43 protein-coding genes are annotated in these 51,937 nt (G+C 64.8%); 17 read left to right on the top strand and 26 right to left on the bottom strand.

Annotation, left to right across the window (positions count from 1 at the left end; translation table 11 throughout):
- Both VMS96_07580 and VMS96_07575 read left to right on the top strand, forming a co-directional pair.
- Positions 1-1,882, top strand: a 1,882-nt coding sequence (locus VMS96_07580; protein ID HVP43277.1) for a DUF1800 domain-containing protein, incomplete at its 5' end; no start/stop codon positions are given.
- A 40-nt stretch (positions 1,883-1,922) separates the two neighbouring features.
- Positions 1,923-3,158: a DUF1501 domain-containing protein gene (locus tag VMS96_07575; protein ID HVP43276.1), complete on the top strand. Its 1,236-nt coding sequence runs from the start codon at positions 1,923-1,925 to the stop codon at positions 3,156-3,158.
- A gap of 181 nt (positions 3,159-3,339) precedes the next feature.
- On the opposite strand, the gene VMS96_07570 is transcribed toward VMS96_07575, so the two are convergent.
- The 5 genes from VMS96_07570 to VMS96_07550 all read right to left on the bottom strand — a co-directional run bounded on the left by VMS96_07570 (position 3,340) and on the right by VMS96_07550 (position 8,650).
- On the bottom strand, positions 3,340-4,764 hold the full coding sequence (locus VMS96_07570; protein ID HVP43275.1) for a hypothetical protein: 1,425 nt from the start codon (positions 4,762-4,764) through the stop codon (positions 3,340-3,342).
- Positions 4,765-4,855: 91 nt separating this feature from the next.
- Entirely contained in the window at positions 4,856-5,920 is a 1,065-nt protein-coding gene (locus VMS96_07565) for a sensor domain-containing diguanylate cyclase (protein ID HVP43274.1), read from the bottom strand.
- Between the two features lie 75 nt (positions 5,921-5,995).
- On the bottom strand, positions 5,996-6,304 hold the full coding sequence (locus VMS96_07560; protein ID HVP43273.1) for a Rieske (2Fe-2S) protein: 309 nt from the start codon (positions 6,302-6,304) through the stop codon (positions 5,996-5,998).
- Between the two features lie 98 nt (positions 6,305-6,402).
- Positions 6,403-6,963 carry an NADH-quinone oxidoreductase subunit NuoB gene (gene nuoB, locus VMS96_07555; protein HVP43272.1) on the bottom strand — a complete coding sequence of 187 codons (561 nt, stop codon included), beginning with the start codon at positions 6,961-6,963 and terminating at the stop codon, positions 6,403-6,405.
- 481 nt (positions 6,964-7,444) lie between these two features.
- Entirely contained in the window at positions 7,445-8,650 is a 1,206-nt protein-coding gene (locus VMS96_07550; protein HVP43271.1) for a zinc ribbon domain-containing protein, read from the bottom strand.
- Between the two features lie 426 nt (positions 8,651-9,076).
- Between VMS96_07550 and VMS96_07545 the strand changes: the two genes are divergently transcribed.
- Both VMS96_07545 and VMS96_07540 read left to right on the top strand, forming a co-directional pair.
- Positions 9,077-10,672: a TldD/PmbA family protein gene (locus VMS96_07545; GenBank protein ID HVP43270.1), complete on the top strand. Its 1,596-nt coding sequence runs from the start codon at positions 9,077-9,079 to the stop codon at positions 10,670-10,672.
- 9 nt (positions 10,673-10,681) lie between these two features.
- Positions 10,682-12,064 (top strand): TldD/PmbA family protein, encoded by a 1,383-nt coding sequence (locus VMS96_07540; GenBank protein HVP43269.1) that lies wholly within the window; start codon positions 10,682-10,684, stop codon positions 12,062-12,064.
- Between the two features lie 50 nt (positions 12,065-12,114).
- On the opposite strand, the gene VMS96_07535 is transcribed toward VMS96_07540, so the two are convergent.
- Positions 12,115-14,352 carry a protein kinase gene (locus tag VMS96_07535; protein ID HVP43268.1) on the bottom strand — a complete coding sequence of 746 codons (2,238 nt, stop codon included), beginning with the start codon at positions 14,350-14,352 and terminating at the stop codon, positions 12,115-12,117.
- Positions 14,353-14,463: 111 nt separating this feature from the next.
- Positions 14,464-15,198, bottom strand: a complete 735-nt coding sequence (locus tag VMS96_07530; protein HVP43267.1) for a methyltransferase domain-containing protein — start codon at positions 15,196-15,198, stop codon at positions 14,464-14,466.
- A 40-nt stretch (positions 15,199-15,238) separates the two neighbouring features.
- Between VMS96_07530 and VMS96_07525 the strand changes: the two genes are divergently transcribed.
- The 4 genes from VMS96_07525 to VMS96_07510 all read left to right on the top strand — a co-directional run bounded on the left by VMS96_07525 (position 15,239) and on the right by VMS96_07510 (position 18,575).
- The gene (locus tag VMS96_07525) at positions 15,239-15,424 is read left to right on the top strand and encodes a hypothetical protein (protein ID HVP43266.1); all 186 of its coding nucleotides are present in this window, start codon (positions 15,239-15,241) and stop codon (positions 15,422-15,424) included.
- Entirely contained in the window at positions 15,421-16,806 is a 1,386-nt protein-coding gene (locus VMS96_07520; GenBank protein HVP43265.1) for an amino acid permease, read from the top strand. Before VMS96_07525 ends, VMS96_07520 begins: the two co-directional genes overlap by 4 nt.
- A gap of 148 nt (positions 16,807-16,954) precedes the next feature.
- Positions 16,955-18,154 (top strand): saccharopine dehydrogenase C-terminal domain-containing protein, encoded by a 1,200-nt coding sequence (locus VMS96_07515; GenBank protein HVP43264.1) that lies wholly within the window; start codon positions 16,955-16,957, stop codon positions 18,152-18,154.
- A gap of 1 nt (position 18,155) precedes the next feature.
- Positions 18,156-18,575: a DoxX family protein gene (locus VMS96_07510; protein HVP43263.1), complete on the top strand. Its 420-nt coding sequence runs from the start codon at positions 18,156-18,158 to the stop codon at positions 18,573-18,575.
- 34 nt (positions 18,576-18,609) lie between these two features.
- On the opposite strand, the gene aroF is transcribed toward VMS96_07510, so the two are convergent.
- From aroF to VMS96_07495, 3 genes are all read right to left on the bottom strand, one after another.
- Positions 18,610-19,698, bottom strand: a complete 1,089-nt coding sequence (gene aroF, locus VMS96_07505; GenBank protein HVP43262.1) for a 3-deoxy-7-phosphoheptulonate synthase — start codon at positions 19,696-19,698, stop codon at positions 18,610-18,612.
- A gap of 235 nt (positions 19,699-19,933) precedes the next feature.
- Positions 19,934-21,289, bottom strand: a complete 1,356-nt coding sequence (locus VMS96_07500) for an FAD-dependent oxidoreductase (protein ID HVP43261.1) — start codon at positions 21,287-21,289, stop codon at positions 19,934-19,936.
- A gap of 233 nt (positions 21,290-21,522) precedes the next feature.
- The gene (locus VMS96_07495) at positions 21,523-23,718 is read right to left on the bottom strand and encodes a dehydrogenase E1 component subunit alpha/beta (GenBank protein HVP43260.1); all 2,196 of its coding nucleotides are present in this window, start codon (positions 23,716-23,718) and stop codon (positions 21,523-21,525) included.
- Between the two features lie 117 nt (positions 23,719-23,835).
- Here VMS96_07495 and VMS96_07490 point away from each other — a divergent pair, with 117 nt between their 5' ends.
- The 3 genes from VMS96_07490 (at position 23,836) to uvrB (ending at position 27,457) form a co-directional block, all read left to right on the top strand.
- Positions 23,836-24,519, top strand: a complete 684-nt coding sequence (locus tag VMS96_07490; protein HVP43259.1) for an HAD-IA family hydrolase — start codon at positions 23,836-23,838, stop codon at positions 24,517-24,519.
- Between the two features lie 86 nt (positions 24,520-24,605).
- On the top strand, positions 24,606-25,226 hold the full coding sequence (locus tag VMS96_07485; GenBank protein HVP43258.1) for a hypothetical protein: 621 nt from the start codon (positions 24,606-24,608) through the stop codon (positions 25,224-25,226).
- A 242-nt stretch (positions 25,227-25,468) separates the two neighbouring features.
- The gene (uvrB, locus tag VMS96_07480; protein HVP43257.1) at positions 25,469-27,457 is read left to right on the top strand and encodes an excinuclease ABC subunit UvrB; all 1,989 of its coding nucleotides are present in this window, start codon (positions 25,469-25,471) and stop codon (positions 27,455-27,457) included.
- A gap of 158 nt (positions 27,458-27,615) precedes the next feature.
- On the opposite strand, the gene VMS96_07475 is transcribed toward uvrB, so the two are convergent.
- The 16 genes from VMS96_07475 to VMS96_07400 all read right to left on the bottom strand — a co-directional run bounded on the left by VMS96_07475 (position 27,616) and on the right by VMS96_07400 (position 45,113).
- Positions 27,616-28,395, bottom strand: a complete 780-nt coding sequence (locus tag VMS96_07475; protein HVP43256.1) for a response regulator — start codon at positions 28,393-28,395, stop codon at positions 27,616-27,618.
- Entirely contained in the window at positions 28,392-29,162 is a 771-nt protein-coding gene (locus VMS96_07470; protein ID HVP43255.1) for a DUF4388 domain-containing protein, read from the bottom strand. The genes VMS96_07475 and VMS96_07470 overlap by 4 nt, the downstream gene beginning before the upstream one ends.
- Positions 29,159-29,593, bottom strand: coding sequence for a chemotaxis protein CheW (locus VMS96_07465; GenBank protein ID HVP43254.1), 435 nt, complete (start codon positions 29,591-29,593; stop codon positions 29,159-29,161). The genes VMS96_07470 and VMS96_07465 overlap by 4 nt, the downstream gene beginning before the upstream one ends.
- A complete protein-coding gene (locus VMS96_07460) occupies positions 29,590-30,105 on the bottom strand; it encodes a chemotaxis protein CheW (protein HVP43253.1) in 516 nt (171 codons plus the stop codon). Before VMS96_07460 ends, VMS96_07465 begins: the two co-directional genes overlap by 4 nt.
- Positions 30,102-31,238 (bottom strand): chemotaxis response regulator protein-glutamate methylesterase, encoded by a 1,137-nt coding sequence (locus tag VMS96_07455; protein ID HVP43252.1) that lies wholly within the window; start codon positions 31,236-31,238, stop codon positions 30,102-30,104. The genes VMS96_07460 and VMS96_07455 overlap by 4 nt, the downstream gene beginning before the upstream one ends.
- Positions 31,239-31,240: 2 nt before the next feature.
- A complete protein-coding gene (locus tag VMS96_07450) occupies positions 31,241-34,393 on the bottom strand; it encodes a response regulator (GenBank protein HVP43251.1) in 3,153 nt (1,050 codons plus the stop codon).
- The gene (locus tag VMS96_07445; protein HVP43250.1) at positions 34,390-35,271 is read right to left on the bottom strand and encodes a protein-glutamate O-methyltransferase CheR; all 882 of its coding nucleotides are present in this window, start codon (positions 35,269-35,271) and stop codon (positions 34,390-34,392) included. The genes VMS96_07450 and VMS96_07445 overlap by 4 nt, the downstream gene beginning before the upstream one ends.
- A 24-nt stretch (positions 35,272-35,295) precedes the next feature.
- Complete coding sequence (locus tag VMS96_07440) at positions 35,296-36,720, bottom strand: methyl-accepting chemotaxis protein (protein HVP43249.1); 1,425 nt, start codon at positions 36,718-36,720, stop codon at positions 35,296-35,298.
- Positions 36,721-36,774: 54 nt separating this feature from the next.
- On the bottom strand, positions 36,775-37,293 hold the full coding sequence (locus tag VMS96_07435) for a chemotaxis protein CheW (GenBank protein ID HVP43248.1): 519 nt from the start codon (positions 37,291-37,293) through the stop codon (positions 36,775-36,777).
- A gap of 6 nt (positions 37,294-37,299) precedes the next feature.
- Positions 37,300-37,662, bottom strand: a complete 363-nt coding sequence (locus tag VMS96_07430; GenBank protein HVP43247.1) for a response regulator — start codon at positions 37,660-37,662, stop codon at positions 37,300-37,302.
- Between the two features lie 133 nt (positions 37,663-37,795).
- Complete coding sequence (locus VMS96_07425; protein HVP43246.1) at positions 37,796-38,473, bottom strand: histidine kinase dimerization/phospho-acceptor domain-containing protein; 678 nt, start codon at positions 38,471-38,473, stop codon at positions 37,796-37,798.
- A gap of 12 nt (positions 38,474-38,485) precedes the next feature.
- Positions 38,486-39,910, bottom strand: a complete 1,425-nt coding sequence (locus VMS96_07420) for a hypothetical protein (protein HVP43245.1) — start codon at positions 39,908-39,910, stop codon at positions 38,486-38,488.
- Positions 39,907-40,248: a hypothetical protein gene (locus VMS96_07415; GenBank protein ID HVP43244.1), complete on the bottom strand. Its 342-nt coding sequence runs from the start codon at positions 40,246-40,248 to the stop codon at positions 39,907-39,909. Before VMS96_07415 ends, VMS96_07420 begins: the two co-directional genes overlap by 4 nt.
- A 211-nt stretch (positions 40,249-40,459) precedes the next feature.
- Positions 40,460-41,890, bottom strand: coding sequence for a sigma-54 dependent transcriptional regulator (locus tag VMS96_07410; protein HVP43243.1), 1,431 nt, complete (start codon positions 41,888-41,890; stop codon positions 40,460-40,462).
- The gene (locus VMS96_07405) at positions 41,887-42,282 is read right to left on the bottom strand and encodes a response regulator (GenBank protein ID HVP43242.1); all 396 of its coding nucleotides are present in this window, start codon (positions 42,280-42,282) and stop codon (positions 41,887-41,889) included. The genes VMS96_07410 and VMS96_07405 overlap by 4 nt, the downstream gene beginning before the upstream one ends.
- Positions 42,279-45,113: a PAS domain S-box protein gene (locus VMS96_07400; protein ID HVP43241.1), complete on the bottom strand. Its 2,835-nt coding sequence runs from the start codon at positions 45,111-45,113 to the stop codon at positions 42,279-42,281. Before VMS96_07400 ends, VMS96_07405 begins: the two co-directional genes overlap by 4 nt.
- A 369-nt stretch (positions 45,114-45,482) precedes the next feature.
- Here VMS96_07400 and VMS96_07395 point away from each other — a divergent pair, with 369 nt between their 5' ends.
- From VMS96_07395 to VMS96_07370, 6 genes are all read left to right on the top strand, one after another.
- Positions 45,483-45,800 carry an energy transducer TonB gene (locus VMS96_07395; GenBank protein HVP43240.1) on the top strand — a complete coding sequence of 106 codons (318 nt, stop codon included), beginning with the start codon at positions 45,483-45,485 and terminating at the stop codon, positions 45,798-45,800.
- 27 nt (positions 45,801-45,827) lie between these two features.
- Entirely contained in the window at positions 45,828-47,840 is a 2,013-nt protein-coding gene (locus VMS96_07390; GenBank protein HVP43239.1) for a HAMP domain-containing methyl-accepting chemotaxis protein, read from the top strand.
- An 11-nt stretch (positions 47,841-47,851) separates the two neighbouring features.
- Entirely contained in the window at positions 47,852-48,331 is a 480-nt protein-coding gene (locus VMS96_07385; protein ID HVP43238.1) for a chemotaxis protein CheW, read from the top strand.
- Between the two features lie 45 nt (positions 48,332-48,376).
- On the top strand, positions 48,377-49,282 hold the full coding sequence (locus VMS96_07380) for a CheR family methyltransferase (protein HVP43237.1): 906 nt from the start codon (positions 48,377-48,379) through the stop codon (positions 49,280-49,282).
- The gene (locus VMS96_07375) at positions 49,279-51,369 is read left to right on the top strand and encodes a chemotaxis protein CheA (GenBank protein HVP43236.1); all 2,091 of its coding nucleotides are present in this window, start codon (positions 49,279-49,281) and stop codon (positions 51,367-51,369) included. The genes VMS96_07380 and VMS96_07375 overlap by 4 nt, the downstream gene beginning before the upstream one ends.
- A partial coding sequence (locus tag VMS96_07370; protein ID HVP43235.1) for a response regulator occupies positions 51,366-51,937 on the top strand: 572 nt, incomplete at its 3' end. The genes VMS96_07375 and VMS96_07370, both read left to right, overlap by 4 nt.

Raw genomic sequence — 51,937 nt, 5'->3', positions numbered from 1 at the left:
CAGCTTCGGCCCGCGTCCCGGTGAGGTGGAGCGGGTCCGCGCCATGGGCCTCGACAAGTGGTTCGAGCAGCAGCGCCATCCGGAGAGGATCGACGACCGCGAGCTGCAGGCGCGCCTCGCGAATTATCCGACCCTGGCCATGAGCACTCGCGAGATGGTGGAGAGATTCCCGCCTCCCGCGCTGGTGAAGGCGGTGGCTGAGGGCAAGGCCCCCATGCCGCGTGATCCCCAGGAGCGCGCCATCTATCAGAAGCAGATCGAGATCTACCAGGAGCGCAAAGCGGCCAAGCGAGAGAATCCGGATGCCGCCGATGCCGACCCGCAGGAGATGTCGCCCGAGCAGCAGGCCGAGCGGCGCCAGGCGCGCATGCAGGCCCAGCAGAAGGCCGACGCCATGCTCGACATGACTCCCGAAGAGCGCATGCAGGAACTGGGCCGCATGTCGCCCCAGGAGCTCCGCAGCTTCAACCGGGCGCTCTCTCCGGAACAGCGCCAGCAGTTGATGGGCGAGTTCACTCCGCAGCAACGCGAGAACCTGATGCGCATGGTCGCGCCGCAGCAGGCCATCGTCGGCGAGCTCCAGCAGGGCAAGCTGCTGCGCGCCGCCTACAGCGAGCGTCAGCTTGAAGAAGTGATGACCGACTTCTGGTTCAACCACTTCAACGTCTTCATCAACAAGGGCGCAGACCGCTACCTGATCACCGCCTATGAGCGCGACGTGATCCGTTCCCACGCCCTGGGCAAGTTCAAGGATCTGCTCGAAGCCACGGCCAAGAGCCCAGCCATGCTCTTTTACCTCGACAACTGGCTGAGTGTCGGGACCGATTCCGAGTTTGCCAGGTACGGCCCCGGCGGCCAGCGCCGCGCCCAGGGCCGCGGAGGCTATCGGCGCGGACGCTTCGGCGGGCCCCTCGGCCAGCCGCGGCAGAATCCCAACGCCCAGCAGCGCCAGCAACAGGCCAAGAACAAGCGCAGCGGCCTGAACGAGAACTACGCCCGCGAGATCATGGAGCTGCACACCCTCGGGGTGAACGGCGGCTATAGCCAGCAGGACGTCACCGAACTGGCCAAGATCCTCACCGGCTGGACCATCAGGCAACCGCGCCAGGGCGGCGGCTTCGATTTCAACGAGCGCATGCACCAGCCCGGCGAAAAGAATTTCCTCGGCAAGAGGATCAAGGAACACGGCCAGAAAGAGGGCGAGGAAGTGATCGAGATGCTCTCCCGCCATCCCTCGACCGCCCGCTTCATCTCCACCAAGCTGGCCATGCGCTTCGTCTCCGACGAACCTCCGCCGGCGCTGGTGGACCGCATGGCCGAAACTTTTCTAAAGACCGACGGCGACATCCGCGAGGTCCTGCGCGCCATGTACCGCTCGCCGGAGTTCTGGGCGCCCGAGTCCTATCGCGCCAAGGTGAAGACCCCGCTGGAATTCGTGGCCTCCGCCGTGCGTGCGGGCGCAATCGACGTGCAGAACGCCATGCCTTTGGCGCAGGCGCTGAACCGCATGGGCATGCCGCTGTACGGCGCGCAGCCGCCCACCGGATATTCCATGAAGGCCGACGCCTGGGTGAACTCGGCGGCCCTGCTCAACCGCATGAACCTGGCCCTCGCCATGGGCACCGGACGCCTGCCCGGGGTCCGGCTCGAACCCGAGTCGCTGCTCGGCAATGCCCCGTCTGAGGACCCAAGGCAGACGCTTGCCGTGCTGGAGAACGCCTTGCTTTCCGGCGACGTCTCCCGGCAGACGCACGAGACCATCGAGAAGCAGTTGAACGATCCCCAGGTCACCGGGCGGCGGCTGGACGATTCGCCGCGGCCGGTGAAAGCCGGCGTCATCGCCGGCCTGATCCTGGGCTCCCCGGAGTTCCAGCGGCGATAGGACTGTGAGACGCCCTGACGGGCGTCTCTACGGAATGGATATGAGAATCACTCGACGGGTCTTCCTCAAGGGCAGTGCGATGGCCATCGCCGCCACCGCCGCCGTTCCCGGCTTCCTCACCCGCGCGGTCTACGGCGCCGAGAACAGCCGCCGCAAACGCCTGGTGGTGCTCTTCCAGCGCGGCGCCGCCGACGGCCTGAACATCGTCGTGCCCCACGGCGAGGGCGCCTACTACGGCATGCGTCCCAGCATCGCCATTCCTCGCCAGAGTGTGCTCGACCTGGACGGTTTCTTCGGCCTGCACCCTTCTCTGGCGCCGCTCAAGCCGCTTTGGAACCAGAAGCACCTGGCACTGGTGCACGCCGCCGGCTCACCCGACACCACGCGCTCCCACTTCGACGCCCAGGACTACATGGAATCGGGCACCCCGGGCGTGAAGTCCACCGAAGACGGCTGGTTGAACCGTGCCCTGCGCGACAAGAAGGCCGAGGAGAGTCCCTTCCGCGCCGTCGCTCTCGGCACCGGCCTGCCCCGGATGCTTGCCGGCTCGGCTCCCGCTATCGCCATCTCGAACGTGAACGAGTTCGGGGTCGGGGGGCGCAATCCTGCCGCCGCGCCGTTAGCCAACACTTTCGAGGCGATGTACGCGCAGTCGGTGGACGCCGTGCTGCACGGCACCGGCCAAGAGACCTTCGACGCGGTCAAGATGCTGAAGTCCGCCGATCCGGGCCGCTACACCCCGGCGCCCGGCGCGAACTACCCTCGCGGGCGTTTCGGAGACAGCCTGCGCCAGATCGCGCAGTTGCTGAAGGCCGATCTCGGCGTCGAGGTCGCCTTCGCCGACATCGGCGGCTGGGACCACCATGTCAACGAGGGCAACACCCAGGGACAGCTGGCCAACCTGCTGCGCGAGTTCGGCGGCGCCATTGCCGCCTTCTGGACCGACCTTGGCGATCTCGCCGGCGACACCGTGCTGGTCAGCATGTCGGAGTTCGGCCGCACCGCCCGCGAGAACGGCAACCGCGGCACCGACCACGGCCACGCCAATGTGATGTTCGTTCTCGGGGGACCGGTGAAAGGCGGACGGGTGTACGGCGACTGGCCCGGCCTCAACCCGGGCCAACTCTACGAAGGCCGCGACCTCGCTCTGACCACAGATTTCCGCCGTGTGCTGGGCGAGGCCGTCTATCGCCACCTCGGCAACAGCGACCTGGCCACGGTCTTCCCGGGCTTTGAGAATGACGTAAGGCGATTCCCGGGGCTGCTGCGGACTTAGGACGGACGGGTACTGTTTTGATGGCGTCATCCTGAGCAGCTTTAGCCGCGAAGGATCTCGCGTACAACACGCGAGATGCTTCGGGCCTGAAGGCCCTCAGCATGACGCCATAGGAGTGGAACGCTTTCTCGGCACTACCAAACGGCGCGGCCAGCCGCGCCGTTCATCCTGACCAGCTTCCCTACTTCTTCGCCGGCGCTTTCTTCACCGGCGCTTTGGCCGGCACTGCTTTCTGCGGGTGCAGGTCCTTGTCGATCTGTTCCCGCACCGCATCGGCCTCATGCTCGAACCCATTCATCACCGCATCCACGGCCCGCACCGGGGCAGCGCCCAGCAGGCTCGTCTTCAACTCCGGAAGCGGTCTGATGGTGCGGAAGAGCTGGATGTCCAGTTTCGCGTGGTAGTCGTCCGGACCCGCAGCCGTCTTGATCACTCGGCCCGGGATCGCCGGCGCCGGCTGTCCGGGATCGCCGAGGGCCGCCGCTTCGGTGAACAGGACGTAATCGCAATCCTTGGCTTTCCCTTCCTCGATGGCCTCCTTCAGCTCCTGGGCGTCCAGCGGGATCGGCTCCATCTTCCGGATCTGAATCTCGTACATCAGATCCAGCCGCAGATTAAAGACCGGCAGGTACTGCCCGGTCTTGTCCGCGATCTTCACCACGCCGACGCGCAATACGCCCGATGCCTTGGGCGGGGCGGTCGTGACCACGGCAGCCTTTAGCGTCGTCGGCGCTGCCGGCGCAGCCGCCGGCGCGGGTTCGGCGGGAGCGCCCGCCACTTCGATCGGGATCCCCTGGCTGCAGCTGCCGCCGCCCGACGCCATCGCCCGCGGATCTCCCATCATCGCTTGAGGATCATTCACCTGACGGTATCCGGCGGGGATGTCGAACAGCGCCGGATTCAGGTTCGCTGTCGAAAGCTCGGTGACCTCCTCGGTCATGGTGAACGGACGTCCTTCCGCCATGAACGTGATGGTTTCTTTCAGCGGGAAGCCCGGGTTGCTCATGCCACCCTTCATGCGGATGGTGTCCCGGCATGACGGACGCGCGCCGCGCCCTACCATGCCGCCCGCATAGCGGTGCGTGCCCGCATCACAAGTGAATTGCGGAGACAGGCTCACGTACCAGCCGTCCTTCTCCATCTTCATTCCCTGCTTCTGGCAGGCGTCGGGGCTCGGCTCCATGGACATGGTCGTGCGGATATGCCGCGCTTCCAGCCCGAACATCTTTTGCCGTTCCTTGGTGTCGCTGTACTCATTGACGATGGTCAGCACGCCACCCTTTTGGGGCGCGCCGCGGTCGGCCTGTTCTCCCCCTGCCATCGCCGCTGCCGGGCTCATCCCCGGCCCCATCTCGTCCATCGGCGTGACCATGTACGTCTTGGTGCAGGTGTTGATGGTGATGATCCGCTTCTGGTCGCATTGCACGATGGTGGTCGAGCCCATGCCCATCATGCCCGTATCTTCCCTGCGCTCCCGCGCTCCTTTCACGTAAACGGTGCTCTCCATGGCCTGGCCCATCATTGTCCTCCGCGTCTTGATCTTCGAATCCGCGGAACACAGGCCCACCAGCATCAAGCAAACGAGGACGATCTTAGGAAGACGCATTTCTCCACTCCCGGATTTCCGGATGTTGTTGGCCGACGGCCGACGACCTGCGACCGACGACCTCGCTGACGACTGACGCCTGGCGACTGCTTTACGCCCCGACCGCCTGCTCGCGCACGACGATCTTGTCGCTGGTCTTGACGAACGCTTTCACGTGGTCCGCCTTGCGCAGCAGGTCTTCCAGGACTTCCGGCGCCTTGACGTGCGTGACCACGCTGATGGCGAACAGGAGCGGCCAATCGTGCTGCTGGATGGCTTCCAGCATCAGCTCGCGGATCTTGCCCGCGAATTGTTTGGCGGAATCGGCGGCCGTGGTCGGCAGCAGCACCATGAACTCGGCGTCGCCGGTGCGCGCCAGCACGTCAGTATGGCGGACACGGTTGCGCAGCAGGTTGGCCACCGACACCAGCAGCGCGTCCGCCACCTGGTCTCCCTGTTGTTCGCGGATGCGCGCCAGGTTCTCCAGGTCGAACGCGATGATGCTGATCGGCACTTCGTAGCGTTGCGCGCGCTTGCGCTCGCGGTCGGCGACCTCCAGGAACGCCCGGCGGTTCATCAGGCCGGTGAGCAGGTCCACCCGCGCCAGTTCCGGCTCCCGGTCATACGCCATCTGCAGTTCATGTTCGGCGTGCTGCGCGTCGGCACGCGCCTTCTTGAGCTCGGCGCGCAGGCGGGCGGACTCCAGCAGCGCCTCCGCCTGTCGGGCCAGCGCGCGCAGCGCCGTGATCTGATCGCCCGTCAGGTCGCGCGGCACGACGTCGAGCACGCACAAGGTCCCCAACGCATGCTTGCCGTCGGCGCTGAACAGAGGGAGCCCCGCATAGAAGCGGATCCTCGGCTCGCTGAGCACCAGCGGGTTGGCGGCGAAGCGCGGGTCGGAAAGCGTGTCGCGCACCACCATCAGGTCGCTTTGCAGGATGGCGTAGGAGCAGAACGAGATATCGCGTGGGCACTCGGTCGCCTGGATCCCGACCCGCGCCTTGAACCACTGCCGCTCCGATTCGATCAGGCTCACCAGTGCGATCGGGGTGCGGCACAGCGCTACAGCCAGTTGCGCCAGGTCGTCAAAGGCCGGCTCCGCTTCCGTCTCCAGGAGCCGGTAATCGCGCAGAGCCGCGAGACGTGCTTCTTCGCCCTTGGGTTTTGGCGCCGGCACCTGAGCCTCCGCTGTCAGTGCAGCTTTCGGGGGACTTCGATGGTACCCGGAAACGCGGCGGGAGTCGAGGGGCTGTCATACTTCGACCAGCACGTCGTCGCCATCAATCTTCAGCGGATACACCGCGACCTTGGCTTCGCTGCTGTGGACCGCCTGGCCGGTCTTCGGGTCCCACATCCAGCCGTGCCAGGGACAGATGACTTTTCCGTCCATCACCACACCCTGCCCGATGGGCCCACCGCGGTGCAGGCAGAGGTTGTCCATGGCCGAGCACGTGCCGTCCACGTTGGCCACGCAGATGACTTTCCCGGCGACCTGAAACTCCTTGGCCTCGTTCTCCCCCGGCAGGTCGGCCCTGGTGCCGATCTTCACGTATTCCGCCATCAGAAACCTCATCCGCAGACTAACGCAGACCTGCGCAGATGAAAAGCAAAAGCCCGCTTCATTCGCGGGCTTCCTGGCTACTAACTACCAGCTACTAGCTACTTCGGTTGCAGCGTCTGCGCAATCATCACCTGCTTCTTGAACGACTCCACCATGCTCTCATCCAGCCGCACCTCGGTGGGCTTCTTGGCGATGGTCATGCCGTCGATCTTGTCCTGCAGCTTGAGCAGGGCGTAAAAGAGGTTCTCCGGACGCGGCGGGCTGCCGATCACATAGACGTCCACGGGCACGATACGGTCCACGCCCTGCAACACGGCGTAGGTGTTGAACGGGCCGCCGACCGAGGAGCAGGCGCCCATCGAGATCACCCACTTGGGATCGGGCATCTGGTCGTAGATGCGCTTGACCACCGGCGCCATCTTCAGGGTCACCGTGCCCGAGACGATCATCAGGTCGGACTGGCGGGGACTGGGACGGAACACCTCGGCCCCGAAGCGGGCGATGTCGAAGCGGGCGGTGGAGCTGGCGATCATCTCGATGGCGCAGCAGGCCAGGCCGAAGGTCATCGGCCAGAGGGCGGATTTCCGCGCCCAGTTGAAGACGTAATCGACGGTGGTGATGAGGAAGTTCTTCTCGAACCGGTTCTGCAGCCAGCCCATTCGGACCCTCTTGGTATGACCTTTCAGTCTAGGTTTCCCATCCCCCAGTGTCAACGAAACCCGGGGTAGGATGTGGCAACGGGAAAAACGGCTCCACCCCACCCCCTTCTTCGGGGTGCGCGGGGGAGGGGCGGGCGCGCGGGGGGGGAAGATGTGCTGTTTGCAGAAACAAGTGCACGAAGTCCTTTCTTGCACTGGTCCATTGTGATACAAGGGCGGCGATAAATACCTGCGAGGGACAATCGCAGGAATTCAACGGGGCCCCAAAACAGGGAGGAGACATGTCTCTCCGCCCGGTCCCGATAGTGGTCTGTGATCCTGTCACAATAGGCGGAAGTGGCATGTCGTAACAAGTGATACGGGCTGTTATCGACAGTTGCGTCCGGCGCGGGCAGGCGCGCAAGAGGTCAGAACGTCCGTGGAGCTTGTCATTCAAATGGTGAGGAGCGGGCGGAAGAAGAATCATTGTAGATGTGAAATCTCAATCCTGATTACGCTTTGCTGAATCTAAGTTCCAAGTCCACGTCTCGTCGAAGCCGTCCGTCAGTTCCAAGCGCTTGAAGCCTAGCTGCCTGGCTGTATCAAAGATATCGCTCTTTTGCGACATCTGATGCGCCATCACTTTGCTGACTAGGGCCCACTTCATTCGCAGTGTGGTGTGCTTCGCTCCAATCGCAGTCACGTCCATGTTCCAGCCTTCATCCAGCATTTGGTTTTCAACAATCTTCGCAAACGCAATTCGAGCGGCCTCGTCGGTCGCAGCTTTCGCCCTCTCGGCTTCAGCAGCTTTGATTTTGCTCTGACGAGCAGCTTCGGCGGCGCGCTTCTGTTTTTCCACCAAGAACCGAGACTTGATGTCTGCGGCGGTATGTGCTTCAAAAGCTCCGGCTGGTATGGCGCCGATATGCAGAAAACCCTGCGATTCCGATTGAGGAATCGCTCCAGGCTGCAACAGCTTCTTCGCTTCCGCTAGGTGTTCAGCGGGCGTCATCGCATTGAACCGCTGTTGCGCTGCTGCTTGTTCTTCAGCAGCCTTCCTTGCCCTCTCTTGTGCAACCTTCGCGTCCGCGTTCTTCTGAACGTCTGCCTGCCTTTGAGCAGCACGTTCCTCGAAATCGCTGATAACAACTTCCACGACTTCGACAACCAGGACGATTCCGACGACAGCCCCTACCACCATGAGCTTTTTCCGCGGTGGGATCTTTAAGCGCGGAACCACGTAAAAGAACCCAAAGACCGCTAGGAATCCTGCAAGCGCCGCCCACCCTTTGAGAAGCACCGCAGCGACAATCGCCAACACTAGAGCAGCGATGAACTTCGCTTGCCCTCCAGAGCTTATTTGAGTTGGTGCGCCAACACCCTCAGCACTGGGCTGCGGACTTTGACCTGGTAAAGACGCGCCACAGGCTGGGCAGAACCGAGCGTCGGCGGACATGTGCTGCCCACAGCTCGTACAGAACGTATTACTGGATTGTCCGGCGGTTATTCCCGCACCAGCGACAGCAGCGGCTGCAAGGGGCTGATCTTCGTAGGTGACCGTGTAAGTCTTATTGTCACCGAGGAATCCGGTGAAGAGCGACCACCGCTTTGTCGTAGAGACGTTGACGACCCGTACGCTGTTACCGCTTTTGTTCAGCCACGAGCTGTACTCGCGGGTTGACCTGAATTCTTTGACTTTAAGACCCATTTGGGGCCTCGATGGGGCGCTTGCTTGGCGACAAGCCGCGCTGGATGCCGTAACGGAGGAATTCTAGTCCAGGAACTTGGTCAACCCGACTTTCTTTTCCATTCCGCGCTCGATCCTAGTACGGCCCGGAGCGCCCCTGCCCGCTAGGATGTCATGCCCAACAATCGTCTTAGCAAGTGTGGCTTTCGCTTCGCGTGTCTGTGACCCCCCGTGCGCGCGCCCGCCCCTCCGGCCGCCGCCGCTGCACACGCTGCCGCATACGCGCATGACCCGCGCGCCCCAAAGAGGGGGGTGGAGCCGTTTTTCCCGTTGCCACATCCTACCCGTCAACGAAACCCGCACCCTTGCCTGTGATTGCCGTCACATGCCGCGGTTGCGGTCGGGCCCCGCGATAGAGTAGAAGATACAGTCCCTTCGGAGACATCCATGAGCATCTCCCGACGCCGTTTTCTGGAATTGACCGGCACCGCCGCGGCCGCCGCCTTCGCCACCGAACTCTTCGGGCTTCCCGAGCTGAACGCAGCCAACACCGGAGGCAAGCCCTCGCCTGAGCTGGCGAAGCTGGCGGAGGTTGCGCTTTCGCGGGCCAAGAAGCTCGGCGCCAGCTACGCCGACATCCGCATCAACCGCTATCGCGACCAGGTGGTCTCGCTCTTCTCCACTCCCTCTCCGGGCGGCAAGGTGAACCATGTGCCTTCGGTGGGCGAGACCCAGTCGTTCGGCTTCGGGGTGCGCGTCCTGGCCAACCATACCTGGGGATTTGCCGGCGGCTATGCGGTGACGCCTGACGAGATCGCGCGGGTCATCGAACAGGCGGTGGCCATGGCGAAGGCGAACTCGGTCCTGCAGAAGCAGCCGGTCCAGCTCGCGCCCGTTCGCGCTTACGTGGACAAGTGGACCACGCCGCACACCCAGGATCCGTTCGCCGTCCCCATCGCCGAGAAGCTGGACCTCCTGCGGCGCACCAACGACGCCATCAAGTCGGTCTCCCAGGTGTTCTCCGCTAACTCCAATCTGGTGGTGCACTCGGAGGACAAGTACTTCGCCTCCACCGAGGGCTCGCGCATCCAGCAGTACATCGTGCAGAGCTACGGCCAGGCGACGGCGCGCGCCACCGACCGCCAGACCCGGATCTCGCGCACCCGCTCCTACACGCCCTCGCCGGTCACCGCCGGATACGAGGCCGTGATCGAGGCCGACCTTCCCGGCAACGGCAAGCGCATCGGAGAAGAAGCGGTCGCGCACCTCTCCGCTCCGCCGGTCACGCCGGGCAAGAAGGACCTGGTGCTGATGCCCAGCCACCTGGCGCTGACCATCCACGAGTCCATCGGGCACGCCACCGAACTGGACCGCGCCCTGGGCTACGAAGCCAACTTCGCCGGCACCAGCTTCATGACCACCGACAAGCTGGGCAAGTTCCGCTACGGCAGCGAGTGGATGAACATCGTCGGCGACCGCACCCTGCCCCGCGGCATGTCCACCGTCGGCTACGACGACGATGGGGTGAAGGCCCGCGCCTTCGACATCGTCAAGAACGGCATCTTCGTCCACTACCAGACCATCCGCGACCAGGCCCACCTGATCGGCGACAAGGAGTCCATGGGCTGCTGCTACGCCGACTCCTTTGATTCCGTCCCCTTCCAACGCATCCCCAACGTCTGGCTCAAGCCGGGCGAGAAAGCGATGTCGCTCGACCAGCTGATCGCCGGGGTGGACGACGGGGTGCTCATCGACGGCCGCGGCTCCTGGTCCATCGACCACCAGCGCTACAACTTCCAGTTCGGCGGCGACCTCTTTTGGGAGATCAAGGGCGGCAAGCGCGGCAAGATGTTGTCGCGCGTCGCCTACCAGGCGCGCACCCCCGACTTCTGGGCCTCGCTCGACGGCATCTGCGATAAGCGGTTCTGGCAGAACCACGGCCTGACCAGCGACGGCAAAGGGCAGCCTGGGCAGATCAACGCCATGAGCCACGGCTGCGCGCCCTCGCGTTTCCGCCAGGTCAACGTCATCCTCACCGACTAGGAGAGAAACATGCTCAGCAACGACCAAGCGCGCAAACTCGTGGACCAGGTGCTCTCCTACTCCAAGGCCGACAACTGCGAAGTGCGGATCGGCGCCGGGGACGCGGCCAACATCCGCTTCGCCAACAACAGCGTCACCACCAGCGGACGCCAACAGCGCATCGCCCTGCGCATCTCATCGACCTTCGACGCGCGCACCGGAAGCGTCGCCACCAACGAGACCTCCGCCGAAGCGCTCAAGGGTGCGGTGGCGAGATCCGAAGAGCTGGCCAAGCTGGCGCCGCCCGATCCCGAGTACGTCGAGCCGCTCGGCGCGCAGAAGTATCCGCAGATCGAGGGATTCGACCAGCGCACCGCCGATTCCGGTGCTAAAGAGCTGGCAGAGGCGGTGCGCGCCACCATCGAGGGCGCCGCCGCCAAGAAACTGGAGTCCAGCGGCTTCCTGGAACGCGAAGCCAGCGCCTACGCCCTGGGCAACAAGAAAGGCAATTTCGGCTACACCACGCTCACCGACTACAACTACACCACGACGGTGCGCACGCCCGACGGCACCGGCTCCGGGTGGGCCCTGTCCGCGGGCCACGAGCTCGGCGCGATGGACTCCCGCGCGGTGGCGCGGGTCGCCATCGACAAGGCCATTCTGTCGCAGAAGCCGCGCAAGCTCGATCCCGGCCGCTACACCGTCATCCTGGAGCCGGCCGCGGTGGAAGACCTCGTCCTGCTGCTCTTCGGTGGCGGCTTCGATGCCCGGGCCGCCGACGAAGGCCGGTCGGTGATGAGCAAGAAAGGCGGCGGCACCCGCGTCGGCGAAAAAATGTTCTCCGACCGCATCACCGTGCGCAGCGACCCCTTCGATATACGCATCCCCACCGTGCCCTGGTACGGCGGCATCTCCACCCAGCTGGCCGGCGTCGGGCAGTTCTTCTTCGGCGGCGGAGGTGGCGGTGGCGCCAGCTTCCTGCCGGTGGAGCGGCGCACTTGGGTGGAGAAGGGCGTGGTCAAGGGCCTGAGCTACAGCCGCTACTGGGCGAAGCAGAAGAACACCGCGCCCACCGGCCCCGCGAGTTGGGCGACCATCATCCACGGCGAGGACCACTCGCTGGATGACCTCATCAAGTCCACCGAGCGCGGCCTGCTGATCACCCACTTCTTCTACATCCGCTTCGTGCAGCCCCAGACCCAGCAGTACACCGGCCTCACCCGCGACGGCGTATTCATGATCGAGAACGGCCAGATCGCGTACCCGGTGAACAATTTCCGCTGGAACGAGAGCCCGGTCAACGTGCTGGCCAACGCCGAGATGCTCAGCCGCCCGGTGCGGACGGAGCGCGCTATCGTGCCCGCCATCAAGACCCACGACTTCAACATGGCGAGCGTGTCGGACGCGATCTGAGGCGTCGTCAGGCTCCGGCCGCCAGTCGACGCTCTTGGCGGTAGGAGCGCTTACGAGCTCGCTTTCGCCCGTTTCGAGCGGCACAGTTCCTGGAATTCAGGATCGTCGTAGAGGCAGGTAAGGTCGGGGTCGCGGGACGCCCATTCGATGTTCCCGTAGCCCGCCGCCACCGCTTTCTTCAGGCTGTCGAGTGCATCTGCTTTCCGGGAGAGCACTCCGTAGGTACAGGCGGCGTTGTACAGGACACTGGGCTCATTGGGCCGCAGGGCCACCGCAGTCTGGGCCTGGCGAACGGCATCCTCCTCCTTGCCCAGGGTGGCATAGATGCAGGCCAGCAGGATGCGGGCGCGGACGTCTTCCGGCACCAGCTCCAGTTGCTGCTCCAGGATGACGGACTGGCGTTCCCGCAGCCGCGTGGCGGCCTCCGCATGGCCGAGCTTCACCAGACTGTTGATGAAGGGGATGTAAACGTTGTAATCGTCGCCGCTGGTCTCCAGCGCCCGGTCCTTGATGGCGAGCGCGTCCTGGTAGCGGCCGGACACGAAGTAGGCCCGGGCCAGGATGTTGTAGGCGCCGTCGCAGTTCGGGTTTCGCTCCAGCGCCATGCGGGCGTACTGGACCGCATCCTCGGGCCTTTTCTCGCCGTAGAACAGGCGGGCGCGGGCCGCCAGCACCTCGGCCAGCTGCGGGTCCAGGGACGACGCCTGATCGCAAGCGGCGACCCCGCGCTCGATCCACTTCGGGTTCTGCTCGCGCAGTTCGTAGTACAAGCCACAGACATTGGCGACACCGGCATGGGCGAGAGCGAAGTTGGGATCGAGCTTGATGGCCTGCTCGAACATCTGCAGGGCGAACTCCAGGTTCTCGCGCCGGGTATAGCTGCGCCCGCGCAGGTAGTAATCGTAAGCCTGGAGGTTCTCCGTCGGTTTGCGGGCGATGGTCTTCTCTTCCTGCGGCGAAAGGGTGATGCGCAGCGCCTGGGCGATGCTGCGGGCGATCTCGTCCTGGATGACGAAGACGTCCTCCAGTTCGCGGTCGTATCGCTCCGCCCAAGCCGAGTGGCGAGTGCGGGTCTCGACCAGTTGCGCGGTGATGCGCAGCCGGTTCCCGGCGCGCCGAATGCTTCCCTCCAGAACGAAGGAGGCGTTCAGTTGCTGCCCGACCTCGGGCGCGGTGACCGGCTTGTTGCGGAATCCCAGCACTTCCGAGCGGGGAAAGACCCGCAACTGGCTGATCTTGGAGAGCTCGGTGATGATGTCCTCGGTCATGCCGTCGCGGAAGTACTCGTCGTCTTTCGCGCCGCTCAGGTTCTCGAAATAGAGCACGGCAACCGAGTTCTCGGCGGCAGGGGCGACCGCCTGGCGGGCCGGGGTTGGCGCGGCTCCCGCGGGCCGGGCCACGGATGTCCGGCTGCCCGAATCCAGATCGCGCTTCAGGCGCTTGAGGTCGCCGCGCAGTTCGGCGGCGCTCTGGTAGCGCATGTCCGGGTCCTTCTCCAGGGCCTTGTTGATGATGCGGTCCAGCTCGGCGGGCGTGTTGGGATTCAGGTCCAGCGCGGATTTGGGCATGCCATGCAGGATGGCGTCGGAGATGGCAGCTGGGGTGCCGCCGGGGAACGCGACCGAGCCCGTGGTCATCTCGTACAGCACGCTGCCGAAGGAGAACAGGTCGGTGCGCGCATCCAATTCCTTGCCCAGGGTCTGTTCCGGAGACATGTAGGAAGCGGTGCCGACCGTGGAGCCGGGGCTGGTCAGATGGGAATCGGACGCCGCGGTCGCCATGCCCGCCCCGACCACTTCGGCTACACGGATGGATTTCTGGGTGAACTTGGCGACACCGAAGTCCAGCACCTTGGCGTGTCCGGCGCGGGTGACGAAGATGTTCGCCGGCTTGATATCGCGGTGGATGATGCCGCGGCCGTGGGCCAGGTCGAGGGCATCGGCGATCTGGATGCCCAGGTCGATGACCCGCTCGATCTTCAGCGAATCCCCTTCGATGAGGTGCTTCAGGGTCGCGCCTTCGAGCAGCTCCATGACGATGAAGGGCTCGCCGTCCTGCTCACCGACCTCGTGGACGGTGCAGATATGAGGATGGGTGAGACCGGCCGCGGCCCGGGCCTCGCGCAGGAAGCGGTCGAGCGTCTGCTGGTCGCGCATCGTGTCCTGAGGCAGGAATTTGAGGGCCACGGTACGGCCTAGTACGGTATCTTCCGCGCGGTGTACCACCCCCATGCCGCCGCCGCCGAGCTTCTCCAGAACCCGGTAATGCGAGACTGTTCTACCGTCCACCGACACCCCTTCCCCACTCTTGGGCTGTGCGCGCCATACTAGGCGGGAACATCGGGTGGGTCAAACAGATACTGCAGAGCCCAGGCTGCGGAGTGTCAGTTCGGAACCGGGTCAGTAGATCTGGTATCCCGGCGCCGGGGAGCGGAGATTGGGCTTGGTGGCCATCAGCAGCAGGGCGCCGATGCGCTTGAAGTCACGCAGCTCCTGGGCGTTCTTGAACCACTTGCCGGAGTAGTCGTCGGGGGTGGGCGTGTCGTCGGGGATGTGGACAGCCTCGACGTCCTCGAAAGCGTGCTTCTGGAGCAGCTCCACGTACTCCTGCCTGGAGCGGGCGTGCACTGGGACCTTGAGCTCTTCCACCCAACGCAGGGAGTAGGGGTTGTCCTTGTAGAGGTTGATGAGAATGAACAGCCGTCCGCGCGGCGCCATCACGCGGAAGAGTTCGTTCAGCGCCCGGTCCTGGTCGGGATAGTAATAGAAGGACTCGACCGAGAGCACCTTGTCGAAGAAGTTCTCTTCCCAGGGGATCTTGTCGGCCGAGCCGACCACGAACATCACGTTCTCGAAGTCCTTGGAGGCGGTGCGGGCACGGCGGATCATCTCGTCGGAGATGTCGATGCCGATGACCTGGCCGTGGCCTTCAGGGCCTTCGCCGACCAGGCGGGCCAGGATGCGGGTGGCCCAGCCCGCGCCACAGCCCAGGTCGAGCACGCGCTCCCCGGGACGCAGGGCCATGCGGCGTATGGTCTTCTCGGTGATGTCGAGGTGATGGCGCTCCATCTCCTCGCCGCGGCCGGCCTCGGCCCACTTGTTGAATTCGGAGCGAAGCTGTTCGTCCGGGGTCATGGTCGAGTAGCTAGGAGCTAGGAGCTAGGAGTCATTGTAAATGGGCGCTGTGGTAGAGTTCGCTTTCCGCATGGCCGAACAGTCGCAGGTGAAACCGGAGGCGCTCTACTGCCCGAAGTGCGAGCGCGAAGTGGAGGACCCCCTCACCTGCGGCGATTGCTCGGCGGTGATCTGCCGGGTGTGCGGGACGCCCCTGGAATCGCCCGACGAGTTGGGGATCGGATGAGCCCTACCGGGCCCGCAACCGCGGCGGAATCCAAAGCCACCCTCATCCGCGGGCTGTCGCTGCTGGATTCCGTCCTGCTGCTGGTAGGCGGCATCATCGGTTCGGCGGTCTTTCTGGCGGTGAGCGACGTCGCCGAGCACTTGGTTAATCCGCTGGTCTTCCTGGGTGTGTGGGTACTGGGCGGCGGCATCTCGCTGCTGGCCTGCTTCGCCTTCGCGGAGTTGGGCGCGATGTTCCCCAGCGCCGGCGGGCAGTACGTCTATCTGCGCGAGGCCTACGGCGAGTTCTACGGCTTCCTGTTCGGCTGGATGGTGTTGTTCATCAACTTCAGCGGCACCACCGCGGCGCTGTGCGTCGGCTTCGCCACCTACGGCGACGAGGTCCTGCCCTACGGCGCCAGGCAGGCGCTGTTCACGTTGGGCGCGTGGTCGCCGACCCGCGGACAGCTGGTTGCGGTGCTGGCCATCGCCTTCGTGACCTGGATCAACGTGGTCGGGTTGCGGCGGGCGGCCACCTTCCAGAACATCGCGACGTGGATGAAGTTCGCTGCTATCGCCGTGTTCGTCGCGCTCGGGTTCCTGGTGGGCAAGGGCTCGATGCAGCATTTCTCGACGCTGGCGCCGATGGAACATCCCCCAGCGCTGCCGGTCGCGGTATTCCTGGCCCTGACCGGGGTCTTCTGGGCGTTCGACGGATGGAACTACGTTACGTGTGCGGCGGGCGAAGTGAAGGAGCCGCAGCGCAACATCCCGCGGGCGCTGGTGCTGGGCGTGATCGCGGTGGGCGTCATCTACCTGAGCCTGAACCTGGCGTACCTCTACGCATTGCCGCTGTCGCAGATCAAGCAGGAGCGCACCATCGCGCAGGCGGCGGCCATGACCCTGTTCTCGCCGGGCGCAGGGCGCTGGATGTCCCTGCTGATCACCACTTCCTGCTTCGGGGCGGCGTCGGCGTGCACCCTGGCGGGGGCGCGCGTGGTGTATGCCATGGCTTGCGACCGAGCCTTCTTCCCCGCGCTTTCTTACGTGCACCCGCGCTATCGCACGCCGTCGCGGTCGCTGGTGCTGCTGGGGGCGTGGTCGGCGGTGCTGGCGTTGAGCGGCAAGTACGATGAGCTGTACACCTACGTGATGCTGGTCGGGGTCATCGCCTACGTGGGCACGGTGGCGGCGGTGTTCGTGCTGCGCAAGAAGCGTCCGAACGTCGAGCGGCCGTACCGCTGCACGGGATATCCAGTCCTGCCGGCGCTGTACCTGGTGGCGGGAACCATCTGGGCAGTGATCGTCGCCTACGAGCGGCCCAAGGAAGCGATTGCGGGCGCGGTCATCATGCTGATCGGGGTGCCCGGATATCTCTATTGGAGGCGTTCCGGGAGGCCGTGAATACCCGGGCGACGTGAGCAAGAAGACTCACCACAAAGGACACAAAGGAAGACACGAAGGCAGACACACCAACCTACCGGCCACTAGCTACCAGCTACTTCTTTCCTGTAACCTGAGCGGTTCTTTACTCCATGCGGGAAGTGCTCTTATGAAGCTCTTAGTGATCGGCGCGGGCATGATGGGGTCGGCGGCGGCGTACGACATGGCGCGCGCCGAGCAGGTGGAATCGGTCACTTTGGCCGACAGTGACGGCAGGAAAGCCAAAGCTGCCGCGGCGCGGGTGAACAAGCTGGCCAGCGGTAAGAAGGTGCGGGCGGTTGTGTTCGACGCCCGCAAACCGGCGGCGGCGAAGAAGCTGATGCGCGGGCACGATGGCGTGCTCTCCGCCATCCCCTACTTCTTCAACCTTGGTCTGTGCAAGGCGGCCATCGAGGCGGGCTGCCATTTTGCCGACCTGGGCGGCAACAACACCGTGGTCAAGCAGGAATATGCGCTCAGCAAGCAGGCGGAGAAGAAGGGCGTGGGCATCGCGCCGGACTGCGGGCTGTCGCCGGGCATGGCGTCGATCATGGCGGGCGAGCTGATGCGCAAGGCGGGCGGCAAGGCCGACGCGCTGAAGATCTACGTCGGCGGCCTGCCCAGGAATCCCAAGCCGCCGTTCTACTACCAACTGGTGTTCTCGGTGGAGGGGCTGATCAACGAATACGTGGAACCGGCCAAGGTACTGCGCGGCGGCAAGATCACCTACCTCGAGCCGCTGACCGAGCCCGAAGACTTCGAGATCCGCGGCCTGCCCCGGCTGATCGCCTTCCACACCTCGGGCGGGACTTCGACCCTGCCCGAGACCTTCCAGGGCAAGGTGGGCGAGTGCTTCGAGAAGACGCTGCGCTATCCCATCCACTTCGCCATGGTGCGGCTGCTCTACGACCTGGGGCTGTTCTCCAGCGCAAAACGGAAAGTGGGAAAAGCGACGATCGCCCCGCGGGAGCTGACGGCGCAGATCCTAAGCGAGAAATTCGCTGGCAACGATCCCGACATCTGCATCCTGCGGGTGGAGGCGCACGCCCAGGGCTCGGTGTACTCGTATTCCCTGTTCGACGACTACGATCCGAGCACGAAGATGTCGGCGATGATGCGCACCACCGCCTGGCCGGCGTCGATCGTACTGCAGATGATGTGCAGCGGGAAGATCGCCAAGCGCGGCGGCATCTACCAGGAGAGCGACGTGCCGACCCCGGAATTCGTGGCCGAGATGCAGCGCCGCGGGGTAAGCCTGAGCTATTCGGAGGAATCCGCGAAGCTCAGCGAAACAGGCAAGATCCAGGCTTACGTATCGGGGAGGGGCTAGCTTGCGATTCCTGGACCGCCTGCAGCCGCTGGGCTTGCTGGTGATGCGCCTGGCCCTGGGCGCCATCATGATCGCCTACGGGGCGCAGAAGGCGCTCGGCGGGATGTCGGCATTTGTGAGCATCGTCAAGGGCTTCGGCTTCCCCTGGTGGATGGCTTACGTGGCGGTGGTGGCGGAACTGGGCGGCGGTACGCTGCTGGTGCTGGGGCTCCTGACGCGCGTGGCTGCCCTCGCCCTGTTCGTCGAGATGTGCGTGGCCATCGCCAAGGTCACCTGGCCGCATGGATTGAGAGGACCGCTAGGTTACGGATTTCCCCTGGCGTGCGCCGCCCTGGCGTTCGCACTCATCTTCTTCGGCGGAGGACCAATCGCGCTGGACGCGGTGATGCGCGGCGGCGGCGGGCCGTCCAAGTCCAAATAGACGTGGGCGCAGGTCGGAGACCCGCGCCCACGTTTCAGAAACTGAAGCTCTGGATGTCGTGCGAGCCGGAGGCGCTGGCCGCCCGCGCCGCATACTTGCGCGGAACCTCCTGCGGGGTGGCGACAGCGCGCATGGGATCGCCCAAGCCGCGCATCACTTCGGCGAAGCCGTCCAGGTCGAGAGACTGCGCGCCATCAGAAAGCGCGCGCTCCGGACACGGATGCACCTCGATGATGAGCCCGTCGGCCCCCAGCGCCACCGCGGCGCGCGAGACCGGAGCGATCAGGCTGCGCCGTCCGGTGCCGTGCGAGGGATCGGCGATCACCGGCAGGTGGGAGAGTTCCTTGGCCAGGGCGACGGCCGCCAGGTCGATGGTGTTGCGCAGGTCGGTCTCGAAGGTCTTGATGCCGCGCTCGCAGAGCACCACATTGGCGTTGCCGCCGGAGAGCAGGTACTCGGCGGCGAGCAACCACTCCTTGATGGTGGCCGAGGGCCCGCGCTTCAGCAGGACGGGCTTGTCGGCGCGCGCCAGGCGGCGCAGCAGATTGTAGTTCTGCATGTTACGGGCGCCGACCTGCAGCATGTCGGCGTACTCCGAGATCAGGTCCACGTCCTCGCTGCCCATAACCTCGGTGACCACGGGCAAGCCGGTCTCCTCGCGGGCGGCGCGCAGGATCTCCAGCGCTTCCACGCCCAGGCCCTGGAAGTCGTAGGGGGAGGTGCGAGGCTTGTAGGCTCCGCCGCGCAGCATGGTGGCGCCGGAGGCCTTGACGCCGTGAGCGGCGGTCAGCATCTGCTCGCGCGATTCCACCGAGCACGGCCCGGCGATGACCACCACCTTGTGGGCGCCGATGCTGACGTTGCCGACCTTGACCACGGTGCCGGTGGGACGGGTCTGCCGGCTCACCAGCTTGAACGGGGTGGCGATGGGGACGCAGTTGTCCACGCCGGGAGCGGCCTGCAGCGCCTCGATCTCGTGGCGGCGGCCGGAACTGCCCACGCAGGCGATGATGGTGCGCTCCGTGCCGCGGGTCACGTGGGCCTGGTAGCCCGCTTCCTGCACCCGCTTGATCACGTGCTGGATCTGTTCTTCGCTGGCGACATCTTTCATGTTGACGATCATGTTGGGCCTCCCTGTCTCCCGAAAAAGCAACAGCCGCGACCGGGGTCGCGGCTGATTGGCTGAAATCTTGGCGGTCAGTTCATCTGGTGATGCGCGTCCAAGCTTCGCCCCAGCCGCTCCCGGTAAATCGGAAGCCAGCGTAGGTAAAGCCCGTAAATCGAAGGGCGCGCATAGAAATCCGCCTGAATCCGTGCATTCTGCCCGAATTCAGGCGGGGTGTCAATCGAAACCTCGCTTAATCGGCGCTCACCAGCTCGTTCTTCTTCGCCTTCTCCCCGGCGATGACCTTGAGCATGGTCTCGTTGTCGGAGAACTTGAAGAAGCCGAGGCCGCGGGCCTTGGCTTCGCGGTCAGCGGCGGCGTCGAGCAGCTCAAGGTCGGCCTTGTTCACCGGGCGCAGTCCGCGCCGCTCCAGGTTGCGCTGAATGTCGGCCGGACTCGTGGCCGCCTGTTCCGAGGCCTTCTCGAGATACTGGAGGACCTCGGCGGCGGCGACTTCGCCGTCGTGACGGGCGATGCCGACCAGGCCTTCGCTGGCCCGGCGGGCCCATCCGCCGACGTACACGCCTTCCAAGTCCTTGCCGGTGGCCGGGTCATAGACCTGGTACACGGGCTTGCCGGGCTCGGCCGGAGGACGGGTGGCGTAGCCTTCCGGCCCCATGGGCAGGCCGACCTTGGGATCGTGAGCGTCGCCGATGGCGAAGATCATGGTGTCCACATCGAGGTCGGTGGTCTGCTCGGTGGCCTTGGCGGCGGTGCCGCTGCCCTTGGCCACCAGGAGGTTCTCGGTAACGGTCAGACGGTTGATGCGGCCGTCGGGGCCGGCGTGGATCTCCTTGGGCGAGCACAGGAAGCGGAAGCGGATGCCCGGCTTCTTGCGCACGTAGGCCGGCTTCTTGAGGAAGGGGAAATTCTCGTCGGCGATCTTGGAGGGGTCCTGGCCGACCGCGGCCAGCTTGTCCTTGATGCGCTCGACCTCGGCGCGGAACTCGTCCTGGTCGAGGTGCTCTTCGAGGTGGGCGATCTCCTTCTCGTCGAACTTGGCCTCGAAGGGGCCGCGGCGGGCGACCACGATGACCTCTTCGGTCACGCGGTTGGGATCGTCCTGCATGACCCAGCGGGCGATGTCCACCATGACGTTGCCCATGCCCACGATGGCGATGCGCTTGCCGGTGGAAAAGTCCTGCGAGGCGAAGGGCGGCAGCTGGTTGTAGAAGTACACAAAGTCCTTGGCGGAATAAACGCCCTTGGCATTCTCGCCGGGCAGGCCCAGGCTCTTGGTGCCCTGGGCGCCCACGCTGAACAGCATGGCCGAGGGATTGAACTGGCGCAGGTCTTCGATCTTCAGCGGGCACTCGGTGCCGACTTTCACTCCCCCGAAGTAGTACACGTTGGGCAGGGCGAAGATCTTGGCGAACTGCTTGCGCAGCCCGAACTTCATCTTGTCCTTGACGGGATAAATGCCGTATTCGGCGAGCCCGCCGGGCTTGATGTCCCGGTTGAACACCACCACGGTGTGTCCCGCCTGAGCGATCTTTTGAGCGGCGAAGAGCCCGGCCGGGCCGGCCCCCACGACGAAAACAGTCTTCACTGGCCCCTCCTCCTGAGCAGGCATGCGGATGTAGGAATGCAGACGGCAGCCCGCGAGGGATGCCGCTACAGCAAAGTAGCCCGCCGTCCACACCCCGGGCGGTGACGCGCGTCACAAGCCTACGTGCGGTCGAACACAGAGGCCCGCTCAGGACCCGATACGGGAATTGTGGCACAGGCAGCGCCGGGAATGGCGTGCTTTCCGGGTTTCCGCCGCCCCGGTCGAGGCACGGGCTAGAACTCTGCCAGCGAAACCAGGGCTTGGTACACGTCGTCCGCCTGGGGCAGGATCTCGTCCTCCAGCACCGGCTGGTAGGCGACGAAGGTGTCCTCGGCGGCCAGGCGGCGGACCGGGGCATCGAGGTAATCGAAGAGTTCGTCGGCGATGCGGGCGGCGAGCTCGGCGCCATAGCCCCAGCTGAGCGTGTCCTCGTGCGCGACCAGCACGCGGCTGGTCTTGCGCACCGAGTTGGCGATCGCCTCCCAGTCGTACGGGTTCAGAGTGCGCAGGTCCAGGACCTCGACGCTGAGGCCGCGCTCGCGCTCCAGGCGCTGCGCGGCCTGCAGAGCGCGAGGAATGACGGCACCGTAGGAGACGAGGGTGATGTCCCTCCCCTCTTTCCAGACGCGCGCTTTGCCGAAGGGCACCATGTGGTCGGGTCCGGGGTAGGGGGCGCGTCCGAAGGGCTCGCGGTAGAGACGCTTGTGCTCCAGGAACAGCACCGGGTCGTCGCAGCGGATGGCGGTGCGCAACAGGCCGTTGGCGTCGAGGGCGTTGGAGGGGAAGCAGACGCGGATGCCTGGAGTATGGGTAAAGATGCTCTCGCCGCACTGCGAGTGATAGACGGCGCCGCCGGTCAGATAGCCGCCGATGGCCACGCGCACCACCGCCGGGCAGGAGAAAGCGTTGTTGGAGCGCCAGCGGATGAGCGGCATCTCGTTGCGCAACTGGTGCATGGCGGGCCAGATGTAGTCGAAGAACTGGATCTCGACCACCGGTTTCAGGCCGCGGGTGCCCATGCCCACCGCGCGCCCGACGATGTTGGCCTCCGCCAGGGGTGAGTTGAAGACGCGGTCAGGGCCGAACTCGCCTTGCAGGCCGGCGGTCAGCTTGAAGACCCCGCCCTTCCCTTTCACCAGCTTCTTCTTCAGATACTCCTCGCGGGAACAGTCGGCCACGTCCTCGCCGAAGAGGACGATGCGCGGGTCGCGCTTCATCTCGTCACGCAGACAGGCGTTGATGAGGTCAGCCATGGTCCTGTCGCCGCCCTCGGAGGCGGGGGCGGAACTGAAGCTGGCCGAGGTCGGGTCGAGGTCGGGGGAGTAAACGAACTTCTTGTAGGAGTCGAGTGCCGGCAGCGCGGCTTCGAGGGCCCGGTCGCTGGCCTCCTGGACTTCTTCGTCCACTTCCTTTTCCAAGCGGCTGACGCCCTCCTCGTCGAGGATGCCCTCGCGCACCAGGAACATCTGCAGGCGGGTAATCGGGTCGCGGCGAGCTTCGTCCTGGCGCTCGGACTCCGGCCGGTAGAGCCGCTCGTCGTCGGAGAGCGAATGCGAGTACGGCCTTACGACGTGCCCATGGATGAATGCCGGACCTTTGCCGGCGCGGATGTAGTCCACGGCGCGGCGGAACTCGGCGTAGCTGGAGATGGGGTCGGTCCCGTCGCACTCGGCGAAATGGAAGTTGGGGAAGTTCGCTACCAGGCGCGAGATGTTGCCCCCGGCGGTGTTCACCTCGACCGGGACGGAGATGGCGTACTCGTTGTCCTCGACCACGAACAAGACCGGCAGCTTGAGGTTGGAGGCCGTGTTCAGCGCCTCCCAGAACTCGCCCTGGCTGGTGGTGCCGTCGCCGCAGGAGACGTACGTGACCTCGTCGCCGTGGAAGACCACGTCCTTGAACTGGCGGTAGTCGCCCTCGGCCTTCTCGGCGGCCTCGGGATGCTTGGCAAAATAGCGACCGGCCTGGGCGCATCCCACAGCTTGCAGGAACTGGGAGCCGGTGGGCGAAGACTGGGTGACGATGTTGAGCTTGCGGCTGGCCCAATGCGAGGGCATCTGGCGTCCGCCGGAGCTGGGATCGTCGGCGGCGCCGACCGCTTGCAGCAGCATGTCGAGCGGGGTCACGCCCAGAGTGAGGCAGAGCGCGCGGTCGCGATAATAGGGATAGAACCAGTCGTGGCCGGGCTTCAACGCCATGGCGGCGGCGGTGAGGAAAGCTTCGTGCCCCGCGCCCGAGATCTGGAAGAAGATGCGCTGCTGGCGCTTGAGCAGGATCTCGCGGTCATCCAGCCGGCGGGAGAGGAACATGACCCGGTACATCTGGATGAGCTGCTCGAGGGTCAGGCCCTCGTAGGTCCTCGGCTTCTTCTCTGCTTTTTCGACTGCGGCCGCCTCGACCGGCGGTTTGGCGTCTGCCTTGGTTGCCATTCAGTCCTCAGATGTCTTAGATGCAGCGGGGGCAGTGCGTTGGGGACATTGTAAATGGTCGGACGCTCGCCGGATATACTGAGGTTAGAGACGCCCTGACGGGCGTCTCTACCGAAGATGATCCGAGTACGCCGCAAGATTCCTGCTGAGACGATCAAGCTGCTGATCTTCGATCTGGACGGCACGCTGGTGGATTCGCGCGTGGACCTGACCAACGCGGTCAACGCCATGCTGCGCAAGTTCGGGCGGGTGGAGCTGCCCATGGAGGTGGTCGAGAGTTACGTCGGGGACGGCGCTCCCATGCTGATCCGCCGCGCTCTCGGCGACCCCGACAGCGGTGACCTGATGCGCGAGGCGCTGGAGTATTTCATCCTCTACTACCGCCAGCACAAGCTGGACAACACCACCTTGTACGAGGGCGTGCAGCAGGCGCTGGAGGCGCTGCGGGATGGTGGCGGGCGGAAAATGGCAGTGCTGTCGAACAAGCCGGTGAATCCCTCGCGGGGCATCTGCGAGGCGCTGGGGATCAGCCCGTTCTTCGTGCAGGTCTACGGCGGCAACAGCTTCCCTACCAAGAAACCCGACCCGCAGGGCGCGCTGGCGCTGTGCTCCGAGACCGGGGTGCGGCCGGAGCAGGCGGTGATCATCGGCGATTCCGACATCGATGTCCTGACCGGGCAGAACGCAGGGATATGGACGGTGGGGGTGAACTACGGCTTCATGCCGGCGCGCCTGAAGCTGACCCCGCCCGATGTGCTGATCGACAGCCCCTCGGAATTGCCCGACATTTTCAAAACCTAACCACAGACACAGACACAGAGGTTTTGAATTGTTTCTTCGTCGTGTCTCAGTGTCTCTGTGGTTAAATCGGATTTCGTCTCTAACAAATGCCTAAGAAGACTAGCCAAACTTTTGGGTTCACGCCCGCGGAGCTGCGCACCATCCGCGCCATGAAGGACCCCAACGGCGTGCAGAACTTCCTGAACAGCCTGCCCTACCACCTGGCGCCGACCTGCTGGTCACCGCGCAAAGTGCTGCGGACGCGGACCGTGCACTGCCTGGAGGGCGCCATCTTCGGCGCTGCCGCGCTGCGGGTGCTCGGCTATCCGCCGCTGCTGTGGGACCTGGAGGCCGAGCGCGATACCGACCACGTGCTGGCCATCTTCCGCCAGAACGGGTGCTGGGGGGCAGTGGCGGCTTCGAACTTCGCCGGCTGCCGCTACCGCGAGCCGGTCTATCGGACGCTGCGCGAGCTGGCGATGAGCTACTTCAACCTCTATTTCAACCTGGCCAAACAGAGGTCGCTGCGGCGCTATTCCAATCCGGTGAACCTGAAGCGATTCGACCACCTCAATTGGATGACCACCGAAAAGGATGTCTGGTTCATTCCCAACTATCTCTGCGACATTCCCCACAAGTCCCTTCTCACGCCCAGGCAGTTGAAGTCGCTGCACACCGTAGACCAGCGGCTGTATGACGCGGAGCTGGTCGGGCACCGGTGGAAGTGACGCCGTTTGGCGGGCGTCTGAGCCCGCCGGCGTCATCCTGAGGGGCCTCCTGCCCCGAAGGATCTCTACTTGCTCGGTATAATAGAGAGATGCCCACCCGCCGAAATTTGCGCCTGAGAGCGCTCTCCCCAGCGGCTAAAAGCCGCAAAGCAAGGGAGCCGCTGCGCGACGGCTGAAGCCGTCGCCTGACACGCAGGCCTGGGTGGCCAACGACCGACGACCAGAGACCGACGACCTTTTTCATGGATTTCACACTAGTCAGCGACTATAAGCCGCGGGGCGACCAGGGGCGCGCCATCGAGCAGCTCACCCGGGGTGTGGCCGAGGCCGAAAAGCACCAGGTACTGTTGGGCGTGACCGGCTCGGGCAAGACTTTCACCATGGCCAAGCTCATCGAGAACGCTAACCGGCCGACGCTGGTGCTGGCCCACAACAAGACCCTGGCCGCGCAGCTGTACCACGAGTTCAAAGGCTTCTTCCCCCACAACGCGGTCGAATACTTTGTCTCGTATTACGACTATTACCAGCCGGAGGCGTATATCCCCTCGGGCGACGTGTACATCGAGAAAGAAGCGACCATCAACGACGAGCTGGACAAGCTGCGGCTGTCGGCGACCAAGTCGCTGTTCGAGCGGCGCGACTGCGTCATCGTGGCTTCGGTGAGCTGCATCTACGGCCTGGGCTCACCCGACGCGTACTACGGGATGATGATGTTCCTGGAGAAGGGGCAGAAGATCAAGCGCGAGGACATCACCCGCCGCCTGGTCGAGATCCTGTACGAGCGCTCGGACACCGACTTCAGGCGAGGCACTTTCCGGGTGCGCGGCGACATCATCGAGGTCTTCCCCACCTACGATGACAACGCCTACCGCATCGAGCTGTGGGGCGACTCGGTGGAGCAGCTCAGCCAGATTGATCCCCTGTTCGGGACGGTCAAGCAGAAATACGTGCGCCTGCCCATCTATCCCAAGACCCATTACGTCATGTCGGCGCAGACCAAGAACAAGGCGATCGAATCCATCAAGGAAGAGCTGAAGTGGTGGGAGGAGGAGCTGCAGAAGAACGGGCGGCTGGTGGAATCGCAGCGGGTGCACCAGCGCACCATGTTCGACCTGGAGATGATCAAATCGGTCGGCTACTGCCACGGAGTCGAGAACTACAGCCGGCATTTCTCGGGACGGCTGCCGGGCGAGGCGCCACCGACGCTGCTCGATTACGTGCCGCGGGATTACCTGCTGTTCATCGACGAATCGCACCAGACCGTCCCGCAGCTCCACGGGATGTACCACGGCGACCGCTCGCGCAAGGAGACGCTGGTGGAGTACGGCTTCCGGCTGCCGTCCGCGCTCGACAACCGCCCGCTGACCTTCGACGAGTTCGAGCACCGCGTCAACCAGGCAATCTACGTCTCGGCGACGCCCGGACCGTACGAGCTGACGAAGGCCGCCGGGGTCGTGGTGGAGCAGATCATCCGGCCCACGGGGCTGATCGATCCGGAGGTCGAAGTCAGGGCGGTGAAGGGGCAGATCGACGACCTGTTGCACGAGATCCGGCAGCGGGCCGAGAAGCGCGAACGCGTGCTGGTGACCACGCTGACCAAGCGCATGGCCGAGGACCTGGCGGAGTACTACAGCGAGGTCGGGGTGCGCTGCCGCTACATGCACTCGGAGATCGAGACCCTGGAGCGCATCAAGATCCTGCGCGACCTGCGTAAGGGCGAGTTCGACGTGCTCATCGGCATCAACCTGCTGCGCGAAGGGCTGGACCTGCCGGAGGTGTCGCTGGTCGCGATCCTGGACGCGGACAAGGAAGGATTCCTGCGCTCCAGCGGCTCGCTCATCCAGACCATGGGACGCTGCGCGCGCAACCTGAACGGGCGGGCGATCATGTACGCCGACCGGATGACCGACTCCATGCAGAAGGCGATAGACGAGACCAACCGGCGGCGCGCCATCCAGCAGGCCTACAACGACGAGCACGGGATCACGCCGGAGTCGATCGTGCGGCCGGTGGAGATGTCGCTGGCGCAGATCGTCGAAGCCGATTACGTGGACGTGACCGAGGCCGCCGAGGGTGTGCCAGAGTTCAGGTCGCAGGACGAGGTGGATGCCTACATCGCCAAGCTCGAGACCGAGATGCGCGAGGCGGCGAAGAAATTCGAATTCGAGCGGGCGGCGAAACTCAGGGACACGATCAAGGACCTGCGGACGAAGGAATTCCTCTTCGCTTGAGCAAGTGGGCAGTGGGCAGTGGCCAGTGGTCAGCTCGAGCTTCTGACCACCGACCACTGACCACTGGCCACTTTCAACAGAAAAGCGTCCCGCGAAACCACTCGGGACGCTTTCTTGCGCCGTCCAAAATTGCCGGCGGCGCTAACCTCGTTCGCAGACTATTCGGACTCCTGTAATGTTTTGATGTGCGCTTCCAGCGCGCGGCTGTATTCGCGCTCGGCCTCCAGCTCGGCCTGGAGCTTCTTGACCAATCCCTCCAGGCGCAACACCTCCAGCTTCATCTTGGCCATGTCCATGCCGGCGCTCGGACGCGGCGGAGGCTGAGGCACAGGCGGTGCCGCAGCCGGCGCAGCGGGCGGCGGCGCCGGAAAGGGGGTGATGTTCGAAGGCGGCGCGGGCTGGTCGGGAACCACTGGGGGCCGCGACATCGCCGGCGGAGCGGCGGTGCGCGGGCGCCCGGCGGGCGCGTTGGTCGCGGCGAAGATGCTGCTGAGCGCGGCCACGGAAGCGGCAGCCGCAGCCGGCGGAGGCGGCGGCGCCGCGGCGCCGGGCCGCAGCAGGTGGCGCACGCGGGTGATCAGGTCCTGGGGCTGGAACGGCTTGCGGATAAGCTCGTCGGCCTTGACCGCAAACGCCTTCTCCGCCACCGCGCGGTTCACCACACCCGACATCAGGATCACCGGAGTCTTGCCGAGCGCCGGGTGCTGCTTGATGTACTGGCAGACCTCGTAGCCGTCCTTGTCGGGCATGATGACGTCGCTGATGACCACGTCGGGCTTGACCTGCTCGATCTGCTGGAAGGCGGAGGCGGCGTCGTGGCAGGCGACGACGTGGATGTTCTCGCGGCGGAAAGCGATTTTGATGACCTCGCGCATGGTGGCCGAGTCATCGATGAAATACACCGTGGGGGCCGCGGCGGGCGCCAGGTCGGCCATCATGCGCCTCCTTCGGTGGTCTTGGCGTCTTCGTCCACCTCGCGCAGCGCTTCCAGCATGAGCTCGGTGGCCCCGCGCAGGACGGTGCGGGTGGTGGCGGCGGCCCCGGGGACGAACTTGTACACGCCAATCTCCTCGCCGTTACAGCATTTCACGATCTGCACCACCGCGTCGTCGCCGATCATGTCGCCGGCCTCGGCGTGAGAGATGTCGCCGGAATCGAAGAAGATGATGCCGTCCACGAGCCTGCTGTTCACGTGCAGCGCCCCGCTCTGGCGGGAATGACAAAGCATTTGCACCACACCCGGCAGGTCGAGATGCGACAGGCTGCCGCTCAGCGCAGTGTCGGTGGCGCCCAGCATCTGCGTCGGCTGGAAGCCCTCGGTGTGGCTCCTCAGGAAGGTGCGGATGTGGGTGGCGATGTGCTCAGGCCCGAGGCGGCGGTCCACGTAATCGTCGCAGCCGGCGCGGAACGCCTCCATCAGCGCCTGGTCGCCGCCGTCGCCCATGGCGATGATGGGGATGTGCGCGGTCTTGATGTCGGAGTGCAGGATGCGCGGGATCTCGTAGGCGCCCATCTCGCGCAGATTGGTGGCGCACAGGATGGCGGAGGGCGTGTTCCACTCCAGCATGGTCAGGGCGTAGGCCGATTGGGTGCAATGCTCCACGTCAAAGCCTTCGGACTTCAGGGCATCGGACAGGCGCCTGGCGAAGAAGACGTTGCTGTCGATGAGCAGCAGCTTGGGCGCCTCAGCGGACATGGTGTTCATGCGGTCGCCTCCGCTGCGTGCAGCAGCCCCAGGTCCAGGACTTGCACGATCTCATCCGCCAGCGAGAGCAACCCGATCACGTACCGGGGGAGCTTGCCCGTGACCGGCAGCAACTCGGTGCTCGCCAATTCGCATTCGCCGCTGACCGGGATGGCGGTCCACTCGCGGGTGTTTCCAAAGTAGCGATTGGCGATGAGGAAGAACTTGCGGGGCGCCGCATCTTCGCCCACCAGTACCGGAGCGATGTCGCAGACCGGCACGATCTGGCCGCGCCGCAACAGCACGCCAGCCAGCATCCGCGTAGTGTGCGGGAAGGACCGCAGGCGGTCGGGGCGGGCCAGTTCGGTCACGACGCCGGCGGGCAAGGCAAAGCGCTTCTTCCCCAGGGGGAAGAGGACGAAGGACGGCTCGCCTTTGAAGGTGCGTGTCATCCGGCGACCGCTCCCTTCGCGGCCTGCTTCTCGAGCGCTGCCTTCAAGACTATGCCCTCCGCCTTGCTAAGGAAAGCGCCCGGGGCCACCACGGGCACGACATCCTCCTTCAAGAGAGCCAGCCCACGATACCAATCACGCTCCTCGCCGGCGAATGCCTTGGGCAGGGGGCGCAGGCTGGCGATCTCGGTCATGCGGTCGATGGCGTCCACCAGGACAGCAGCGGGCGCGCCGCGCAGCACCAGCAGGCGGGTGTGACGCGTGGGCAGCACGCGGAAGTGGGTGTTGGCGTCCACCACGAAATAAGTGCGCCCGTCGCGCTGCAGGGTGTGTTTGAACTTGGCGAACTTGGGCCCGAGGTGCGCGGGGTGCAGAGGCTCCAGGCCGGAGAGGTCGCGGATCTCGTCCACCTCGGCGGCGGCGATGGCGAAGGTGGTGCCGCCCACGGCGAACAGAATCATCGGCTCGCCATGGTGCACCCGCTTGCGCGTCTCGGCCCGGACGATCCTCACAGGGCACCTACCCGCGCGGCGCCGAAAACGTACAGCACGCGCTTCTCGATGGCGGCAAAGACATTGTCCAAGGGGAGCACCTGGTCCACGCAGCCGGTCTTGATGGCTTCCGCGTTCATGCCGAAGATCACGGAGGTGCTTTCGTCCTGGGCGATCACGTGGCCGCCGGCGGCCTTCACTTTCTGCACGCCCAGGGAGGCGTCATTGCCCATGCCGGTGAGCACGACGGCGATGCTCATGGGACCGGCGAATGCGGCAGCCGTCTCCATGGAAACGTCGGCGCAGGGCCGGTAGCCGGTGATGCGCGGGCCATTGTCCAGGGTGATGCGCCCGGTGGGCGTGATGCGCAGGTGGTGCGAGCCCGGACAGACGTAGAAGGTCGAGGGCTGCAGGATCTCGCCCTGCTCCGCGTCCTTGACCTTGATCTGCGCGATCTCGCCCAACTGCTGCGCGAACTGCGAGGTAAAGGTCCCCGGCATGTGCTGCACCAAGATGACAGTGCCGGGAAAGTCCTTGGGGAACATAGGGACGAACTTCATCAGGGTCGCGGGCCCGCCGGTGGAGGAGGCAATGACCACGACCGGGAACTTGCCGTTGGCCCGGCTGACCAGCGCCGCCCCGGGAGTGGTCGGGGCCGGGCGCGGTGGCATGGGCGCCGGCTCGACCCGCGGCGCCGAGGTCGCGATCTCTTGCTGGAGCTTGCTGCGCACCGCGGTGCGCACCACGCGCACTTTGGCCGCCATCTTGAGCTTGCGGGTCAATTCCGCGCGCACCGAATTCATGTCCAGGTCCACGCCGGCCGAGGGCTTGGCAACGAAATCGATGGCCCCGAGCTCCAGCGCCTTGAGGGTGGTGTCGGCGCCTTCGCGCGACTCCGAGCTGACGATCAGGATGGGCCGCGGCTTCTGCGACATGATGAGCTCGGTGGCCTGGAGCCCGTCCATGTGCGGCATGTTAATGTCCATGGTGATGACGTCGGGAGACAGGGCATCGCTCTGGGCCAAGGCTTCGCGCCCGTCGCGCGCTTCCCCGCACACTTCCATGTCGGGCTCGGCGGTCAGGATGCTTTGCAGCACCTTGCGCATGAACGCCGAATCGTCCACGATCAACACCCGGATTCGTTTGCCTGCCATGATCAGGGCACCGTCTCGGCCGCAGCGTCTTTGTGCACGGGGGCGGCGCTGCCGATCAGCTGCGCCACCGCCGCAATGAACTGGTCTTCCTGCACCGGCTTGGTCAGGAACGCCGATGCGCCTTCCTTGAGCGCGCGCTCGCGATGCTTGACGCCGGCGCGCGAGGTCACCACCATGACCGGGAGGGAGCGGGTCTCGGGTTGCTGCCGCAGGTGGGTCATCAGCTCGTAGCCGTTGGTGCGCGGCATCTCCAGGTCGGTGATCACCAGGTCGCAGCGATTCTGGGTTGCGATCTCTAACGCCTCGAGACCGTCGGCCGCCAGGCGCACGCGGTAGCCGGCCTTCTCCAGCATGCGGCCCACGAACTTGCGGACGCTGATGGAATCGTCCGCCAGCACGACGACTTTCTCGGGCGCCACTTGGTCGATGGCTTCCGCCGGGATCTCGCCGCGGGCCACGGCGGCGGCGCCGGGAGCGAAGATGCGGGCCGCGGTGGCGCTGGTCATCAGCGGCCGCCGCTCGATGGATTCGCCGGCGACCAGGCGGTTGACGTCGATCAGCAGGATGAGGCTGCCGTCGGGCGCGATGGTGGCCCCGGGGAACAGCTTCACATTGCGCATGTACTCGCCCAGGCTCTTGATGACGATCTCGTCCTTGCGGATGACCTCTTCGACCACCACGCCAACCTGCCGCCCTGCGACATTGACGATCACCAGCCGGTAGTAGCCGTTGACCGGCTCGACGCGTTCCAGGCCGAGCGACTGGTCGAGCCGGACCACCTCGGTGACCACGTCGCGCACCTTGGTCAGCAGCTTGCCACCGACTTCCTCGATGTCCGACTCCTTCAGGCGGCGGATCTCTTCGACGAAGGCCAAAGGCAGGGCGAACACGCTCTCGCCGCAGCGCACGAACAGCGCCTGGGAAATGATGAGGGTGAGCGGGACCTTGAGGGTGAAGCGCGAGCCCACTCCCTTCTGGGTCTCGATCTCGATCTCGCCATTCAGCTGCGAAAGGTTGGCCCGCACCACGTCCAGGCCGACGCCGCGGCCGGCGAGTTCCGTCTTGCGCGGCGCGGTTGAGAAGCCGGGGTGGAAGAGGAGTTCGAGCAGGTCGCGCTCGCCCAGCTTGGCAGCGTCTTCCGCGCTGACCAGGCTATTCTCGACCGCGGTGCTGCGGACCTTCTCGTAGTCGATGCCCCGCCCGTCGTCCTCGACCTCGATGTAGATGTGATTGCCGCGGTGGTAGGCGCGAACCGCGACGTTGCCCTGGTCAGGCTTGCCGGCGGCGTAGCGGTCGTCGTGACGCTCGATGCCGTGGGCCACCGCGTTGCGCACCAGGTGGATGAGCGGGTCGGAGATCTGCTGGATGATGTTGTTGTCGAGCTCAGTCTCGGCCCCGGCCAGGGTGAGCTCCACATGCTTGCCCGCGGCCTTGGCGGCGTCGCGCACGGTGCGGGTCAGGCGGGTGTAGAGGTTGCCAATGGGTACCATGCGGGCCTGGGTGATCTCATCCTGCAGGCGGTGGGCCAGCTTGGTGAACTCGTCGATGTCGGAATCCACGCGGCGCACGAAGCCGTCGAGCTGGGTCAGCACCTCGGTGATGTCGGCGGAGATCTCGGTCAGCGAGCGCGAGAGGATGTTGAAGTCGTCGTAGCGGTCCATCTCCAGCTCGCTGAACTCGGCCAGCGCGGGATCGAAGGAATGAGAATAGCTGGAGTAGCCCCCGGAGAACGGGTACGGATCGACGTGCTTCGGGGTGGGAGCGAAGTTGCCGCTCGCCAGGCGGCCGAACTCGTACTTCTCCTGGAATTCGGCGACCTTGTCGGACATGCGGGCCTTGGAGAAGTTCAGCACGTCGGCCAGCTTCTCCAGTTCGTTGAGACGTCCCACCATGCGGGTACGGTTGATGACCAGTTCGCCGACCGCATTCATCATGCGGTCCAGGCGCTCCAGAGCGATGCGGACGGACTTGGACTGCGGCACGCCCGCGGGCTCTTTCTTGGCCGCCTCGGCCTCCGCTTCCTTGGATTCGACTGCCGGCTCCGGCCTGGCGGCTTCCACAAGCTCGGCACGGAGGGCCTGGGTCTGGGCGCGCGCGGCTTCCAGCTCTTGCGAGAGTTCGGCGGCCTGAGCGGCAAGGGTCTGGGCTTCGGCGGCAAGTTCTGGTAGAGACGCAGCTTGCTGCGTCTCAGAAGACGTCCCAAGTGGCGTCTCTACCAAGGTCTCGGCTACCTGCGTGGGCACGGCTGCCGCGACAGCAGGTTCCCTCTCTTCCGGCGCCAGGTGCGCGATGCGGGTCAGCAGCGACGTCACCGCCGACTGCATCGCCTGGTCGTCAGGCCACTGGCGGTAGAGGAACTTCTTGAGCGTGTCCACCGCTTCCAGGCAGATGTCCACGATCTGGGCGGAAGGCATCAGCTCACCGTCGCGCAGGCGTCCCACCAGGTCCTCGGCCCGGTGGGCGACATGCGCGATGCGGTGCAGCCCCACCTGTGCCGCCGACCCCTTGATGGTGTGCATGGCCCGGAACAGGCGGTGGATCTCTTCGGGATTCGGATTGGTTTCGAGGGAGAGCAGGCAATCGGTGACGACTTGCAGGTGCTCTTCCGCCTCGGGCACGAAGAACTCGAGGATCTCGGGCGGCACATCGCCGTCCTGGGGCAGCTCGGCGAACTGCGGCGGCGGTTCCGGAGCCGCTGCCGGATGCTCGACCGACGCCGCCGCTTCCAGCGCCGCTTCCTTCTCTCGCTCCTCCGGCGTGGGCCCGGTGAAGGCGAAGGGATACTTCTGCTTGAAGGCGGTGATGTCTTCGGCGGCTTCGCCTCCGGTGGCGCTGATCATCAGCAGGTCCGACTCCAGTACCGCCACCGCTTCCGAGATGAATTCGACCAGCGGAGGGGCCGCTTCCGCTCCGATGGTCGCATTCATCGCGTACTGGAAGATGTGCGCCAGCTTGCCCGCGATCTCCGAGAACAGCGGGAAGCCGTACATCGCCGAGGCGCCGCCCAGGGTGTGGGCGGAAACGTACAGGCGGTCCAAGTCGTCGGCCGCCGGATAAGGGTCCAACAGCAGCCCCGAGTACTCCCGCAGGAACTGCAGGTGCTCGGACGCTTCCTGGAGGAAGACTTCGACGAAATCCTGGCCCGGGGCGCTCATAGGCTCTCCCGGGCAGCGGCTGCGTTGGAGCGCCGCGCAACGCTGCTGTTGGGCCTCTGGTAGAGGAGGCAGTCGCCGGCCACGGTGGTCTCGAAGTTCACCGGCAGCCGCGCCACCGACTCGGAGTGGCCGAGGAACAGATAACCGCCGGGCTCGAGGTAATCGTAGAAGCGCTGGATGACCTGTGAGCGCCGCTCCTCGGTGAAGTAGATCAGGACGTTCATGCAGAAGATGCAGTCGAACCGTCCCATGTACACGCCGTTGGCCAGGTTCACCGGGGCGAAGCTGACCATGTTGCGGATGCGGGGCTTGACCATGAACTGGTCGCCCACCCGCACGAAATAGTTCTCCAGCTGCCGCAGGTCGAGGCTGGCCAGCTCGCGCCGGGGGTAGACACCGCGCTCGGCATGCTGCAGCGCCTGCTTGCTGATATCGGTGGCCAGGATGTGGATGTTCCAGGCGTCGGCGAATTCCAGCGACTCCGCCAGGGTGATAGCGACGGAATAGGGCTCTTCGCCGGAAGCGCAACCCGCCGACCAGATGCGCAGGCTGCGCGGGTTCTCCCAGAACTTCTTCATGTGCAGTTCGGGCAGTACCTTGCGCTCTAGCGCGGCGAACACGGCGGGATAGCGGAAGAAGGAGGTTTCCTGGGTGAGCAGCCGCTCCACCAGGGCGTCGTATTCCACGTTGGAGCCGCGGATGAGGCGCATCAGGTCGGTCCCGTGCAGCATGCGCTTGTCGCTCATGTGCTCGCGCACGCGGGCGATGAGAAAGCGCTCGCGCGAGTCGTCGAAGTGGATGCCCGAGCGCTGCTCGATGAGCGCGCGGATCTCCGACAACTCGTGGCTGCTGACCGTGCCCTGGTTCCTCTCCACCATGGGACCTTCCCGCCTGTCCTCGGTTTACCGGCGGCTGATGGCGGCCGAGAGTTCTTTCACTTCGACCGGACCCGCGGCCGTGCTGACGCGGAACTGCGACAGGGCCTCGTTCAATTGCTCGGAGAGCTTCACCAGCTCTTCGACGGTGCGCGCCGTCTGGCGGGCGCCCTGCGAGGTCTGGCGCGTGATGTTGGAGATGATCTGCATGGCGTTGGCCACGCCTTCGGTGCCGCGCACCTGCTGCTTCGAAGCCAGTGAGATCTCCTGCACCAGCTCGGCCGACTGGCGGACGACGGACGAAATGGCTTCCAGCGCCTTGCCGGCCTGGTCGGCCAGGCGGGCGCCGACTTCCACTTCCTTGGTGCCCTCCTCCATGACCACCACGGCCTCGTTGGTTTCCGCCTGGATGGCCTTGATCAGGGCGGCGATGTCCTTGGTGGCGTTGCGCGAGTGCTCGGCCAGCTTGCGGACTTCGTCGGCAACCACCGCGAACCCGCGACCGGCCTCGCCGGCGCGCGCCGCTTCGATGGCGGCGTTGAGCGCCAGCAGGTTGGTCTGCTCGGTGATGTCGTTGATGACGCTGATGATCTCGCTGATCTCCAGCGAGCGGTCGCCCAGCGACTTGATCTTCTTGGCCGTGGCCTGCACCGACGCCCGGATGCGCTGCATGCCGTCCAGCGTGTCGCGCACCGCGCGGTTGCCCTGCTCGGCGGCGTCCAGCGCGCGGCGGGCGGCTTCGGCGCTCGCCTCGGCGTTGTTCGACACCTGCTTCATCGACACCGTCAGCTCTTCCACCGCCGACGAGGTGTTGGTGATCTCCTGGTCCTGCTGCACCGCGCCATTGAGCATCTGCTCGGAGGCCACCAGGATCTGGTTGGAGCTGCTGGAGACGTCGAGGGCGCCCTTGCGCACGCGCTCCAGCACCTTGGTGAAGTTGTCGAGCATGTAGTTGACCGAGTCCACCACGTTGCCCAGCGCATCGTTGGTGACCTTGCCGCGCAGGGTCAGGTCGCCGCGCGCGATCTGGCTGACGATGGTCAGGAAGTCGGTCACCGAGCGCTGCAGGTTCTCCTGCGCCTCCTGGTGGAAGACCGTTTTGGAGATCTTCTCCGCGGTGCGGTTCATGTTCTGGGCGATGAAGCCGAAGTCGTCCTGCGAGTCGATGTCGGCCGAGGCGCGGTAATCGCCCGCCGCCAGACGCTCGGAGAACTCCGTCAGCTCCTTCACCGGCTTGGACACCTTGCTGCCCAGCACGATGAACGTGATGCCCGCGGCGATGAAGAGCACCAGCAGCCCGCCCAGCAGGCGCATGCCCGCCTGGCTGGACGCGCTCACCGCGTCCAGGATGGGCAGGCCCTTGGCCCAGGCTCCGGCTCCGTAGCCCAGCCCCAGCATCGCGGCCATGGCGACCACGTTCACCAGGACCAGCATCCAGATCGTCGAATTCACTCGACCTTTCATACGGCCTCCAAGTACAACCGGCGGCTAGCTCCTAGCTGCCGGCTAGATCACCGGGACGGGGAACGTCTCGGTGACTTTCTTCAAATCCAGGTGCAGCGCCAGACGATCGTCGTGGCGCAGCATGCCGCAGCAGTGCGGCACATCCTTCGGGGCCTCGTCCACCAGGAGCGATTCGCTGGTGCTGTAAGTCCCGATGACTTCGTCGGCGGCGATGCCCAAACGCAGGTCGTCGCGCTCGCCATCTCCCTTCAGCACGCCGACCACGACGTGCTTGGGGGGCAGGTCCGGACGCCGGCCTTCGGTGAAGGCGATGTCGATCACCGGCACGATGGAACCGCGCAGGTTGAAGATTCCCATCAGGAACGCCGGCGACAGCGGCATGCGCGTCACCGCCGGCCATTCCACCACTTCCTCGACGTCCAGCACGGACAGAGAGAAGCGCTCCCGCCCTGCCCGAAAGATGCAGTACTGCGACTCGGGCAGTTGCTCCTCTGGCGCAACCTGTGGTTCAGCGGTTTCCGCCGGCTGCGCTTGCGGTTCGAGTTGTGGGTTCTCCGCCATCTTCACTCAGCCTACGAACTTCTGGACCGCCACCAGGAGCTGCGCCGGGGTGAAGGGCTTGACCACGTACCCATCGGCCCCTTGCTGCTGGCCCCAGAACTTGTCGCTGTCGCTGCTCTTCGACGTCACCAGGACGATGGGGATGCGGCCGTACTCGGCGCTTCCCTTCAACTCGCGGCACGCCTGAAAGCCATTGCGCTGCGGCATCACCACATCCAGCAGGATCAGCGCCGGACGCTCCACGTCGATGGTCTGCTCGATCTTGGTGGAATCGTGGATGGCCACCGGCCAGTAGCCTGCCTGCTGGAGCACCGACTGCATCACCTTGGCCTCCGACTGCGAATCGTCCACGATCAGGATCTTCTTCACGCACCAAACCTCATAAGCTGATGGTCCGCAGATAGAAGTGCAATTGCGCGGCCACGTTACCGCAGCCTGGACCCTTTGTATCACTTTTTTTAACTATAAGGGAATCAGTTACTTAGCTAAGCTCTGCGGTGCACTAGAAACGGATGGCATAGGCCTGAGACGAGGGCGACGTCTCATTTTGAGAGAATTTCTCAGTGCAGTTCATCTCCGCTTCCAGCGAGGACAGCCGCTGCATGATTTCGTGCATGCGTAGCGCCATGCTGTGGATGGTGTCGATCTGCTCGCGCACCTGCGCCGACACCGCTCCCGGTTCCAGCAGCAGCAATTCGGCATTGCCCAGCACGGAGGTGAGGGCGTTGTTGAAACTGTGCCGCATCTCCAGGATGTAGCGGCCGAGGGTGGCATGGCGATGGTCGCTGGCCGCGGCCTGTTCGGCACGCCGCAACTGCGAGAGGACATCGACGCGCTTGAGCATCTCGGCGGCCAGGAGCACCAGCGTATCCACCCAACCGTCGTACTGGCGGAACACCAGGATACGGGGATGGGCGGTGCGGATCCCCTGCACCCGGCTGCCGTCATCGGTGACGCAGATCCCCAGCGCGTGATACGCCTCCAGGCTGCTGAGGATGCTATCCAGGCGCGCCGGCGCAATCGGGCCGATCACGGTGAGCGGATAGCCCGCCTGCACAGACGGCGTCCACAGTTCGCTGGTCACCTGGGTGAAGGTCGGCACGGCGCGCTCCATCTGCCAGCGACCGACCAGACTGCGGGTGAAATCGGCGTCGTCCGCGATGATCAGAACATTGTCCACGTCAATCTCTCCCTAACGGCTCAGCTTCTCCGCTTCCTCGATCAGCCCCAGCATCCGCTTGCAAGTCGCGGCCAGGTTCACCGCCGCGTCGATGTCTTTGCGCTCCTTGGCCTTCGCGATGCTCTCCTGCAGGAGTGCGACCTCGGCGTGGGCCAGCTTGGTCGCCTCCGGCAGATCGGCCGCCGGAACACCCTTCTTCTTCCGTTCGACCGCTTCCAGCAGGATGGTCCGGCCGGCCACCGCGCGTTGCAGCGCGTCGGCGGCGTCATTGCCACCCTTGGTGAATGCCGCCACTTCCCACGAGGAAAGCAGGACCTTCGAATCGTGGTAGTGGATGGTGGCCACCGAGGTGGGCGTCGCCTGCACCTCGCCGATGAGTTGTTCGGCGATGTGCTCCAGGCAGGACTGCACATCCATCACTGGCTGAGTTTCCGCCTTGGTCGGAGCGGGGGATGGTTTCGCCACTGCGGGTAGCGGCGCGGGCTTCGCTTTCTCAGCGGCCGGCTTCGGCGCTGCGGTTGCTTTTGGCGGCTCGGGCGCCGGCTGTGGTGCGGGCACAGGCTTTGTGGCCTCCTGCTCCACGATGCGCGCAACCTTCATCATGCGCTCGAACGGCTGACCTGCCGCGTAGGGCGCCCGGAACGGGGTCTTCCAGTCGTGCCAGATCGCCGCCACGTTGTTCAGCGGCTCCTTGTCCGAGAGTCCCGCGGCCCGGCAATCCAAGTGCTTGATACCCCGCTTCTCGAGTTCGTGCAGCGCGTGACGCATGGTTCCCAGGTCCGCATGCAGGAGCCGGAAGAAGGCATGCCGGGCGACAAAATTGAATCGGGTAAAGGCCAGCATAGCCCCCGAGCCGAAATACATCTCCCCGGCCTCTTCCTTGAGCTGGCGGACGTGCGCCAGGATTCCCTTCTCCAACAGCTCGTGGAACGTCTTGCATTCCTTCAGTCTCGCCAGTTCGCCATCGAGCACTTCGAGCCAGCGCGGCTGATGGGGGACCGTCTCGCCCAGCACCGGCTCCAGCACCTGGGCGATGTCGTCGAGCTCCAGTTCGCGATCGTGCATGGAGTGGGGAGCACACTGGGAGAAGTACTGGACCAGCAGGAAATCCACCTTGTCACGGTCGGCGGGGCTTTTCTTTTCCTTGCCGAGAAAGCGTCCCAGCAGCGCCCTCAAGTTGTCTTCCTTGGCGACCTTGGCGGTCTGCAGCGCCTGGCGCAGGTGTCCTGCATGGCTGCGCGCGTCCACGGCGTCGAACCAGGCAGCGATCTTCTCCAGGACCTCGGGGTCGTTGCGGTCGATCGGAGATTCCAGGTCGCGGCAGGGCTCGATCCCGAGTTCGAACTGGCGCACGATGCTGGCGTAGATGGGATAAATGCGGCGGTCCGCTCGCCATTGGGCGGCGATCTCGCGCAATGACATGGTGGCGGTGCTCATTTTCGAATGACCCAATTCGCAACCGGCCCGATAAAGCGGGCAGCGACTGCGGTCTTGCCCTCGTGGTATTGCACAGCGACAACTTCGGCTTCCGCCTCCAGCAGCCCCTCCGCATTCACCAGCCGGATGCGATCGCCGAACTCCAGCGGCAGCCTGGCGGCGAACAAGACCTCTCGCGGAGTGCCGAACTCAATGACCGTCTCTTCTTCTTCGTCACCCTCGATGCGACCCACCCGCACCGGCACCCGGATGGCGGTAGCCGCGGGAAAGAACCCCGCCAGCCTGGCCACGTCCGACTGTTCCTCTGCCCACGGAGAAATGACGGCCTTTTGCGCCACATGACCTCGCACCGCCCAGCCTTCGGGCGGAAAGCCACTTCGATTCGCAGAGTGGAAGTGCACGACGACGGCCAAAGATTCAGGCCACACCAGAAGTCGTAAGTTCTTGAAAAATCAGAAGGCTTCGCTCGGTGCTTAGCGGAAAGCCGGGGTCGGCGTCTCAGGTTGAAACAGTTTCTCAGCCCAGCCGGTGTCGCGTCGCAGGCCGGGCCTACCCTTCAGAGGTAGCGCCAACGCCCTTGGCGCGCTCCAGGCTGATGTTGTAGCGCTTGAGCTTTCGGTAGAGCGTTGCCCGGCTGATGCCCAACATCTTGCCAGCCAGCGCCTTGTCGCCGCCCACCTGTTCGAAGACGCGCTGGATGGTCATGCGTTCGATATCTTCCAGGTCGGTTGCCGATCCCGAGGCCGCTTCCCCATCGTGCTCAGGGATGGCCTCGGTTTCGAAGACCGCAGGCGCCCCGGCGCGAGCTTCCCGTATGGCCGGCGGCAGGTCGGCGATGTCGATGGTCTGCTTGTTCCCCAAGGCGATCGCCCGCTCGATGCAGTTCTGCAACTCGCGCACGTTCCCCGGCCAGTCATACCGCAGCAGGCAGCGCAGCACTTCGGGCATCACCTGGATGGGGGTGTCGGGTGAATGGTCCAGCAGGAAGCACCGCACTAGGCTGGGGATGTCCGACTTCCGCTCCCTTAGCGGCGGCAGGTGGATGGTCACCACATTGAGGCGGAAGAAAAGGTCCTTGCGGAAGGTGCCGGCCTTGTAGGCTGCCTCCAGGTCGCGGTTGGTGGCTGCGATCACCCGCACGTCCACCTTCTGCCGATCGTTGCTGCCCACCGGTCGGACCTCTTTCTCTTGCAGCACGCGCAGAAGTTTGGCCTGCATCTCCTGCGGCAGCTCGCCGATCTCGTCCAGGAAGATGGTGCCGCCGTTGGCCGCCTGGAAGAGCCCGTGCTTCGACTTGAGCGCCCCGGTGAAGGCGCCCTTCTCATAGCCGAACAGCTCGCTCTCGATCAGCGTGGGCACCAGGGCGCCGCAATCCACCGCGACGAAGGGACGCTTGGCGAAGGACCCGCGGAAGTGAATGGCGCGCGCCACCAACTCCTTGCCCGTTCCGCTCTCCCCGGTGATGAGCACCGGGGTGCGGGTGTCCTTCAGGCGGGCGATCATGCGCAGCACATCCTGGATCTTGGCCGACGAGCCGGTGATGTCATTGAGCTGGCTCTCCGTGCTCAGCCGGTCGCGCAGAAAATCGCGTTCGGCTACCAGGCGTACCTTCTCCGCCATGCGCTGCAGGATGAGTTTGACCTCTTCCACCCGGAACGGCTTCTGGATGTAGTGGTACGCGCCCAGTTTCATAGCCTGCACCGCGCTCTCGATGGAGCCGTGGCCGGTCATGATGGCCACCTCGCAACCGGGCTGCAGGTTCTTGACCTGCTGCAACAGCTCCACGCCGCTCATCTTGGGCAGCATCAGGTCGGCGATCAGGATGTCGGGGCACTCGGCTTCCAGCTGTACCAGGGCGGCCTCACCGCTCTCCGCCTCGGTGCAGTCGAAGCCCAGCGAAGCGCCGATGGTCATGCACAGCTTGCGGATGCTCTGCTCGTCGTCCACGATCAGGAACTTGATGCGGTAGTCGTCGGTCATCGGGCCTTCCCAATGGTCTTTTCCACGCACTGGATCAGCTGCTGCACCCGGAACGGCTTCTCGATACAGGGCGCCCCGGTGTGGCGGAGAATCTGCTGCGTCTCCTCGTTGACCGTGTCGCCGGTGATAAAGACGACGCGGGAGACCAGTTCCGGCCGATTGGCGGCCAGCCAGGCGTGGACATCGGCGCCGTTCACCCCGCCCGGGGTGCGCATGTCGGAGACCACTCCCAGATAACTGGCGACCGCCAGCATGCGCAGGGCATCCGCCCCGCTCGCGGCCTGGGCGGTGCGGTAGCCGGCGCGCTCCAGCGCGGCCACCAGGAAGCCCATCACCGACGCTTCATCCTCGATCACCAGGATGGGCAAGACCTGCTGACTCGCGGTGCTCATGCCTGCGCTCCCGCCGCGGCCGCCACTGCCGCCGGCCCCGCAGCCGCCGGCAAGCGTACGATGAATGTGGCCCCCGGCCTGCCCTCATTGTTATGGCAGATGATGTCGCCTCCGTGCTCGCGCACGATGCCGTAACAGATGCTCAGCCCCAGTCCGGTGCCCTTGCCAACCTCTTTGGTGGTGAAGAACGGATCGAAGATGCGCTCCGGGAACTGGATGCCGCGGCCGTTATCGCGGAACGCGACCTCGATGCCGCCGTTGACGTAAGAAGTCTCCACCTCGATGGTGCCGCGGCGCTCCGTCTCCCGCACCGCGTCGTAGGCGTTGTTGATGATGTTCAGGAAGACCTGCTGCAGTTGCTGGGCGTCGCCCACGATATCCGGCATCCCGTCGCGTAGCCGCTCCACGATGTCCACCCCGTGGCTGGCGAAGTCGTAGGCGCGCAGTTGCAGGGTGCGCCGCAGGATCGGGTTCACCTGGACGGCGCGGTGCTCCGCCGGCATCTGCCGCGCGAAGCTGAGCAGGTTCTGCACGATGGTCTTGGTTCGCTGCGCCTCCTGCACGATCACCTTCAGGTTCTTGTGCGCCGATTCCGGGACGTCCTCCTGCTCCAGCAGCAGGTCGGCGAATCCCAGGATCGCGGTCAGCGGGTTGTTGACCTCGTGGGCGACGCCGGAGACCAGCTGGCCGACCGCCGCCATCTTCTCGGCGTGCATCAGCTTGCCTTGCAGCATGGCGGCGTCGGTGACGTCGGTCATGACCGCCACCATGCTGTTCACCTCCCCACGCTCGTCCCGCATGGGGCTGAGATTGATGGAGAACTGCGACAGCTTGCCGTCCGGCCGCATCATGGGAAGCTCGAGATTGTTCACTTGCTGGCCGGCCAGGACGGCTTCGAAAGCCGCGGCCATCGCTTCCCGCCGCTGGGGGGCGACGAATTCCAGCAGTTGATGGCCGAGCAGCTCGCTTTCGCGAAAATTGCCGTGCTCGAAGCAGCGGCGGTTGGCGTAGCTCACCAACCCGGCGGTGTCCGCTACCAGGATCATGCTCTGGGTGTTGTTCAGGATCTTGGTGTTGAAGTCGCGCTCCCGCTGCAGCTGCGCCTGGAAGGCCTTGACTTCACTGATGTCGAGCATCACCCCGCGATACTGGATGACCACGCCCTTCGCGTCGCGCACTGCGAACGCATTCTCCAGGGTATGCACGAGGGTGCCGTCACGCCGCCGCAGCGCTTCTTCGAAGTTCCGCACCATGCCTTGCTTCTCGATGGCCTCGATGAACCGCCGCCGTTGCTCCGGCTCGGGATAGAGCTCGGTGCGGATGTCGATCTGCAGGAGTTGCTCGCGGCTGTCATAGCCGAGCATGCGGACCAGCGCGTCATTGACCTCGACGAAGTGCCCTTCCGGCGTGGAGAAGAAGATGCCTTCCTGGATGTTGTCCAGCAACTCGCGATAGCGCCGTTCCGCCTCCCGCCGGTCGGTGATGTCCCTGAGCACGTGGATGGTCTGCAACCCCTCGTTCAGCGCTCCCCGCACCCGCGAGGTCGAGACCAGGTACGTCCGGTCCAGCACCGGGTGGATGTACTCGTCGCTCTTCTCCATCCCCACGCGGCAGAAGGGGCACGGCTGGTCGCCGGCGTCGGCGGCGATCGAGACCAGGGCGCGCATGCCCACCCCGATCAGCTCCGCCGGCCGCACCCCGATGAATTGCGCCAGGGGCAGGTTCACCCGCAACACGCGGTGGGCGTCGTCGTGCACCACGATGAAGTCGGTGATGGAATCGAAGATCTCCGCCCAGTGCTTGTTGGATTGCGCGATGCGGGAGAACAGGCGCGAGTTCTCCAGCGCCACCGAAGCGTGCGCCGAGACCGCTTGCAGCAGGTTGCGGTCGGGCTGGGACAACTCGTGATCGAGATTCGCCAGGCAGAGCAGCCCCAGCAGCTCCTGATCCGCGCCCACCAGCCGTACCACGACCAGGTCGCGCCAGCCCAACGCCGCGGCGATGCCCGGTCCCAGCAATTGGGCAGCATCGCCCTGCAGCAGGGCGGAGGAGCGTTCCGCGGCCACGTCGCTCAGAGCCGCAGTCAGCCGCCGCACCTGTGCCTTGTCGCTGGGCTCGCCCGGCTCATGGAGGACGATAGTCTCCAGGCTGGAGCCCTGCGAGAGCGCCAGGGCGCCGGCTTGCGCCCCTAACATCCCGGTGACCCGCTCGGTGAAGCTACGGGCGAACTCCGGCAAGCGCAACGACGCGCTCAATTCCAGGGCGAGGGCCATCAGGTCCTCGGCGCGCTTGCGGTGCCGCTCGGAGCGCTGCAGGGTTTCGATCAGGCTGCCCAGGTACGACGCCAGGATGGTGGCCTTGCCGGCCAAGTCTTCATCGAAGTGCTCGCCGTCGTCACGGCTGAGAAAGACGATGGCCCCGATCACATCCCCGCCAACGATCAGTGGCGCCGCCATCAACGACTTCGCCTGGAAATCCCCCGCCATCGGGTATTTCAGCGGGTCGAGATGGTTCGCATACACCGTGTGCCGGCTCTTGACCGCCTCCACCGCGACCGCGCTTTCGCTCATGCGCAAGGTGGAGGCGCGGAACCGCTCCGCCTGGAAGCCGTCGGCATCCACGCCGACCAACTGCTCCCCGTCCGCCAGTCTCCAGTAATACACCCCATCCAAGGCGAAGAACCCCCGCGTCGCCTTGCAGAACAGTGAGATCAGCTCCGCCAGGGTGCGTCCTTCACGGCAGGCAGTAGAGATCTCGAGCAACAAAGCTTGGAAAGGACTGTCCACACCTGGCGAGGTATCCGGGGTTGCGGATTCGTTGCGGATACTCATGGTGTGGCGGCGCTTAGGAACCCGGACTGGGTGCTGAGACGGTGCGAAAGTACCGTCTAATCTCAAATTGAGTCAAGCAAATAAGAGTCCCAGATAGTTACTCCCGAGGAAGCCAGTCTCCGGCCGCATCTCAGCCTGAGACAGATAGGCGCTGCCAAGGCTGCTCATGAGACGCTCCCGGCCTCCAAGCACGCCCCTTTCTCGGCCTATAAACATTGATGTAAATGTCTGAAAATAAGTTATTTATTTGAAATTATTAGGTTGAGACTGGCACTTTCTGCACATTGGCATCGGCCTTGCACTTATGTCGGCGGGTTGAACCTCACGCTTCTGGAGGATTCTGTGCTGCTGCGAAAGATCATGCGTTGGATGGGAATCGCAATCATCGCGCTGCTGGCTGTCATGGTGGCGGCGCAAACCGCTTCGGCCCAGGAAGAGGCCGAGCGCAAGGTCAAGACAAAGGTATCGCCGATGTATCCCGAGCTGGCCCGCAAGATGAACGTGAGCGGCACCGTAAAGGTGCAAGTCACCATCGCACCCAACGGCAGCGTGAAGTCGGCAAAGGCTCTCGGGGGACACCCCCTGCTGATCGACCCCGCCGTCGACGCCGTCAAGAAATGGAAGTACGAACCGGGGAAAGACGAGACCACGACCATCGTGCAGTTCAACTTTAATCCCGCGAGCTAGCGCGAAGCAGTACGTGAAGAGGCAGATATGAGTATCCGCAAGAAACTATACGTGGGCTTTGGAGCGATCCTTTCCATCGTGATGGTGCTGTTCCTGCTCAGCATGGCGGCGATGCTGCGCGAGCGGTCGGCGCGGTCGGCCGCGGCCAGGTCGGCGGAGATGGAACAGGCCACCGAGGCGGTTCGCTTCCAGATGATGCAGAACCGCCTCCTGTTGGGCAATTACCTGCTCAGCGGTGACACCCGCGAACTGGACCAGATGAACGCAGGCGTCTCCAAGCTGAACGAACTGCTCAACCACGCCCTCAGGCTGGCGGATTCGGAGCGGGAACGCACCGCCCTGACCCGGGTCAAGGAAGCGGAACAGAGCTGGGTGACCTCGTTCGCCGGCGCCATGATCAGCAAGCGCAAAGACGTGGATGGCGGCAACGCCACGGTCGCGGAACTCCAGATCTTCTATCTGCAGCAGAATCCCACCGAATGGCTGCGGAAATCCGCTGAGCCCCTCGACGATGCCAAGCAAGCCACGGCCGCCAATCGGGAATCGCAACAGAAGTTCAACGAGACCGCTTCCACCATCACCTTGGTGGTCTCGATCCTGGGCACGCTGCTGGCGCTCATCTGCGGCGCCGGGGTCGCAGTATTCACGGCGCGGTCCATCACTCATCCGCTCTCGCATCTGATGGCCGTAGCCCGTCAGATCGGCGAATCCGGCGACCTGAACCAGTCGGTCGACATCAGCCGCAACGACGAGATCGGCGAACTGGCACGCACCTTCGAGCGCATGGTCACTTACCTGAAGGAGATGGCAGCCGTTTCCGAGGCCATCGCCGGCGGCAATCTGGGGCTGGAAGTGCAGCCCCGTTCCGACAAGGACACGCTCGCGTTAGCGTTCACCAGCATGATCGGCGGCCTGCGCAAGCTGGTCACTAGCGTGCGCGACAGCGCCTCGCAGGTCGCCAGTGGTTCCAACCAGGTGGCCGGCGCCAGCGAGGAATCCGCCAAGGTCAGCATCCAGGCCTCGCAGGCGATCGACGAGGTCACCAGCACCATGCACGAGATGTCCATCAATGTGCAGAACATGGTGAAGAACACCCAAGTGCAGGCCTCCAGCGTCAGCGAGACCTCGGCCTCCATCGACGAGATGGTCGCCTCCATCCAGCGCGTGGCCGACACCGCCAAGGTGCTGCTCGACATTTCCCAGCGCTCGCGCGAGGAAGTGCAGAGTGGAATCGTCACCATGGACAAGGCCACCCAGGGGCTGAACAAGATCAACGATTCCATCCATACCTCGTCCGGCATCATCGGGGTGTTGGGACAGCGCGCCGACGACATTGGCAAGATCATCGAGGTCATCGACGACCTGGCCGAGCAGACCAACCTGCTGGCCCTGAACGCCGCCAACGAGGCGGCGCGCGCGGGCGAGCACGGGCTGGGCTTCGCCGTGGTCGCCGACGAGGTCCGCAAACTGGCGGAGAAATCGGCGCAGTCCACCAAGGAGATCAGCGACCTGATCCGCAGCATCCAGAACGAATCGCGCAAGGCCGTGGACAACATGGAGAAGAGCACCGCCATCGTCAACGACGGTCTGACCCTGGGCAGCGACCTGAGCGCCGCGCTCAAGAAGATCTCCAACGTGGTGACCGAGGTGTACAAGTTCGCCCAAGAGATCGGCGCGGCCACCAACGAGCAGTCGCACGGCTCCTCGCAGATCGCCAAGGCCACTACCCGCCTGAACGAGATCACGCACGAGATCAACTCCTCGGTCGAGGAGCAGGCCTCGGGCGCCCAGGCCGTGGTCAAAGCCATGGAGCGGATGCGCGAACTGACTCAGCAATCCACTTCCAGCTCCACCGAGCTGGCGGCCTCGGCGGAGCAGATGTCGAAGATGGCCCGCAGCCTGCTCGAAGCGATGGACCGCTTCGCGCTGGAAGCCTCCGCAAGCGGAAGCAACGGCCACGGCCGCCACGCTTCCAAGCAGGCGCCGTTCGGCGAGGAGCGCAGCCACGCGACGCATTACGCCGCCGCGGCCCGTTCCTGAGCGAGGACGCAATGGCCAAGGAACTGCACATCGTCGGCTTCCGCATCGGTAAGGAGACCTTCGGCGTCCCCATCGCCCTGGTGCACGAGATCGTGCGCGTGCCCGAGATCACCGCCGTCCCCGAGGCTCCGGCCTGCGTCGAAGGGGTCATCAACCTGCGCGGTCGCATCATCTCGGTGGTGGACCTGCGCAAGCGTTTCGGGGAGAAGGAGATCGCGCGCGGTAAGAAGAACCGCATCTTGGTGGCCGAGGTCGAGGGCAAGCTGGTCGGCCTGGTCGTGGACTCGGCTTCCGAAGTCCTGAAGATCCCCGCCGCCGAGATCGACCAGCCTCCCCAGGTGTACGAGGAGAACGAACTGAATTACGTCACGGGAGTGGGAAAGCTGAACGGCCGGCTCATCATCCTGGTCGACCTCTCTCGGATCCTCAAGCCCGGCGAACTGCGCCGGCTTGACCGCTTTGCCGAGGCGCAGGCTGAGGTGCCGGCGTGATCGCGTTGCTGAACGTCCGGGTCACCGACCCGGCAGAAGGACTCCATGGTGACCACGACGTCCATTCCTGTCCAGCTGAGTGATGCCGAACTGAAGCTGCTCCAGACCCTCGTCTACCAGGAGTGCGGCATGTACTTCGACGAGCGCCGGGTGCACTTCCTGCAGGACCGCCTGCAACGGCGTCTCAAGGCCACCCAGCTGGATTCCTTCTACCACTATTACCGCCTGCTCACCAGCCGCGAGGGCAAGGCCGAGCTGGCCGCTCTGCTCGAGAACCTCACCGTCAACGAGACCAGTTTCTTCCGCAACAAGCCGCAGCTCGACCTCTTCGCCAAGGTGGTGCTGGAGCAGATGCTGCACCGCAAGCAGGAGCGCCGCGACTGGTCGCTGCGCATCTGGAGCGCCGGCTGCTCCACCGGCCAGGAACCGTACACCCTGGCCATGCAGGTCTGCGACGCCCTCGCTTATTACTACCTGCGCAATCCTCTGCCCTTCGAAATGCCCTCGCCTAAGCCCCTGATCCCTCCGCCCTGGAAGGTCGAGATCCTGGCTTCCGACATCAGCTATTCGGTCCTGCGGGTCGCCCAGGAGGGTTTATACCCTGAGAATCACATGGAACCGGTGGATTACACCTTCCGCCTGCGTTATTTCGACAAGGTGGGCGACCGCTACGCCATCAAGAAAGCCGTGAAGGAACTGGTCCACTTCGATTTTCACAACCTGAAGACCGAGTTCCTGCCCCAGCGCAATGACATCATCTTTTGCCGCAACGTCATGATCTACTTCGACGAAGCCGAGCAGAAGCGGCTGATCGACAAGTTCTACCGCTGTTTGAATCCCGAGGGGTATCTATTCGTCGGCCACGCCGAGAGCCTCTTCGGCCTGACCGATCGCTTCAAGATGATGCACCTGAACAATGGCACCGCCTACCAGCGGATCGAGGTTGGATGACCATGGGCTTCTTCTCCGAGGAACAGGGCGCCGAGCTCAAAGAGCTCTTCTTCGAGAGCGCGCAGGAGCTCCTGCAGACGCTCAACGAGGACGGCCTGCGCCTGGAGAAGCACCCCGGCGATACGGAGATCGTGCGCAGCATCCGCCGCACCGTCCACACCCTGAAGGGTGATTCGGCCGCGTGCGGGTACTCGGACCTCAGCGAGCTGGCGCACGAACTGGAAGATGTGCTGACCCCGGAGATCGCCGCCCGCCATAACGGCCGCATCGCCGAGGTCGTGCTCTCCGCTGCCGACGCCTTCCACGAGATGCTGGCCGCCTATCGCGCCAAGACCCAGCCGCCCGCGCCGGATGGGGTGCGTGCCCAGATCAAGAACCTGGTCGAAGCGCCGGCCCAGCCGGCCAAGTCGGCCTTTGCGCCTGCTTTCGCCTGGACGGAGTACGAACAGGTGGTGATTGCCGATGCCGCCGCCAAGGGCCAGAAGATCTTCTTCATCGCCCTGGGCATCGATCCAGATTGCCCGATGCGCGCCGCCGCGGTCCAGCTCGCACGCAACGTACTGACGGAGGCGGGCCGGTTGCTGGCCATCCACCCCGACGAAGACTGTCCTGACGCTACGCTGATCGAAACCGCCATCACCACCCGCCACAAGCAGACCTGGCTGGAAAAGAAATGCCGTATCCCGTCGGTGGTGAACGAACTCCTTGTGCGGCCGTACGAAGCGGCCGCCGCCGAGGAGGACGTACTTGACATCCAGGAAGTCGTCGAGACTCCAGCGCCTTCGCTGGCACCCTCCACCGAGGAGCCGCTGGCCGACATCACCCTTCCCTCCGCCGCCGAGATCAAAGCGGCACCGGTCCAGACCACGCCTTTCGGCAGCGCGCCGGAGAATTTGTTGCGCGTGGACGCCGACCGCATCGATGCCGTCCTGAACCTGGTTGGCGAGCTGATCATCGGGAAGTCCATGCTCCACCAGGCGATGACCGAGTTCGACCAGCGTTTCGGCCGGGACCCGCTGCGGGCCCGTTTCGCCGACGCCACGGCGTTCCAGGCCCGGGTGCTGAACGATCTGCAGAAGTCGGTGATGAAGATCCGCATGGTACCGGTCGAACAACTCTTCCGCCGCTTCCCGCGAGTAGTGCGCGACGTGGCTAAGGTGGCGGGCAAGGAAGTCGAGCTGGTGATCAGCGGCGAGGACACCGACCTGGACAAGAGCATCCTCGACGCGCTGGCCGAACCGCTCACCCACCTGGTGCGCAATGCCGTGGACCACGGCATCGAATCGCCGGCCGAGCGCGTCGCCGCCGGCAAACCGCCCCAGGGCACGGTCCGCCTCAACGCCTACCACCAGGGCAACCAGATCGTCATCGAGATCACCGACGATGGTCGCGGCATCGACCGCGCCAAGGTCATCGGCAAGGCGGTTGAACACGGCCTCCTCGAGTCCGAAGAAGCGGCCCGCTTGGGCGACACCGATGCCTTGAACCTGATCTTCCACTCCGGCCTGAGCACCGCCGAGCAGGTCACCGGGCTCTCCGGCCGCGGCGTCGGCATGGATGTCGTGCGCAGCGTCCTGGAACGGCTGAAGGGCACCATTTCCATCGAGACCGATCCCGGCCACGGCACCCGTTTCCTGCTCAAGGTGCCGCTGACCCTGGCCATCATCAAGGCTCTCCTCTTCCGCGTCGCGGACCGTATCTACGCCGTACCCCTCAGTTCGGTGGTCGAGATCACCCGCGCTGACGAAAGCGACGTTCACCGCGTGGACCAGCATGAGGTCCTGCAGCTCCGCGAAGAAGTTCTCACCCTCGTCCGCCTGGGCAAACTGGCCCCGGCCGAAGCGAGTTCGAAAGGAAAGATGTTCGTGGTAGTCATCACTCTTGCGGAGCGGAAGTTCGGCTTGGCAGTGGACCGCCTGGTCGGAGAAGATGAATTGGTCATCAAAGCAGTAGACGACGCCCTGGTTGCCACCGATATGGTCAGCGGCGCCTCCATCCTGGGGGACGGGACGGTCGTGCTCATCCTCAACATTGCCGCTGTGGTCGAGCGTCTGGGCCGGTCGCGGGCCGTGGGAGCGCACGCATGAGCCACCCGGTGCGCGTTCTCGTGGTTGACGATTCCGCCCTCATGCGGAAACTTATCCCGCAGATCCTGGAGCGGGATGGTTCCATCCGCGTGGTGGGCACGGCCATGGACGGCTCCTTCGTCTCCCGCAAGATCGAAGAGCTCCGCCCCGACGTCATCACCCTCGATCTCGAGATGCCCCGCATGGACGGCATGGAAACCTTGCGCGAGATCATGCGCACTTATCGGCTGCCGGTGATCGTGGTCAGCGCCCACAGCACTCAGGGCGCCTCTGCCACTTTCAAGGCACTGTCGATGGGGGCCTTCGACTTCGTGGCCAAACCGCGCGACGCCGCCTCTTGCCGTATGGATGAGATCGGCAGCGAACTCGTCTCCAAGATCAAGGCGGCGGCCCACACCAAACTGCCGGCGGTGCAGGCGGGCTTTCTTGCCGAGGCTGTCCGTGTGCGTAAGCCTCTGGTGAAGCACCGGGGCACGGCCAGCCGGATCGTCGCCATCGGCATCTCCACCGGCGGGCCCAACGCCCTCCAGTATCTCCTGGCGCAACTGCCCGGTGACTTCCCCGGCGC

This window comes from Terriglobales bacterium, from assembly GCA_035543055.1.
Lineage (GTDB): Bacteria > Acidobacteriota > Terriglobia > Terriglobales > Acidobacteriaceae > JAIQFD01.
This window is presented reverse-complemented; position numbering and strand designations above follow the sequence as displayed.

Bases quoted from the DNA above. Each gene is read 5' to 3' on its own strand.
- VMS96_07575 (HVP43276.1), top strand. From the start codon at position 1,923: ATGAGAATCACTCGACGGGTCTTCCTCAAGGGCAGTGCGATGGCCATC.
- VMS96_07570 (HVP43275.1), bottom strand. From the start codon at position 4,764: ATGCGTCTTCCTAAGATCGTCCTCGTTTGCTTGATGCTGGTGGGCCTG.
- VMS96_07560 (HVP43273.1), bottom strand. From the start codon at position 6,304: ATGGCGGAATACGTGAAGATCGGCACCAGGGCCGACCTGCCGGGGGAG.
- nuoB (HVP43272.1), bottom strand. From the start codon at position 6,963: ATGGGCTGGCTGCAGAACCGGTTCGAGAAGAACTTCCTCATCACCACC.
- VMS96_07550 (HVP43271.1), bottom strand. From the start codon at position 8,650: ATGGGTCTTAAAGTCAAAGAATTCAGGTCAACCCGCGAGTACAGCTCG.
- VMS96_07545 (HVP43270.1), top strand. From the start codon at position 9,077: ATGAGCATCTCCCGACGCCGTTTTCTGGAATTGACCGGCACCGCCGCG.
- VMS96_07540 (HVP43269.1), top strand. From the start codon at position 10,682: ATGCTCAGCAACGACCAAGCGCGCAAACTCGTGGACCAGGTGCTCTCC.
- VMS96_07530 (HVP43267.1), bottom strand. From the start codon at position 15,198: ATGACCCCGGACGAACAGCTTCGCTCCGAATTCAACAAGTGGGCCGAG.
- VMS96_07525 (HVP43266.1), top strand. From the start codon at position 15,239: ATGGGCGCTGTGGTAGAGTTCGCTTTCCGCATGGCCGAACAGTCGCAG.
- VMS96_07520 (HVP43265.1), top strand. From the start codon at position 15,421: ATGAGCCCTACCGGGCCCGCAACCGCGGCGGAATCCAAAGCCACCCTC.
- VMS96_07515 (HVP43264.1), top strand. From the start codon at position 16,955: ATGAAGCTCTTAGTGATCGGCGCGGGCATGATGGGGTCGGCGGCGGCG.
- aroF (HVP43262.1), bottom strand. From the start codon at position 19,698: ATGATCGTCAACATGAAAGATGTCGCCAGCGAAGAACAGATCCAGCAC.
- VMS96_07495 (HVP43260.1), bottom strand. From the start codon at position 23,718: ATGGCAACCAAGGCAGACGCCAAACCGCCGGTCGAGGCGGCCGCAGTC.
- VMS96_07490 (HVP43259.1), top strand. From the start codon at position 23,836: ATGATCCGAGTACGCCGCAAGATTCCTGCTGAGACGATCAAGCTGCTG.
- VMS96_07485 (HVP43258.1), top strand. From the start codon at position 24,606: ATGCCTAAGAAGACTAGCCAAACTTTTGGGTTCACGCCCGCGGAGCTG.
- uvrB (HVP43257.1), top strand. From the start codon at position 25,469: ATGGATTTCACACTAGTCAGCGACTATAAGCCGCGGGGCGACCAGGGG.
- VMS96_07475 (HVP43256.1), bottom strand. From the start codon at position 28,395: ATGATGGCCGACCTGGCGCCCGCCGCGGCCCCCACGGTGTATTTCATC.
- VMS96_07470 (HVP43255.1), bottom strand. From the start codon at position 29,162: ATGAACACCATGTCCGCTGAGGCGCCCAAGCTGCTGCTCATCGACAGC.
- VMS96_07465 (HVP43254.1), bottom strand. From the start codon at position 29,593: ATGACACGCACCTTCAAAGGCGAGCCGTCCTTCGTCCTCTTCCCCCTG.
- VMS96_07455 (HVP43252.1), bottom strand. From the start codon at position 31,238: ATGGCAGGCAAACGAATCCGGGTGTTGATCGTGGACGATTCGGCGTTC.
- VMS96_07450 (HVP43251.1), bottom strand. From the start codon at position 34,393: ATGAGCGCCCCGGGCCAGGATTTCGTCGAAGTCTTCCTCCAGGAAGCG.
- VMS96_07445 (HVP43250.1), bottom strand. From the start codon at position 35,271: ATGGTGGAGAGGAACCAGGGCACGGTCAGCAGCCACGAGTTGTCGGAG.
- VMS96_07435 (HVP43248.1), bottom strand. From the start codon at position 37,293: ATGGCGGAGAACCCACAACTCGAACCGCAAGCGCAGCCGGCGGAAACC.
- VMS96_07420 (HVP43245.1), bottom strand. From the start codon at position 39,910: ATGAGCACCGCCACCATGTCATTGCGCGAGATCGCCGCCCAATGGCGA.
- VMS96_07410 (HVP43243.1), bottom strand. From the start codon at position 41,890: ATGACCGACGACTACCGCATCAAGTTCCTGATCGTGGACGACGAGCAG.
- VMS96_07405 (HVP43242.1), bottom strand. From the start codon at position 42,282: ATGAGCACCGCGAGTCAGCAGGTCTTGCCCATCCTGGTGATCGAGGAT.
- VMS96_07400 (HVP43241.1), bottom strand. From the start codon at position 45,113: ATGAGTATCCGCAACGAATCCGCAACCCCGGATACCTCGCCAGGTGTG.
- VMS96_07395 (HVP43240.1), top strand. From the start codon at position 45,483: ATGGGAATCGCAATCATCGCGCTGCTGGCTGTCATGGTGGCGGCGCAA.
- VMS96_07390 (HVP43239.1), top strand. From the start codon at position 45,828: ATGAGTATCCGCAAGAAACTATACGTGGGCTTTGGAGCGATCCTTTCC.
- VMS96_07385 (HVP43238.1), top strand. From the start codon at position 47,852: ATGGCCAAGGAACTGCACATCGTCGGCTTCCGCATCGGTAAGGAGACC.
- VMS96_07380 (HVP43237.1), top strand. From the start codon at position 48,377: ATGGTGACCACGACGTCCATTCCTGTCCAGCTGAGTGATGCCGAACTG.
- VMS96_07375 (HVP43236.1), top strand. From the start codon at position 49,279: ATGACCATGGGCTTCTTCTCCGAGGAACAGGGCGCCGAGCTCAAAGAG.